The 57,505-nt window shown below is 53.7% G+C and carries 57 protein-coding genes (2 of these 57 cut by a window edge); 34 read left to right on the forward strand and 23 right to left on the reverse strand.

The features are described 5' to 3' along the window. Together FY046_RS15260 and FY046_RS15265 are read left to right on the forward strand one after the other, a co-directional pair. Positions 1–13: the end of a TetR/AcrR family transcriptional regulator gene (locus FY046_RS15260; protein WP_339504345.1), read on the forward strand. 602 nt of this gene lie to the left of the window's left edge; 13 of the gene's 615 nt are visible here — the last part of the coding sequence; the start codon falls outside the window, past its left edge; the stop codon is at positions 11–13. Between the two features lie 718 nt (positions 14–731). Next, on the forward strand, positions 732–962 hold the full coding sequence (locus tag FY046_RS15265; protein ID WP_133844346.1) for a transcriptional regulator: 231 nt from the start codon (positions 732–734) through the stop codon (positions 960–962). Between the two features lie 39 nt (positions 963–1,001). Here the strand turns inward: FY046_RS15265 and FY046_RS15270 are convergent, their stop codons facing one another. Next, a complete protein-coding gene (locus FY046_RS15270) occupies positions 1,002–2,186 on the reverse strand; it encodes an NAD(P)/FAD-dependent oxidoreductase (protein WP_133844348.1) in 1,185 nt (394 codons plus the stop codon). Between the two features lie 243 nt (positions 2,187–2,429). Between FY046_RS15270 and pitA the strand changes: the two genes are divergently transcribed. After that, a complete protein-coding gene (gene pitA / locus FY046_RS15275) occupies positions 2,430–3,929 on the forward strand; it encodes an inorganic phosphate transporter PitA (protein ID WP_133844350.1) in 1,500 nt (499 codons plus the stop codon). A gap of 84 nt (positions 3,930–4,013) precedes the next feature. On the opposite strand, the gene uspB is transcribed toward pitA, so the two are convergent. Further along, the gene (uspB, locus tag FY046_RS15280; RefSeq protein WP_133844352.1) at positions 4,014–4,349 is read right to left on the reverse strand and encodes a universal stress protein UspB; all 336 of its coding nucleotides are present in this window, start codon (positions 4,347–4,349) and stop codon (positions 4,014–4,016) included. A 312-nt stretch (positions 4,350–4,661) separates the two neighbouring features. On the opposite strand from uspB, the gene uspA reads away from it, so the two are divergent. After that, the gene (gene uspA / locus FY046_RS15285) at positions 4,662–5,099 is read left to right on the forward strand and encodes a universal stress protein UspA (RefSeq protein ID WP_133844354.1); all 438 of its coding nucleotides are present in this window, start codon (positions 4,662–4,664) and stop codon (positions 5,097–5,099) included. 64 nt (positions 5,100–5,163) lie between these two features. Here uspA and rsmJ read toward each other — a convergent pair whose 3' ends face one another. Continuing rightward, a complete protein-coding gene (gene rsmJ, locus FY046_RS15290; RefSeq protein WP_133844356.1) occupies positions 5,164–5,952 on the reverse strand; it encodes a 16S rRNA (guanine(1516)-N(2))-methyltransferase RsmJ in 789 nt (262 codons plus the stop codon). Positions 5,953–5,959: 7 nt separating this feature from the next. Further along, positions 5,960–8,002, reverse strand: a complete 2,043-nt coding sequence (gene prlC, locus FY046_RS15295) for an oligopeptidase A (RefSeq protein WP_339504350.1) — start codon at positions 8,000–8,002, stop codon at positions 5,960–5,962. Positions 8,003–8,228: 226 nt separating this feature from the next. On the opposite strand from prlC, the gene FY046_RS15300 reads away from it, so the two are divergent. Beyond that, positions 8,229–9,053: a CPBP family intramembrane glutamic endopeptidase gene (locus FY046_RS15300; protein ID WP_133844360.1), complete on the forward strand. Its 825-nt coding sequence runs from the start codon at positions 8,229–8,231 to the stop codon at positions 9,051–9,053. Positions 9,054–9,147: 94 nt separating this feature from the next. Beyond that, positions 9,148–9,990, forward strand: a complete 843-nt coding sequence (locus tag FY046_RS15305) for a 23S rRNA (adenine(2030)-N(6))-methyltransferase RlmJ (RefSeq protein WP_133844363.1) — start codon at positions 9,148–9,150, stop codon at positions 9,988–9,990. Between the two features lie 112 nt (positions 9,991–10,102). Here the strand turns inward: FY046_RS15305 and rnz are convergent, their stop codons facing one another. Continuing rightward, on the reverse strand, positions 10,103–11,017 hold the full coding sequence (gene rnz, locus FY046_RS15310; protein ID WP_167864233.1) for a ribonuclease Z: 915 nt from the start codon (positions 11,015–11,017) through the stop codon (positions 10,103–10,105). Between the two features lie 222 nt (positions 11,018–11,239). Between rnz and FY046_RS15315 the strand changes: the two genes are divergently transcribed. The 5 genes from FY046_RS15315 (at position 11,240) to FY046_RS15335 (ending at position 14,271) form a co-directional block, all read left to right on the forward strand. Next, complete coding sequence (locus tag FY046_RS15315) at positions 11,240–12,097, forward strand: YPO3983 family protein (RefSeq protein ID WP_167864232.1); 858 nt, start codon at positions 11,240–11,242, stop codon at positions 12,095–12,097. Further along, positions 12,081–12,545 carry a DUF943 family protein gene (locus tag FY046_RS15320; protein WP_446186236.1) on the forward strand — a complete coding sequence of 155 codons (465 nt, stop codon included), beginning with the start codon at positions 12,081–12,083 and terminating at the stop codon, positions 12,543–12,545. The genes FY046_RS15315 and FY046_RS15320 overlap by 17 nt, the downstream gene beginning before the upstream one ends. Positions 12,546–12,628: 83 nt before the next feature. Next, positions 12,629–13,108, forward strand: coding sequence for a DUF943 family protein (locus tag FY046_RS15325; RefSeq protein ID WP_167864230.1), 480 nt, complete (start codon positions 12,629–12,631; stop codon positions 13,106–13,108). Between the two features lie 133 nt (positions 13,109–13,241). Further along, positions 13,242–13,709: a DUF943 family protein gene (locus tag FY046_RS15330; RefSeq protein WP_446186237.1), complete on the forward strand. Its 468-nt coding sequence runs from the start codon at positions 13,242–13,244 to the stop codon at positions 13,707–13,709. An 82-nt stretch (positions 13,710–13,791) separates the two neighbouring features. After that, positions 13,792–14,271 (forward strand): DUF943 family protein, encoded by a 480-nt coding sequence (locus FY046_RS15335; protein WP_446186238.1) that lies wholly within the window; start codon positions 13,792–13,794, stop codon positions 14,269–14,271. Between the two features lie 94 nt (positions 14,272–14,365). Here the strand turns inward: FY046_RS15335 and rtcR are convergent, their stop codons facing one another. Continuing rightward, the gene (gene rtcR / locus FY046_RS15340; RefSeq protein ID WP_446186239.1) at positions 14,366–15,949 is read right to left on the reverse strand and encodes an RNA repair transcriptional activator RtcR; all 1,584 of its coding nucleotides are present in this window, start codon (positions 15,947–15,949) and stop codon (positions 14,366–14,368) included. A 515-nt stretch (positions 15,950–16,464) separates the two neighbouring features. Between rtcR and FY046_RS15345 the strand changes: the two genes are divergently transcribed. From FY046_RS15345 to FY046_RS15405, 13 genes are all read left to right on the forward strand, one after another. Next, entirely contained in the window at positions 16,465–17,598 is a 1,134-nt protein-coding gene (locus FY046_RS15345; protein WP_133844380.1) for a slipin family protein, read from the forward strand. A 2-nt stretch (positions 17,599–17,600) separates the two neighbouring features. Beyond that, positions 17,601–18,818, forward strand: coding sequence for an RtcB family protein (locus FY046_RS15350; RefSeq protein ID WP_133844382.1), 1,218 nt, complete (start codon positions 17,601–17,603; stop codon positions 18,816–18,818). A 17-nt stretch (positions 18,819–18,835) separates the two neighbouring features. Continuing rightward, positions 18,836–19,618, forward strand: a complete 783-nt coding sequence (locus tag FY046_RS15355; RefSeq protein ID WP_167864281.1) for a nucleotidyltransferase domain-containing protein — start codon at positions 18,836–18,838, stop codon at positions 19,616–19,618. A 174-nt stretch (positions 19,619–19,792) separates the two neighbouring features. After that, positions 19,793–20,641 carry a YPO3983 family protein gene (locus FY046_RS15360; RefSeq protein WP_159337759.1) on the forward strand — a complete coding sequence of 283 codons (849 nt, stop codon included), beginning with the start codon at positions 19,793–19,795 and terminating at the stop codon, positions 20,639–20,641. Then, positions 20,625–21,089 carry a DUF943 family protein gene (locus FY046_RS15365; protein ID WP_167864227.1) on the forward strand — a complete coding sequence of 155 codons (465 nt, stop codon included), beginning with the start codon at positions 20,625–20,627 and terminating at the stop codon, positions 21,087–21,089. The genes FY046_RS15360 and FY046_RS15365 overlap by 17 nt, the downstream gene beginning before the upstream one ends. Before the next feature lie 152 nt (positions 21,090–21,241). Further along, entirely contained in the window at positions 21,242–22,093 is an 852-nt protein-coding gene (locus tag FY046_RS15370; protein ID WP_446186240.1) for a YPO3983 family protein, read from the forward strand. Beyond that, positions 22,077–22,538, forward strand: a complete 462-nt coding sequence (locus FY046_RS15375; protein WP_446186241.1) for a DUF943 family protein — start codon at positions 22,077–22,079, stop codon at positions 22,536–22,538. Before FY046_RS15370 ends, FY046_RS15375 begins: the two co-directional genes overlap by 17 nt. 332 nt (positions 22,539–22,870) lie before the next feature. Beyond that, on the forward strand, positions 22,871–24,223 hold the full coding sequence (gorA, locus tag FY046_RS15380; protein WP_133844393.1) for a glutathione-disulfide reductase: 1,353 nt from the start codon (positions 22,871–22,873) through the stop codon (positions 24,221–24,223). A gap of 247 nt (positions 24,224–24,470) precedes the next feature. Then, on the forward strand, positions 24,471–25,970 hold the full coding sequence (locus FY046_RS15385; protein ID WP_446186242.1) for a hypothetical protein: 1,500 nt from the start codon (positions 24,471–24,473) through the stop codon (positions 25,968–25,970). Positions 25,971–25,990: 20 nt separating this feature from the next. Beyond that, the gene (locus tag FY046_RS15390) at positions 25,991–26,977 is read left to right on the forward strand and encodes a hypothetical protein (protein WP_446186243.1); all 987 of its coding nucleotides are present in this window, start codon (positions 25,991–25,993) and stop codon (positions 26,975–26,977) included. A gap of 10 nt (positions 26,978–26,987) precedes the next feature. Further along, entirely contained in the window at positions 26,988–29,516 is a 2,529-nt protein-coding gene (locus FY046_RS15395) for an Hsp70 family protein (RefSeq protein WP_446186244.1), read from the forward strand. A 10-nt stretch (positions 29,517–29,526) separates the two neighbouring features. After that, positions 29,527–31,263 (forward strand): AAA family ATPase, encoded by a 1,737-nt coding sequence (locus FY046_RS15400; RefSeq protein ID WP_446186245.1) that lies wholly within the window; start codon positions 29,527–29,529, stop codon positions 31,261–31,263. Between the two features lie 48 nt (positions 31,264–31,311). After that, a complete protein-coding gene (locus FY046_RS15405) occupies positions 31,312–31,692 on the forward strand; it encodes a hypothetical protein (RefSeq protein WP_446186246.1) in 381 nt (126 codons plus the stop codon). 23 nt (positions 31,693–31,715) lie between these two features. On the opposite strand, the gene FY046_RS15410 is transcribed toward FY046_RS15405, so the two are convergent. Then, positions 31,716–32,780, reverse strand: coding sequence for a LacI family DNA-binding transcriptional regulator (locus FY046_RS15410; protein WP_446186247.1), 1,065 nt, complete (start codon positions 32,778–32,780; stop codon positions 31,716–31,718). Positions 32,781–33,250: 470 nt separating this feature from the next. Between FY046_RS15410 and FY046_RS15415 the strand changes: the two genes are divergently transcribed. The 3 genes from FY046_RS15415 (at position 33,251) to FY046_RS15425 (ending at position 37,664) form a co-directional block, all read left to right on the forward strand. After that, entirely contained in the window at positions 33,251–35,623 is a 2,373-nt protein-coding gene (locus tag FY046_RS15415) for a membrane-bound PQQ-dependent dehydrogenase, glucose/quinate/shikimate family (RefSeq protein WP_446186248.1), read from the forward strand. A 179-nt stretch (positions 35,624–35,802) separates the two neighbouring features. Continuing rightward, a complete protein-coding gene (locus tag FY046_RS15420) occupies positions 35,803–36,780 on the forward strand; it encodes a hypothetical protein (protein WP_446186249.1) in 978 nt (325 codons plus the stop codon). A 23-nt stretch (positions 36,781–36,803) separates the two neighbouring features. Further along, complete coding sequence (locus tag FY046_RS15425) at positions 36,804–37,664, forward strand: hypothetical protein (RefSeq protein WP_446186250.1); 861 nt, start codon at positions 36,804–36,806, stop codon at positions 37,662–37,664. A 65-nt stretch (positions 37,665–37,729) separates the two neighbouring features. Here FY046_RS15425 and FY046_RS15430 read toward each other — a convergent pair whose 3' ends face one another. From FY046_RS15430 to FY046_RS15440, 3 genes are read right to left on the reverse strand one after another with little or no spacing between them, the layout of a single operon-like run. Next, complete coding sequence (locus FY046_RS15430) at positions 37,730–39,601, reverse strand: amidohydrolase (RefSeq protein ID WP_446186251.1); 1,872 nt, start codon at positions 39,599–39,601, stop codon at positions 37,730–37,732. Beyond that, entirely contained in the window at positions 39,591–40,175 is a 585-nt protein-coding gene (locus tag FY046_RS15435) for an antibiotic biosynthesis monooxygenase (RefSeq protein ID WP_133844403.1), read from the reverse strand. Before FY046_RS15435 ends, FY046_RS15430 begins: the two co-directional genes overlap by 11 nt. Positions 40,176–40,215: 40 nt before the next feature. Continuing rightward, positions 40,216–40,857, reverse strand: coding sequence for a hydrolase (locus FY046_RS15440; protein WP_446186252.1), 642 nt, complete (start codon positions 40,855–40,857; stop codon positions 40,216–40,218). Positions 40,858–40,987: 130 nt separating this feature from the next. Between FY046_RS15440 and FY046_RS15445 the strand changes: the two genes are divergently transcribed. Beyond that, entirely contained in the window at positions 40,988–41,896 is a 909-nt protein-coding gene (locus tag FY046_RS15445; RefSeq protein ID WP_133844407.1) for a LysR family transcriptional regulator, read from the forward strand. Positions 41,897–41,938: 42 nt separating this feature from the next. Here FY046_RS15445 and FY046_RS15450 read toward each other — a convergent pair whose 3' ends face one another. After that, a complete protein-coding gene (locus FY046_RS15450; protein WP_171149479.1) occupies positions 41,939–42,811 on the reverse strand; it encodes an EamA family transporter in 873 nt (290 codons plus the stop codon). 62 nt (positions 42,812–42,873) lie between these two features. Here FY046_RS15450 and FY046_RS15455 point away from each other — a divergent pair, with 62 nt between their 5' ends. After that, positions 42,874–43,410, forward strand: a complete 537-nt coding sequence (locus tag FY046_RS15455) for a MarR family winged helix-turn-helix transcriptional regulator (protein ID WP_446186253.1) — start codon at positions 42,874–42,876, stop codon at positions 43,408–43,410. A gap of 118 nt (positions 43,411–43,528) precedes the next feature. On the opposite strand, the gene FY046_RS15460 is transcribed toward FY046_RS15455, so the two are convergent. Then, positions 43,529–45,106, reverse strand: a complete 1,578-nt coding sequence (locus tag FY046_RS15460; RefSeq protein WP_446186254.1) for an MFS transporter — start codon at positions 45,104–45,106, stop codon at positions 43,529–43,531. A 2-nt stretch (positions 45,107–45,108) separates the two neighbouring features. After that, positions 45,109–45,234 (reverse strand): hypothetical protein, encoded by a 126-nt coding sequence (locus FY046_RS15465; RefSeq protein ID WP_446186255.1) that lies wholly within the window; start codon positions 45,232–45,234, stop codon positions 45,109–45,111. A gap of 174 nt (positions 45,235–45,408) precedes the next feature. Here FY046_RS15465 and FY046_RS15470 point away from each other — a divergent pair, with 174 nt between their 5' ends. After that, positions 45,409–46,227 (forward strand): alpha/beta fold hydrolase, encoded by an 819-nt coding sequence (locus FY046_RS15470; protein ID WP_133844415.1) that lies wholly within the window; start codon positions 45,409–45,411, stop codon positions 46,225–46,227. Between the two features lie 203 nt (positions 46,228–46,430). Here FY046_RS15470 and FY046_RS15475 read toward each other — a convergent pair whose 3' ends face one another. From FY046_RS15475 to FY046_RS15490, 4 genes are all read right to left on the reverse strand, one after another. Beyond that, positions 46,431–47,285, reverse strand: coding sequence for an alpha/beta hydrolase (locus FY046_RS15475; RefSeq protein WP_159337736.1), 855 nt, complete (start codon positions 47,283–47,285; stop codon positions 46,431–46,433). 230 nt (positions 47,286–47,515) lie between these two features. Continuing rightward, positions 47,516–48,439, reverse strand: a complete 924-nt coding sequence (locus tag FY046_RS15480; RefSeq protein WP_446186256.1) for a substrate-binding domain-containing protein — start codon at positions 48,437–48,439, stop codon at positions 47,516–47,518. A gap of 109 nt (positions 48,440–48,548) precedes the next feature. Beyond that, positions 48,549–49,325, reverse strand: coding sequence for a TIM barrel protein (locus FY046_RS15485; RefSeq protein ID WP_133844421.1), 777 nt, complete (start codon positions 49,323–49,325; stop codon positions 48,549–48,551). 5 nt (positions 49,326–49,330) lie between these two features. Then, positions 49,331–50,350: a Gfo/Idh/MocA family oxidoreductase gene (locus tag FY046_RS15490; protein ID WP_446186257.1), complete on the reverse strand. Its 1,020-nt coding sequence runs from the start codon at positions 50,348–50,350 to the stop codon at positions 49,331–49,333. A 193-nt stretch (positions 50,351–50,543) separates the two neighbouring features. On the opposite strand from FY046_RS15490, the gene FY046_RS15495 reads away from it, so the two are divergent. Together FY046_RS15495 and FY046_RS15500 are read left to right on the forward strand one after the other, a co-directional pair. After that, positions 50,544–52,520 (forward strand): sigma-54-dependent Fis family transcriptional regulator, encoded by a 1,977-nt coding sequence (locus FY046_RS15495; protein WP_421505087.1) that lies wholly within the window; start codon positions 50,544–50,546, stop codon positions 52,518–52,520. Positions 52,521–52,562: 42 nt separating this feature from the next. After that, positions 52,563–53,234, forward strand: coding sequence for a TerC family protein (locus tag FY046_RS15500; RefSeq protein WP_446186258.1), 672 nt, complete (start codon positions 52,563–52,565; stop codon positions 53,232–53,234). 92 nt (positions 53,235–53,326) lie between these two features. Here the strand turns inward: FY046_RS15500 and FY046_RS15505 are convergent, their stop codons facing one another. The 5 genes from FY046_RS15505 to FY046_RS15525 all read right to left on the reverse strand — a co-directional run bounded on the left by FY046_RS15505 (position 53,327) and on the right by FY046_RS15525 (position 55,162). Then, positions 53,327–53,824 (reverse strand): TIGR00645 family protein, encoded by a 498-nt coding sequence (locus FY046_RS15505; protein WP_133844428.1) that lies wholly within the window; start codon positions 53,822–53,824, stop codon positions 53,327–53,329. A gap of 130 nt (positions 53,825–53,954) precedes the next feature. After that, positions 53,955–54,260: a type II toxin-antitoxin system RelE/ParE family toxin gene (locus FY046_RS15510; RefSeq protein ID WP_133844430.1), complete on the reverse strand. Its 306-nt coding sequence runs from the start codon at positions 54,258–54,260 to the stop codon at positions 53,955–53,957. After that, on the reverse strand, positions 54,238–54,504 hold the full coding sequence (locus FY046_RS15515) for a type II toxin-antitoxin system ParD family antitoxin (RefSeq protein ID WP_133844432.1): 267 nt from the start codon (positions 54,502–54,504) through the stop codon (positions 54,238–54,240). The genes FY046_RS15510 and FY046_RS15515 overlap by 23 nt, the downstream gene beginning before the upstream one ends. Positions 54,505–54,597: 93 nt before the next feature. Continuing rightward, entirely contained in the window at positions 54,598–54,816 is a 219-nt protein-coding gene (locus FY046_RS15520) for a hypothetical protein (protein WP_133844434.1), read from the reverse strand. Positions 54,817–54,829: 13 nt separating this feature from the next. Further along, entirely contained in the window at positions 54,830–55,162 is a 333-nt protein-coding gene (locus tag FY046_RS15525; protein ID WP_446186259.1) for a helix-turn-helix domain-containing protein, read from the reverse strand. Between the two features lie 203 nt (positions 55,163–55,365). Between FY046_RS15525 and FY046_RS15530 the strand changes: the two genes are divergently transcribed. Next, positions 55,366–56,277, forward strand: coding sequence for a LysR family transcriptional regulator (locus FY046_RS15530; RefSeq protein WP_133844438.1), 912 nt, complete (start codon positions 55,366–55,368; stop codon positions 56,275–56,277). A gap of 7 nt (positions 56,278–56,284) precedes the next feature. Here FY046_RS15530 and FY046_RS15535 read toward each other — a convergent pair whose 3' ends face one another. Continuing rightward, positions 56,285–57,190 (reverse strand): siderophore-interacting protein, encoded by a 906-nt coding sequence (locus tag FY046_RS15535; RefSeq protein ID WP_159337725.1) that lies wholly within the window; start codon positions 57,188–57,190, stop codon positions 56,285–56,287. A 192-nt stretch (positions 57,191–57,382) separates the two neighbouring features. Here FY046_RS15535 and FY046_RS15540 point away from each other — a divergent pair, with 192 nt between their 5' ends. Next, positions 57,383–57,505: the start of a GNAT family N-acetyltransferase gene (locus FY046_RS15540; RefSeq protein WP_446186260.1), read on the forward strand. 1,008 nt of this gene lie beyond the right edge of the window; 123 of the gene's 1,131 nt are visible here — the first part of the coding sequence; it begins with the start codon at positions 57,383–57,385; the stop codon falls past the right edge of the window.

Here is a 57,505-nt window from a genome sequence, read left to right on the forward strand (position 1 = left end):
TGTCACTGAGTAATAACCGTCAGCGCAAACCATAAGAGCGTTTCTTAAAGATTCGTTAAGAGATGCCTTTCGCGGCCAGGCAAACCATGTCATTACGCCTCAGAAACATACGCTACGTTCTGTCGACAGCTCACCACGATATGACTACCTCCCGCTAATAACAATTGAGGAATCCGTGGCCCATTCGCTTTGCTATATTGCCAACTCGCTGAACTTCCCGGTGCAGTGCGAACCAACGATTGTGCAGTATTAGTATTGAGCTGAAAAAAACAGGGCCACCGAAGCGTTGTGTGCCCTATCAGTCAGAAAGGAAAAAACGATTAAAGATTCACTTCCCCTTCCAGGCTATGCACGGCGCGGCCTGGCATTTTATGCCCTCGTTTTTGATAAATTTCCGCTACTTTAACGATGCATACATTTAATCAAAATTCCCTTCTCTTTTTTCTAAACAGTGCCACAATGAAATCAGAAACATAATGCGCTATTAAATAGCGCGCTACTTAAAGTTCTACGATTGATTATAAAAAAGATGCAACACCGGGGATTTTTAATACCTGCAACACCAGGGAAAACTCTTACAGATACGTGGTTTTGTCAGCATGCCAGCCACATTTAGACATTCTGATTTCAGCTTGTAGCCGACTGACACCGTGATGTCGTTCTTCAGATAAAGGCTGCTTTCGTTTAATCCCGGCCACCCTGGTGGCCCCGTACAATAATGAGAAACGCCTATGCCAACCCGCACATCACAGCGCCCCGTGCCAGTCATGACTAACGTGCGTGAACTTCGCCTCGCCGCCGGTCTTTCTCAGGAAGGCGCAGCCGAGCGCTTTAACCTCAGCCTGCGTGTCTGGCAAACGAAAGAGGCCGCCAGTAAGCCGGCGCTACTCAGTCAGGTTGAATATGAGTTCCTGTTGCTGCTGGCAGGCCGCCATCCGAATTTCACTCTGACAGCGCAGTAAATAAGACAGCAATGCGCAGGATGATGACGTCATACTCACTCACAGCGCCTGCGCACATGCCCATGCGGAACTCCACGCCCACTGGAAGTTATAGCCTCCCAGCCAGCCGGTCACATCCACCACTTCACCGATAAAATAGAGCCCTGGAACATCACGCGCCTCCATCGTTTTCGATGACAGCTGGGTGGTATCGACGCCGCCCAGCGTGACTTCGGCGGTGCGGTAGCCCTCGGTTCCGTTAGGCTGCACGCGCCACTGGTGCAGCGCAGTCGCCAGATCGGCCTGCTGACGGCTGTTCAGCTGCTTCAGCGTGCACTCCGGTACGGTCCCCAGCAGTTGCAGGCACTCAACCAGACGTTTCGGCAGCAGTTTTGCCAGGGTGTTTTTCAGGCTCTGATTAGGATGACTGTTACGCTCATCATTAATAAACGCGTCAATGTCCTGGCCTGGGGAAAGGTTAACGGTGACAAATTCACCCGGTAGCCAGTAGCTGGAGAGTTGCAGGACCGCCGGGCCAGACAGGCCACGATGGGTAAAAAGCAGCGCTTCTTTAAATACCGTGCCGTCTTCGGCGGTGAGTACCGATGGCACCGAGACGCCGGATAGTGTCTGAAGCTGTTCCAGCAGCGGTTTATGCAGGGTAAACGGCACCAGCCCGGCGCGGGTGGGAAACACCTTCAGGCCAAACTGTTCAGCCATTTTATAGCCGAACGGCGACGCACCCAGCCCCGGCATCGATAATCCACCGCTGGCGATCACCAGTTTCTCTGCCTGTACCTCTGTGCCGTTCAGTTGCAGCGTGTAGCCGCTGTCGTCACGCGTGACGGACACCACCTCACTGCGCAAGCGTAATGTGACCTGCCCGTTCTCACACTCTTTCAGCAGCAGGTCAACCACCTGCTGGGCAGAGTCGTCACAGAACAACTGGCCCAGGGTTTTCTCATGCCAGGCAATACCGTGACGGTTAATAAGATCGATAAAATCCCACTGGGTATAACGCGCCAGCGCAGATTTACAAAAATGCGGGTTATGCGACAGGTAAGCCGCAGGTTCGGTGTAAAGGTTGGTGAAGTTACAGCGTCCGCCGCCCGACATCAGGATTTTACGCCCGGCTTTTTTGCCATTATCAATCAGCAGCACCCGCAGCCCTTTTTGCCCCGCCTGGGCTGCACAAAACAGACCCGCTGCGCCTGCGCCTACTACGATAACGTCAAACTTTTCCACCACACACTCCGCGCCGACTTCTCAAAAACGCTGATTGTAGTGAGTTGGGGGCGGGGATACCAGCTTCAGGCCCCAATCGGGGTTGAAACATTTTGTAACTTTATGATTTTTTAGCCTTTTCACCCGTAACTGTCATCACATTGACACGTTACTGTCAAAAAAAGTCTATATTTCCCTTTCCCCGGGTGCGGTTTGTCGCTGATAATGCGCCGCGTTCATGTCCTCCAAAATGGCGTAACGCTTATGCTACATCTGTTTGCTGGTCTTGATTTTCATACCGGCCTGTTACTGGTACTCGCTCTGTTGTTTGTCTTGATCTACGAAGCAATCAATGGCTTCCATGACACGGCCAATGCAGTCGCTACCGTGATCTATACCCGTGCAATGCGCTCGCAGTTAGCGGTTGTCATGGCAGGGGTGTTCAACTTCTTTGGTGTACTGTTGGGCGGCTTAAGCGTGGCTTACGCTATCGTCCATCTGCTACCCACCGATCTGCTATTGAATGTGGGATCGGCTCACGGGCTGGCCATGGTCTTTTCCATGTTGCTTGCCGCTATTATATGGAATCTCGGCACCTGGTACTTCGGGTTACCGGCTTCCAGCTCTCATACTCTGATTGGTGCCATCATTGGTATCGGCCTGACCAACGCGTTGCTGACTGGCACCTCGGTGGTGGATGCGCTGAACATTCCCAAAATGATCGGTATCTTTATGTCGTTGATTATTTCACCGATTGTCGGCTTAGTGATTGCCGGTGGATTGGTGTTTATCCTGCGCCGCTTCTGGAGCGGGAATAAAAAACGTCAGCGGATTCATATGACTCCAGCCGAGCGTGAAAAGATCGATGGCAAGAAAAAGCCACCGTTCTGGACCCGTATCGCGTTGATTGTCTCGGCGATTGGCGTCAGCTATTCGCACGGCGCAAACGACGGCCAGAAAGGTATCGGCCTGATTATGCTGGTACTGATTGGCGTTGCACCGGCAGGCTTTGTGGTCAATATGAACTCCAGCGGTTATGACATCACTCGCACCCGCGATGCGGTCAACCATCTGGAACAGTATTACCAGCAGCATGCCACCTCGCTGAAGCATATCATCGAGATGTCACCGCCTGCGTTGCCAACGCCGGAAGAGGTGCCAACAGGTCCTCATGAGTTCCATTGTGATGCGGCGCGTGCTTTGCCTGCCATCCAGCGTGCTCAGGGTCTGCTGAACAACCTCTCCAGCTATGATGCGTTAAGCGTGGAACAGCGCGGCCAGCTGCGTCGCCTGCTGATGTGTATCTCAGACACCGCAGAGAAAGCCGCCAAGCTGCCGGAAACCAAGCCTGACGACAAACGCTTCCTCAACAAGCTGAAGGGCGACCTGCTCAACACCATTGAGTATGCTCCGGTGTGGATTATCCTGGCCGTCGCGTTGGCTCTGTCACTGGGTACCATGGTTGGCTGGCGTCGTGTTGCCACCACTATCGGTGAGAAAATCGGTAAAAAAGGCATGACTTACGCACAGGGGATGTCTGCTCAGATGACGGCAGCCGTCTCAATCGGTGTGGCAAGTTATACCGGGATGCCGGTTTCAACCACCCACGTCCTCTCCTCTTCCGTTGCCGGTACGATGCTGGTTGACGGCGGCGGCGTGCAGGGGCGCACCATTAAGAACATCCTGCTGGCGTGGGTCTTCACCCTGCCGGTCTCGATTGTCCTTTCCGGTAGCCTGTACTGGCTGGCACTGAAGCTGATTTGATGCGCAGCGGGTGGACCGAAAAAGGTCCGCCCGATAGAACGCATGATTCATCCAGAAGGCGCCCCCTTATCAGGGGCGCCTTTTTTAATGCCAGATGGCCAGCCCAATAAGACTGATAAACACCAACCCACAGAGTGAACTGGTTAATAAAAACTGCCCACGAACGCGCTCGCAGCGTCGGATAAATTCATCATCGTGATGATCAAGATAACGCTGTGCCCAGATATACCCGATCAGCCGCACCTGTTTACTCGGCTGCCCATGAGACGTAAAGAATCCAGCGCCATCTACATACTGATACAGCAACGGATCGCATCCACGCAGCACCACTAACAGCGCCCGCAGTGAAGAGAAATAGCGCGCCATATTCACCAAACAAACGACACAAAGAGCCCAGAAAAGCGCAATGGTGCTGATCATGATCCCCTCCCGGCCACTCATCACGGAAATGCATAACCCGGGCAAAGCCGGATACGCCCCACGATGGTTTCGCCAACCTTATTATTAAGATGATTGCTGCATGCCGATTGACGCCACATAACGCTTTTGCTGCCGTCAATTATCAGTGTAGGAGATATGTTTAAATTTTTTCCAGCGATGTTTACTGCGTCCACCAGCAAAGGGACAAAAATTCATGTTGATCGCCCTCGCAAACGCCGCCGCATGCCACAACACCCGGTAACATTTTTCGCTATACTCACTCTCAACACTTACGTGAAAAGGAGTATTCAAATGGCCTATAAACATATTCTGATTGCCGTCGATCTCTCGCCGGAAAGTAAACTGCTGGTCGACAAAGCCGTTTCGATGGCACGACCTTACGATGCGAAGGTGTCCCTGATCCACGTTGATGTGAACTATTCAGACCTCTACACCGGCCTGATTGACGTCAACCTTGGGGATATGCAAAAACGTATTTCTGAAGAGACGCACACTGCACTGACGGATTTGTCCAACAGCGCGGGCTATCCGATTGCGGAAACGTTAAGCGGTAGCGGTGACCTCGGCCAGGTGCTGGTCGATGCCATTAAGCAGTATCAGGTGGACTTAGTGGTTTGCGGGCACCACCAGGATTTCTGGAGCAAGCTGATGTCTTCCGCACGCCAGCTGATCAACACCGTGCATATCGATATGCTGATCGTACCGCTGCGCGACGAAGACGAAGATTAATGTGCCGGGCGGGCTGACCGAAAAAGAAGGTCAGCCGCTACGCCAAAAAAGAAGATCAGCCCCATTATGTCAGGGACGCCCCTTCTTCCCGGTGGTCCCGTGGGGCATTTACGGGTGAATAAATATCAAAACGGTGGCTCTTGGTGGTGACCGCATTCGGTGTGGCAACATCGGCGATGGGCGGCGCATAATCAGGCCGTTTCACCACAACGCGTTTTTTGGCCAGCTGGCGCGCGGGCAGCAGCAGCCCGTCGGCATCTTCATCCGGGCCCACCAGCGACTGGAAAACACGCATCTCTTTCTTCACCAGCGCGCTTTTTTGCTTATGCGGGTACATCGGATCGAGGTACACCACATCAGGCGGCGGGCTGATATCCGTCAGTGCATTGAGACTGGAAGCATGCAGCAGCGTCAGACGCTCACGCAGCCAGGAACCAATCTCCGTATCGGCATAGCCACGACGTAAACCGTCATCGAGCAGCGCGGCGACGACCGGGTTACGTTCCAGCATCCGCACCCGACAGCCAATCGATGCCAGCACAAAGGCATCACGCCCCAGCCCGGCGGTCGCATCCACCACATCCGGCAGATAGCCACTTTTGATACCGACGGCTTTCGCCACAGCCTCACCGCGGCCACCGCCGAACTTACGCCGGTGCAGCATCGCCCCGGAGACGAAATCAACAAAGATGCCGCCCAGCTTCGGCTCATCGCGCTTACGCAGCTCCAGATGTTCCGGGGTCAGCACCAGCGCCATCAGCGCGTTTTCATCATGCACCAGCTGCCAGCGGGCAGCTAAAACAGATAAGGCGCCGTTTCCGGCGCCCGTTTCATCTAACAAACAGATGTTCACTGATGACTTACCCTTTGATACCGTAGTGTTTCAGCATCGCATCCAGCTGTGGCTCACGACCACGGAAGCGACGGAACAGCTCCATCGGCTCCTCCGATCCGCCCCGCGTCAGGATATTGTCGAGGAACGACTGCCCGGTTTCCCGGTTAAAAATCCCCTCTTCTTCAAAGCGGGAGTAGGCATCTGCCGCCAGCACATCGGCCCACAGGTAGCTGTAGTAACCTGCGGCATAGCCACCGGCAAAGATATGGCTGAACGCATGCGGGAAGCGGCCCCACGATGGGCCAGGCACCACAGCGACCTGCGCTTTGATCTCTTTCAGAATATCAAGAATACGGGCACCTTTCGCCGGGTCGAACTCGGCATGCAGGCGGAAATCGAACAGGCCGAACTCCAGCTGACGCAGGATAAACAGCGCTGCCTGATAGTTTTTGGCCGCCAGCATTTTCTCCAGCAGATCCTGAGGTAACGGTTCACCGGTTTCGAAATGACCGGAGATAAACGCCAGCGCTTCCGGCTCCCAGCACCAGTTTTCCATAAACTGGCTTGGCAGTTCGACGGCATCCCACGGCACACCGCTGATGCCGGACACGCCTGGGGTTTCAATGCGTGTCAGCATATGATGCAGGCCGTGACCGAACTCATGGAACAGCGTGGTGACTTCATTGTGGGTGAACAGTGCAGGTTTGCCGCTAACCGGACGATTGAAGTTACAGGTCAGATAGGCCACGGGTTTTTGCAGCGTGCCATCGGCTTTACGCATCTGTCCCACGCAGTCATCCATCCACGCCCCACCGCGTTTATGTTCACGCGCATACAGGTCAAGGTAGAAGCTGCCGCGCAGCTCACCGCTTTCATCGAACAAATCGAAGAAACGCACATCAGGGTGATAAACATCCACATCGTGGCGTTCGCTGGCGGTGATGCCATAAATGCGTTTCACCACTTCAAACAGACCATCCAGCGCACGTTGGGCCGGGAAGTACGGACGCAGTTGCTCATCACTGATGGTGTACAGATGTTGTTTCTGCTTTTCGCCGTAGTACGTCAGATCCCAGGGCTCCAGATCCTCAACACCGTGCTCTTTCTTCGCGAAGGCACGCAGCTGAGCGACTTCCTGCTCAGCCTGCGGACGGGCGCGTGTTGCCAGCCCGTTCAGGAAATCAATTACCTGTGCCGGGTTTTCGGCCATTTTGGTCGCCAGCGACTTCTCAGCATAGGATGCAAAACCCAGCAGTTGAGCCAGTTCATGGCGCAGTGCCAGCTCTTCCGCCATCACATTGCTGTTGTCCCACTTCCCGGCATTTGGCCCCTGATCAGAGGCGCGAGTGGAGTAAGCACGGTAAATCTCTTCGCGCAGCGCCTGGTTGTCGCAGTAGGTCATGACGGGCAGATAACTTGGAATATCCAGCGTCAGCAACCAGCCGTCCTGCTCTTTGGCTTCCGCCTGTGCTTTCGCTGCGGCCAGGGCACTTTCCGGCATTCCGGAGAGCTCTTTTTCATCGGTAATCAGCTTGCTCCAGCCCATTGTGGCATCGAGCACGTTGTTGCTGTAGGTCGAACCCAGCTCTGACAGACGCGCGGCGATTTCACCGTAACGCTGCTGCTTCTCTTTCGACAGACCAATACCAGACAGCTCGAAATCACGCAGCGCGTTATCGATAGCTTTCTTCTGCGCAATATCCAGAGCCGCGAAGTTGTCGCCCTCTTTCAGGTCACGATAGGCCTGGTACAGACCTTCGTGCTGCCCCATCCAGGTGCTGTATTCTGACAACAGCGGCAGCGCCTGCTCATACGCCTGGCGCAGTTCAGGGCTGTTTTTTACCGAGTTCAGATGGCTGACCGGCGAGAACAGGCGGCTCAGGCGATCGCCCACTTCGGCCAGCGGCTGCTCAAGGTTATCCCAACTGTACGGCGCCCCCTGGGCCACCACGCGTTCTACCGCCGCACGGCAGTCATCCAGCGCCTGGGTCACAGCGGGGACCACATGTTCAGGTTTAATGGCGGAGAAAGGGGGAAGCGTAAAAGAAGAGAGTAACGGATTGGTCATAGCGCAGTCCTTTAATCGTTGTATGGGGCGCGTTTTCACGCACGATTTCTTTAACATGAGGGTAAGTGTAGTGAAAATCAATGGGTCAGCGTGTCGGCAACGGCTTTCCCCCCGTGCTACCCACCCTTTTCACCGCATTTTACGCATTGCCACACTCAGGTGAGCATTGCATACTCCCCCCGCTTTCATACATCGTATTACTCCGTTACAAACAGGGAGTTTATTTATGTGGTATACGCTGGCGGCCTCGTTACTTTTTTTACCCTTTTATCTGCGCAGTTCACTGATATTACTGACGATCGCCCTCGTCCTGGCTGTGCTGGATCAGACGCTGCTGCCGCCCGGCATTATCGCACTGACGGTGATGGGTGTTGTCGCGGTGTACTGCGCGGTTCAGAAACAACCTCACGCTTTCGCGCTACCCGGTGAAATTATCCTGGTTTTCAGCGCAGTGGCGCTGATGCTGCACATGATCCCTGGAGTGAATAATCTCATCATTGTTTCTGGTGAACAGGCCGGGCCACAGAGTGCGCCCTTTACCTTTTACTACAACCTTGATAAAGCGCTTATCCCGTTTCTGTTACTGGCCTGCCTGCCCACGCTGTTGAAGCGCCCGGCAAAGCCCCCGGCTAACGTGCTCTGGTGGCTGGTTCTGCTAATGTCGATGCCTTTGCTATTGCTGTTGGCGACCTTTGCTGGCGGCCTGAAGGTGGAACCCCATCTGCCTTCGTGGCTGGGATCGTTTATGCTGGCCAATCTGTTTTTTGTCTGTCTGGCAGAAGAAGCGCTATTTCGCGGCTATATCCAGCAGCGTTTAAGCCAGCTACTGGGTGACAAACGGGCGCTGCTGATTGCAGCACTGTTGTTTGGTCTGGCCCATTTTTCCGGCGGACTGCTGCTGGTGCTGTTTGCCACGATGGCCGGTGTGATCTACGGCCTTGCCTGGCTGTGGAGCGGACGTTTGTGGGTGGCGACACTGGTGCATTTCTCCTTTAATATGCTGCACCTGCTGCTGTTTACCTATCCGTTCTGGCAGCACATTCCGACCTGAACGCGCTTTTTTAAGCCGTTTTCGCTATAATGACCGCAACCTGTGCCGCCCACTGGCGGCACGCTTGTTTTTACCATCCGGATTATCCCAATACATGCTCAGTTATCGCCACAGCTTCCATGCCGGCAACCATGCCGACGTTCTCAAACACACCGTGCAGAGCCTGATTATCAGCTCGATGAATGAGAAGGAAAAACCCTACCTCTATCTCGATACCCATGCGGGTGCCGGGCGCTACCTGTTAAGCGGTGAGCATGCGGAACGTACCGGAGAGTATCTGGAAGGCATTGCACGTATCTGGCAGCAGGATGATCTGCCGGAAGAGCTGGCGCCTTATATCAGCGTGGTGAAGAACTACAATCCCGGTGGCAAGCTGCGTTACTACCCGGGCTCTCCGCTGATTGCCCGCCATCTGCTGCGTGAGTACGACCAGTTACAGCTGACTGAACTGCACTCCAGCGACTTCCCGATGCTGCGCAGTGAATTCCAGAAGGACGATCGTGCACGTCTCGCCCGCGCCGACGGCTACCAGCAGCTGAAGTCCAAGCTGCCACCGCCGTCACGCCGGGGTCTGATCCTCATTGACCCGCCGTACGAAATGAAAAGCGATTACCAGGCCGTGGTGCAGGGTATTCAGGAAGGGTACAAACGCTTCGGTACGGGCGTGTTTGCCCTGTGGTATCCGGTGGTGCTGCGCCAGCAAATCAAGCGTATGTTCAACGAGCTGCAGGCCACCGGCATTCGCCGTATTCTGCAAATTGAGCTGGGCGTTCGCCCGGACAGTGACCGCTTTGGCATGACCGCCTCCGGGATGATTGTGATTAACCCACCGTGGAAGCTGGAGCAGCAGATGAAAAATGTGCTGCCGTGGCTGGAAAAAGTGCTGGTGCCATCGGGCACCGGTTACTCCAAAGTCAGCTGGATTGTGCCGGAATAACGTTGTGGCCTGCGGGTCGGGCATGCCCGACCCCGACCCCAACAAAACCCGCGCTACCCTGTAGGGGCGAGGCATGCCTCGCCCAGGTTTATGAGGCACAACTCGCCCGGGTTTATAATGTAAACACCGCGAAATCGTGCGCCATCTCGGTGTGCGGAAATACCGCCCGACACTCCTCCAGCAGCCTTTCACAGTCAGCCCGCAGATAGCGAGAGCTGAGATGCGTCACAATCAGCCGTTTCGCCCCACTCTCCTGCGCCACTGCTGCTGCCTGCGCCGTGGTGGAATGCCCGCGACTGTTGGCTTTCTCTTCCATCGCCACTTCAAGCGTTGCCTCATGCACCATCAGGTCGACGCCCGCTGCCAGCACCGTGGCTGCCGCTGTCGGAGCGGTATCGCCAAAGATGGCCAGGCTGCGCCCTTTTATCTTCTCGCCGACATAATCCCAGCCATTAATCACTCTGCCATCAGCCAGCGTGACGCTGCGTCCGTGCTTAAGGTCGTAAAAATACGGCCCGGCAGGCACGCCGTCTGCCGCCAGCTTCGCCGCATCCAGCGCGCCGGGTTTATCATGTTCATCAATGCGGTAACCGTAGCACTCAACCGGGTGGGTCATCGGGTATGCCGTGACGAGGAAATGTTCATCACGGCACACTTCACCCGCCGTTATCTCGACAATCTCCAGCGGGAAAGTCAGCCACGAGCCGCTGAGGCTGATCGCGGTGTCGACAAAGGTTTTGAGCCCTGAGGGGCCATAAATTGTCATCGGATCGGTGGAGCCGTTCATCGATCGGCTGGTCAGCAGCCCCGGCAGGCCAAAAATATGATCGCCGTGCAGGTGGGTGATAAAGATCTTCTCGATCTTGCCCGGTTTGATCGGGGTGCGCAGGATCTGATGCTGCGTCCCTTCACCGCAGTCAAACAGCCAGGTGGCATTACGCACGCCCTGCAAATCCAGCGCGATGCTGGTGACGTTACGTTCACGGCTTGGCGTTCCGGCGCCGGTGCCTAAAAACTGCAATTGCATAATCAACCCACTCCTTCCGTTATGATCCGATGACCCACCTCACTTCAACACGCCCAGTTTAACGCAAAATGTACCGAGACTGGTGTCGTCGCAAAATATCCATTTCCGCCAGCGGTGCTGACATCCGCTCCGCCACCGCTTATTATTTCAGCGAAAAAAATCATAACGGAAGATTTAACCCTTAATCATTGATGACGGGTTTAACACAAGGAGAGTTTTCATATGACCGCACTGCAATGGCCCTGCACTCTGTTCAAGACGCAAAAACGGATGGACGACTATAACGCCCCGGATATGCAATATGGTGATTTAACCCAGGAGCAGTTAAAGAAAAATTTTCTTCTGACAACAGTATCTGAACGGGTCGACCCTTACGCGCTGAAGAAGATTACCGCCTTCAATCGGCCACAGTCGATGTTTGCTGGTTCCCGTCGTGAGACCGATGGCGAGACAATTTCCCGTAGTGAATGCGCCCGTATTATGTTTGATGAATTCCGCTCATTGTCCCATACGTTTTCAATTTACGGCCCTTACAGACACCTGATTGGCAACATGATCACCCATATGCAAAACGCCAACGGTGCAGCATTTACCAGTATGATTTTGGATGCGGCGCTGAAAGAACAGATTTTGCGTGACGGGTCTCCGGAAAATAGTACACGTTTACGATTGGAAAAGGCTTTTAAAGAAAATATAGATTGGGATGAAAAGTGCTACCCCGCTGATCGAAAAGATGAGTTACGTAAAGCAATATCTTCAGGAAAGCTCCCTAAATTTGACCGAACCCAGGATATTTTTAATGGCATGAGCATCACCGTTCATGATACCTGGGCAACGCAGATCACGCTCAAATCTCTGCAGATAGATAACGACCGCTACCATGCGGTGTTGCATTACAAAGTGCAGGACCACTTCGGCCTGGATACTCTGGATATTTCTAAATCTAAATTCAAACAGTTCCATTTTTTCCGCCTCTGGTTTGTACTCCAGCGCTACAATAAATTTGGTTTCAAACCCTTTATGACCAATATGGAAGCCACTATTGATATTGTCGGAGTCCGTAATGAAAGCAAAAACTAAGATGGCATTTTATGCAATACTCTCTTTGAGTGGCCTGTTAATGGGTTACCTTTACTGGTTGTCACAACGCCCTGTAGAGATTGTCGCTGTTCATGAGGATGGCAACCATAGTTATGTGCTGGTAAAGAATTTCCCTTTCACCTTTAAAGGAAAATTAAACTGGTGGCTGGAAAATAAAACGATGTTAAAAAAGCAGTATGACATCCCAAAACCTTCATCCTATGGTTCATCCACTGTTATCTTCTGGATATTTGGCGAAGGTTATAAAGAAGAGGGGAAATATGACCGATTTTGTTTTGAAGATATGAAAGCAAAATTCAACTGCATTGAAAAAGAAGCTGTTTTTTCTGTAAGTGAAAGTAAAAATATGGGAGTTATGTTTACTGTAAAAGATGGAACATATCGATTACGTGAAAATGGTGAAATCGCGAAGTATATTTACAACTAATTCCAAAGTACTTTTCACAAAAACACGCTAGCACATAAAACAAGGATTGTTTATGAAGTCAACCCACATTACGGGAGCCCGTAATGAAAATAAATATTAAAAAAACCGCCTACACACTACTACTGGCGGCCGGTATTCTGCACGGTTGTTTCCTCTGGTATTCGCATCGCCCTGTAGAAATCGTTGCCGTTCATCATGGAAGAAGTGGTTACAGCGATGTTCTTGTCAAAAACTTCCCCTTTACTGATAAAGGTAAAATTCACTGGTGGCTGAAAAATAAGGCCATGCTAAAGGAAAAATACAACGTGCCTAATCCGGAACCAGACGGCTCATTTTCTCTTACCGTCTGGCTATTCGGAGACGGTTACAAAGAAGAGGGGAAATATGACCGACTCTGCTTTGAAGATATGAAAACGAAAGTGAATTGTATCGAAAAAGACATCGTTTTCTCCGTCGACAACAGCAAAAACATGGGAACCATGTTTGAGGCCTATGATGGCACTTATCGTTTGCAAAAAAATGGCGAAGTCGTGAAATATGTTGATCACTATGAAGTGTGGTGAATTTATCTGCCAGATTCAATAAAGAACGACATTAAACCATCCGCACAGGACAAGCCTGTGCGTTGATCAGAATCATCGTTAACGATTAAACAAGGATTGTTTATGAAGTCAACCCACATTACGGGAGCCCGTAATGAAAATAAATATTAAAAAAACCGCCTACACACTACTACTGGCGGGCGGTATTCTGCACGGTTGTTTCCTCTGGTATTCGCATCGCCCTGTAGAAATCGTTGCCGTACATCACAGAAGCAGTAGCTTCAGCGATGTTCTTGTCAAAAATTTTCCCTTTACTGATAAAGGTAAAATACACTGGTGGCTGAAAAACAAGGTGATGCTAAATGAAAAATACAATGTGCCTAATCCGGATAAAGAGGGCTCATTTTATCTTACTTTCTGGCTGTTCGGTGACGGTTATAAAGAAGAGGAAAAGTATGATCGCCTCTGTTTTAAGGATATGAAAACAAAAGCGAATTGCATCGATAAAGACGCAATCTTCTCCATCGACAACAGCATAAATATGGGGATGGTGTTCAGAACATATGATGGTACTTATCGTTTGCAAAAAAATGGCGAAGTCGTGAAATACGTATATCACTAACGTCAAGATCGTCACTCATAAAACGTTATAAATAGACAAGGATCGTTTATGACAACCACGACTAAAATTATGAGATTCCGTAATGAAAGCAAAAACTAAGATGGTATTTTATACGCTTCTCTTTGTGAGTGGCCTGCTACTCGTTTACCTTTACTGGCTGTCGATGCGCCCTGTAGAAATTATCGCCATTCATAACAGAGGCAGTCATTTTAATTCTGTAATAGTAAAAAATTTTCCTTTTACAGATAGAGGTAAAATAGCATGGTGGCTGAAAAATAAGGAGATACTGAAGGGTAAATATAACATACCTAATCCTGACCCAGATGGCACATTTTACCTTACTTTCTGGTTATTTGGAGATGGTTATAAAGAAGAGGGAAAGTACGACAGATTATGCTTTGAGGATATGAAAACAAAGAAAAATTGCATAGAAAAGGACATCGTTTTCTCAGTCGACAACAGTAGGAATATGGGAACCATGTTTGAGGCCTATGATGGCACTTATCGTTTGCAAAAAAATGGCGAAGTCGTGAAATATGTTGATCACTATGAAGTGTGGTGAATTTACCCGCCGAATTCACTGAAGCGCATCGTAAAACGATCGGCACAGCCCCGCAATATAACGCGCCGGGGCTGCCACCTTCACTCGCTTGCCGTTATCGCTCCGGCACTCCGCCGGACTTCACGCTTTCCCAGTCTAAGGCAAAGCGCGCCAGATACTTGCGTAGCCGGTCGGCGTCATTAGGCTGCTTCTTCTGCTGGCGCGAAACGGCAAACAGCGTGCGTCCGGCCTCGGACAGGGAAGATGACTCACGGCAAACCTTCAAAACCGTTTCCAGCTGGCTGTGGTCAAACAAATCCAGCGTTTCCGGTAAAACAACGGCAGGTTCGAGCTGCCAGCTGGCGCGTAAGCGGGCAATCTCCTCTTCCACCTGCGGCAGCTCAATGCGCCCATTGTCTGCCAGCGTTGCCATGCGCGTCACCGAGGCACTCAGTTCGCGGAAGTTCCCGCGCCACACGGCAGCAGGCGCGCAGGCAAATTGCAGATAACGCTGACGAGCCTGCGGCTCAAAACGCACCTGCGACTGCGCACTGCTGGCAAAACGCAACAGTTCAAATTCCAGGTTAGGTTCAATATCTTCCCGCCGCGCCGCCAGTCCTGGTAGGGTAAAGCTCCACATATTGATGCGGGCGTAGAGATCCTCACGAAAGCGCCCTTCCGCCACCCACTGGCGCATATCGCGATGCGTCCCGGCAATCAGCTGAAAATCACTGCTCACCTCTTTATCCGCGCCGAACGGCAGAAAGCGTTTCTCTTCGATGGCTTTCAGTAACATTGCCTGCTCATCCAGCCGCAGTTCGGCAATTTCATCGAGGAAAAGCATCCCGCCGTCCGCTTCACGCAGCAGCCCGTTACGTGCCTGCAATGCCCCGGTAAAGGCCCCTTTCACATGACCAAACAGCGTAGACATGGCGTTATCGCCGCGTAACGTTGCGCAGTTCACAGCGACCAGCCGTCCGCTGACCCGATGGCGCGACTGACGCAGCTGATAAATCCGTTCTGCCAGAAACGATTTTCCTGCTCCTGTCGGCCCGGTCAGCAACAGCGGCGCATCCGAGCGCAGCGCCACACGCTCAATCTGGTCGATCAGGTTGTTAAAGGTCGCATTACGCGTGGAGATCCCGCCTTTCAGCAACGACACCGACTCCTGACGTTCGCGCATAAAGCGGCTGGTCAGCGTGGCATAACGGCTGAGATCGAGGTCGATTAGCGTATAAACACCCTCGGTTTTTCCGCTCTCCTGTTCACGCGGGGCGGGCGCGGTCTGTAGCAGACTGGCTGGCAGGTAACGCGCCTCGGTCAGCAGGAACCAGCAGATCTGAACCACATGCGTTCCGGTGGTGATATGCACCAGATACTCTTCGTTCTCAGTATCAAAAGGATAATGGCGGGAAAAATCGAGCAGCGTGGTATACACCTCTTCGAAGTCCCAGGGGTCATTGAGGGTGATCTGATTCAGCCGCACTTCGGTGTCCGTTGAGACCAGCGCCACATCTTCAGCCATCTGCTGCGCCATCGTCTGACGGTCAGGCTGATGCAGCAGTTCAAGGCGATCGATGGGCAAATCGGGCTGCATACACAGCCCCAGCGTGGGCCGCCATTTGTTCCAGCGGTTTTCCCGTTTGCCACGCTTGTCCAGGGTGGTCCCCAGCATACCGATCACGACTCTGCGCTTCATACCCTATCCCTTTATCGCAATATTTATCCCACAGGATAAATTCAGTATTCCCCTGCCAGCAATACCTTTTGTTTCTGAAAATATAAATCCATTAATAATCAATATATTATAATTTTATTCGCGATTTTTCTTCACCTGGCACGCTTCTGGCAATAGTTACCCCGTCAACATGATAGTTACCCCGTCAACATGCTGGAATTGCACGGGTTACGAACCCCGCCAGCGCACCGGGAACGGATGACCGTTTTCCCGCAGGCGTTCTGCCAGCATGAAGACATTGAGCGAAGGGCACAGGGCCAGAACGGGTTCGACTCCCGATTTCGCACCTCTCTCCAAAGAGACTATTAGCAGTACCCAGGCTGTGCAGTCAGCAGCCCACCCGGAGCACCGGCAAACGCGTCGGGTCTGGGGCATCACCTCCGCGCCACCGCCAGTTTCGGGTGCCGCTCAGATGCTCCCCCTGACTTCACGCTGCTGCCCGTGCTCTGCGGTGCACCCTTAATGAAGGAGATAATATGTTTAACAACATCAAAATACGGAAAGGCCATATCGCGTTGCTGGTAAAGAACGACGAATACCAACAGATTCTGCCAGCCGGGGAGTATCGTTTCCGCGACTGGCGACGTCAGCTCAAGGTGGCCACCTTTGAGCTGAATCAACCGCTGGATAACACGCTGGCGGACTACCTGCAGCAGCACCATCCGCAGTGGGTGAGCGAGTTTTGCCAGACCGTCGCGGTGCCTGAAACCTGCGTCGGGCTGCACTATAAAAATGACCTGCTGGTAGAACTCCTGCCGCCGGGTACACGCCGCCTGTGGTGGCTGAACGGCAGCGAGCAGCGCGTCGATCTGCTGCCCACCGATGACGTGGCGATCCCGACCTCCATTGTTGCCAGCTTGATGCAACCCCAACTGCGCCAGCACGTGGTGGCCGGTCACGCCGGGGTACTGCTGGCGCTGGTGCCCGCCTGGCATGTGGGGATCCTGAAAGTGGATGGTATGGCGCAGGCGCTGCTGCCACCGGGTACTCGCGGCTACTGGCGATTTAATCATCAGGTTGAGGTCGACGTGGTGGATACCCGCGTGCAGGCGCTGGAAGTCAGCGGCCAGGAGATCCTGACGCGCGATAAAGTCAGCTTACGCATTAACCTTGCTGCCAACTGGCGTTACAGCGATGTGATGAGTGCCTGGGGGCAGCTGACCAAACCGCTGGAATACCTCTACCGTGAGTTACAGTTTGCGCTGCGGGAAGCGGTGGGAACACGCAGCCTGGATGAGCTGCTGGAAAACAAGCAGGTGATTGACGAACTGGTCAGTACGCAGATCCGCCAGAATGTCGCCGCCTGGGGGATGGAAGTGATATCCGTGGGTGTCAAAGACATCATCCTGCCGGGAGAGATGAAGACCATCCTCTCCCGACTGGTGGAAGCGGAAAAATCTGCGCAGGCTAACGTGATCCGTCGGCGTGAAGAGACCGCCGCCACGCGCTCGCTGCTAAACACCGCAAAAGTGATGGAGAACAACCCGGTGGCACTGCGTCTGAAAGAGCTGGAAACCCTGGAAAGGGTGGCAGAGCGCATCGATAAAATCTCCGTGTTCGGCGGCCTGGACCAGGTGCTGAACGGACTGGTACAGATCAAAGGAAACTGACAATGAGTATGCAACAACTGACCGCGCCGGGCGCGGCAATGATAAAAATGTGGACCGAGGGCGTCCCCGTCGATCCCAAAGCGCAGCAACAGCTGCTGAATACGGCACGGATGCCATTTATCTACCGCCATCTGGCCGTAATGCCGGATGTGCACGTCGGTAAAGGCTCGACCATCGGCAGCGTGATCCCAACCAAAGGGGCGATTATCCCGGCGGCGGTTGGCGTGGATATTGGCTGCGGGATGATGGCAGTGCGTACGTCGCTAATGGCCAGCGATCTGCCGGATAATCTGTTCGGCATCCGCAGTGCCATTGAACGTGCGGTGCCGCATGGTCGCAGCAGTGGACGTTCACGTAATGACCGGGGGGCATGGAATACGCCACCGCATGCCGTGGATATCCACTGGCAGGTACTGGACGCGGGCTTTAAACGCATCACCGATAAATACCCGGCGCTGCTGAAAACCAACCATTACCACCACCTTGGTACGCTGGGCACCGGGAACCACTTTATTGAGCTGTGCCTGGATGAAGCACAGCGGGTCTGGGTGATGCTGCACAGCGGTTCACGCGGCGTCGGCAATGCCATCGGTAACCTGTTTATCACCCTCGCCAGGGAAGATATGCAGCAGCACATCGCGAATCTGCCGGACCGCGATCTGGCTTACTTCAGCGAAGGAAGCCAGCACTTTGCCGACTACATTGAGGCGGTGGAATGGGCGCAGGAGTTTGCGCGTCACAACCGCCAGGTGATGATGCAGCAGACGCTGACGGCACTGGCCCTGGCACTGTCGACGCCGTTTATCGCCGAAGAGCAGGCGGTGAATTGCCACCACAATTATGTGCAGCGTGAACAGCACTTTGGTGAAGACATCCTGGTGACCCGTAAAGGCGCGGTGTCAGCTCGTAAAGGCGAGATGGGGATTATTCCCGGATCGATGGGAGCAAAAAGCTTTATCGTGCGCGGGCTGGGCAATGAAGAGAGTTTCTGTTCATGCAGCCACGGCGCCGGGCGGGTCATGAGCCGCACCGAAGCGAAAAACCGCTTCACGGTGGCCGACCAGCAGCGCGCCACCGCCCACGTTGAGTGCCGCAAAGACAGCAACGTCATCGATGAGATCCCGATGGCGTATAAAGATATCGATGCCGTGATGGCCGCACAGTCATCACTGGTAGAAATTGTGCATACGCTGCGTCAGGTCGTGTGTGTTAAAGGATAAGGAGCAACCTGATGAAAATGGAAGAAACGATCAGCCCGGCTATGCGTGAGCGGGTGTTGACAGCATTAGAAGCGATCGAAGCCCGCCACCACGTGCGCGTGCTGTATGCCTGCGAGTCCGGCAGCCGGGGCTGGGGATTTTCCTCCCCCGACAGTGATTACGATGTGCGCTTTATCTATGTGCATCAGCCCGAGTGGTATCTGCGCATCGAGCCACCGCGGGATGTTATCGAACTGCCGATCGACAGCGAGCTGGATGTCTGCGGCTGGGAGCTGCGTAAAACACTGGGGCTGCTGAAAGCCGCCAACCCGACGCTGATGGAGTGGCTGGATTCACCCGTCATCTATCGCCAGCACCCTGAAACAGTACAGGCGTTACGTGGGCTGGTGCCGGATTTCTTCAGCGATCTGCGGGCGCGCTATCACTATCTGGCCATGGCCAAGAAGAACTTTCGCGGGTATCTGCAGGACGAACAGGTGCGGCTGAAAAAGTACTTTTACGTGCTGCGCCCGCTGCTGGCCGTGCAGTGGATTGAGGCCGGAAAAGGCGTTCCGCCGATGCGTTTTGATCGACTGATGGCGGGTACGGTCAGTGACCCGCTGCTGCGTGCGGAGATCGAGGCATTGCTGGAGCGTAAACGCCAGGCGGGCGAAGCTGAACACGGCCCGCGCCGTGAACGCATCCATGCCTTTATTGAACAACAGCTGGCGCAGCAGGAACGCCCGCCGCTCTCCGATTGCGCCCGACGTGATGTCAGCGCACTAAACCATCTGCTGATGCAGACCGTGCTGACACCGTAATGCAAACAGGCACAGGGTTCGCTCTGTGCCCCCATCATGGTGCGACCTTTTATGGACGCCAGCTGTATTTACACAACACCCCACCACTGCTTATTATTTCACCGATGACAAGCATCAAGGACGACCTACCCAACACCGTTTTGGAAACGGGTATCATACAAGGAGCGTTTTATTATGGCCGCACTCCCCTTACCCTGCACGCTGTTCACCACGCAAAACCGCATGGACGATCACCATGCCAAAGATATGCAATGCGGTGACCTGACGGCGGAACAGTTAAAGACACGGTTTCGCCTTGCTCATGTCTCCGGGCGAGTAAACCCTTTCACGCTGACAAAATTCACCACGTCTAACCGACCGCCATCAATGTACAGTAGCTCACACGGCGCGAGTGAAAAAATAAGCCGTCAGGAATGTGCCCGCATTTTGTTTGACGAGTTCCGCGATTTATCCCGGACATTCTCTATTTACGGTCCTTACAGACATCTGATCGGTCAGATGATCACGCATATGCAGAACGGCAACGGTGCGGCATTTACCAGTATGCATTTGGATTCGGCATTGAAAGAGCAAGTATTGAATGATAACTCTAAAAACAGTACATACCTTATTTTAAAAGAAACCATTAGCTCAAAGATAGATTGGGAAAAGAAATATTACCCATCAGAACAGAAGGGCGAACTGCGAGACGCAATATCCAGAGTAAAGTTGCCAAAATTTGACAGGCTTCAGGATAATTTTAACGGCATGGGTATTACCGTCCACGACACATGGGCAACACACATCACACTAAAATCGTTGCAGATTGATAACGATCGCTATCGTGCGCGGGTACATTACAAAATTCAGGATCACTTTGGCCTGGACAATGATGATATATTAAACGTCAAATTCAAGTATTTCCCGTTTTTTCGCATCTGGTTCTTACTTCAACGCTACGATAAATTTTCATTTAAACCTTTTATGACCAATATGGAAGCCACTGTTGAGATTACCGGAGGTCGTAATGAGAGAAAAAAGTAAAAAAACGGTCCATGCACTACTCTTTTCTGGCTGTATTATTGCTGGTTACACTACCTGGCTATCGTTACGTCCAGTGGAAATTTTCGCAGTTCATAAAAAAAATAATTATAGTGACATTCTGGTAAAAACCTTTCCGCTCACAGAAAAAGGAAGAATAGATTGGTGGATGGAAAACAAATCAAAATTAAAAGAAGAATACAACATTCCAAAACCTGATGACGATGAATCATTCACTGTAATATTCTGGAATTTTGGTGAAGGGTACAAAGTAACAGATGGTAATGACCGGCTTTGCTTTGAGGATATGAAAACAAAAACAAACTGTATCGATAAAGATTCTCTGATGATGGTAAAATACAGTAAAAACACAGGGCTGTATTTTCGCATGGACAGTGGAATATATTATTTAAAAGACAACGGTGAAATGATAAAGAAAAAATACGAATAGATGAGATGCCAGCGCGCTAAATTGCCTGCTGACGTAGACCGTTCTTTTTACAAAACAGCCCGCGATCGTTTATTATTTCACCGACAAAGACCGTCATGGACAATATACCCAAAATTATTTGGAAACGGGTATCACACAAGGAGCGTTTTATTATGGCCGCACTACCCTTACCCTGCAAGCTGTTCACCACGCAAAACCGCATGGACGATCACCATGCCAAAGATATGCAATGCGGTGACCTGACGGCGGAACAGTTAAAGACACGGTTTCGCCTTGCTCATGTCTCCGGGCGAGTAAACCCTTTCACGCTGACAAAATTCACCACGTCTAACCGACCACCATCAATGTACAGTAGCTCACACGGCGCGAGTGAAAAAATAAGCCGTCAGGAGTGTGCCCGCATTTTGTTTGACGAGTTCCGCGATTTATCCCGGATATTCTCTATTTACGGCCCTTACAGACATGTCATCGCTCAGATGATCACGCATATGCAGAACGGAAACGGTGCGGCATTTACCAGTATGCATTTGGATTCGGCGTTGAAAGAGCAAATTTTGAATGATAATTCTCCGGAAAACAGTACACGTTTAATCTTGAAAAAAGCATTTAGTGTAAATATAGATTGGAAAAATAAATGTTATCCAGTCAATAAAAAGGAAAAAATGATCAAATCTATCCTTGATGGAAAACTACCTAAATTTGACAGATTTCAGGATAACTTCAACGGTATGGGGATTACCGTCCACGATACATGGGCAACGCATATCACACTAAAATTGTTGCAGATTGATTACGATCGCTATCGTGCTGTAGTGCATTACAAAGTGCAGGATCACTTTGGTCTCGATAACGCTGATATTTTAAACACTAAATTCAAAGATTTTATTTTTTTCCGTATATGGTTCGTTCTTCAGCGCTACGATAAATTCGGATTTAAACCTTTTATGACCAATATGGAAGCAAACATTGAAATTACTGGAAACCGTAATGAAAGTAAAAAATAAGAAAGCATTCTATGCTTCCTCCTGTGTTTGTGCGGTTCTCCTCTGTCTCTGCACTTGGTTGTCCCTTCGTCCAGTAGAGATAGTCGCCATTCATAATGATGGTGAGTTCAGCTCAGTTTTGGTTAAAAACTTCCCATTAACTAATAGTGGAAAAATAAACTGGTGGTTGAAACACAAAGAAGCACTGGATTCGAAATATAAAATACCCAATCCAGATAGTGATGGCAGTTTTACTATTGTTTTCTGGTTATTTGGTGATGGATATAAAGAGCAAGGTAAGTACGACCGACGATGCTTTATTGATATGAAAACTAAAGAAAACTGCATTGATAAAAACCGGGTTTTTTCCGTTGAGACGGGTAGAAATAATGACATATTATTCACTGTGCGCGATGGAATATATCGCATGAATAAAAAGGGTGAGATTGTGAAGTATGAATATTAAAAAGAAAACACCCGTAAAATAGCTACCTGCTGATGTAGTCAGCGCTACCCCAAGCCATCCCAGGCACAGGGCTTGCTCTGTGCCTTCCCTATCACAATCATAGACGCAATCTTTGGGGGTTTTCCCCTTGTGGCGTTACACTCTACGCCAGCTGATTTAACTCACTCAGAGTCTGTCCCACCAGGCGTTATTGTTACAGCCAATTTGGACACGGAAAGCGCGGAGGAACCGGAGCGTACACGGAGTACGTGAGGATTCTGAGCACTGCCCGGGTTCAAAATGGCAAATAAAATAGCCTGGTGGGACAGACTCTCACTTAACCGGAAGACTCGATGACCAGACATTATGACTACCTTGCCATCGGCGGCGGCAGCGGCGGTATCGCCTCCATCAACCGTGCGGCCATGTATGGCCAGAAATGCGCGATAATCGAAGCGAAAGATCTCGGCGGCACCTGCGTGAACGTTGGCTGCGTACCGAAGAAAGTGATGTGGCATGCGGCACAGATCGCCGAAGCTATCCATAACTACGGCCCGGACTACGGCTTCGATACCACCGTTAACCAGTTCAACTGGGACGTTCTGCTGAAAAATCGCAGCGCTTATATCGACCGTATTCACACCTCTTACGACAACGTGCTGGGCAAGAATAACGTTGACGTGATCAAAGGTTATGCCCGTTTCGTTGATGCGCACACAGTGGAAGTCAACGGCGAGAAGATCACTGCTGATCATATTCTGATCGCCACCGGCGGCCGCCCAAGCCAGCCAACCATCCCGGGCGCAGAATACGGCATTAACTCCGATGGCTTCTTTGAGCTTCAGGCCCTGCCGAAACGCACTGCAGTTGTCGGTGCAGGCTATATCGCCGTCGAAATTGCTGGTGTGCTGAACGCGCTGGGTTCTGAAACCCATCTGTATGTGCGTAAACATGCGCCGCTGCGTAGCTTCGATCCGCTGATCGTCGACACGCTGGTGGAAGTGATGAACACCGAAGGCCCGACGCTGCACACCGAGTCGGTTCCTAAAGCGGTAGTGAAAAACGCCGACGGTAGCCTGACCTTACAGCTGGAAAACGGCAAAGAGCAGACCGTTGACTGCCTGGTGTGGGCGATTGGTCGTGAGCCAATGACCGACAACCTGAACCTTGAAGTGACCGGCGTGAAGCTGAACGAAAAAGGGTACATCAGCGTTGATAAGTACCAGAACACCAACGTGAAAGGCATCTTCGCCGTCGGTGATAACACCGGCGCGGTCGAGCTGACGCCGGTCGCGGTTGCCGCAGGTCGTCGCCTGTCCGAGCGCCTGTTTAACAACAAGCCGGACGAGCATCTGGACTACAGCAATGTGCCAACCGTGGTGTTCAGCCACCCGCCAATCGGCACAGTCGGCCTGAGCGAGCCAGAAGCACGCGAGAAGTTTGGTGATGACCAGGTGAAAGTGTACAAATCTTCATTCACCGCCATGTACACCGCCGTGACCCAGCATCGCCAGCCGTGCCGCATGAAGCTGGTGTGCGTGGGCGCCGATGAGAAAATCGTCGGTATTCATGGCATCGGTTATGGTATGGACGAGATGCTGCAGGGCTTTGCCGTGGCGTTGAAAATGGGCGCGACCAAGAAAGACTTCGACAACACCGTGGCGATTCACCCGACGGGTTCGGAAGAGTTTGTGACGATGCGTTAACGGCGCAGTGCAACATTCACACTGTACTCAGACCAGAAGCCTCCAGTGGAGGCTTTTTTTTCTGCTTTCGCCTGCCGAAATCAACAGCCACGTTTGTGAATATCTATTTTACACTGGACCTAACAGAACGGCCCCCACCTGCTCAACCGTCTGATTTTGCGCTATTACTGAACACATTTCTGGAAAAAAAATTCCTGAAAAGATAAGATGTCTTTAAGATTACTCTTGTTTTAGGATGGAGTCTCAAGTGGGTCCAGTTATTACCAATCCCTGGCGGACGTTAGGATTGCAAGCCACCGCAACACGCAGAGAATTAACTAAACGTGTTGATGATTTAAAAACGCGCATTGAATTTGGTAAATCCAACCAATATCCTCTGGATTTTCCCGGCCTGTTTCCGTTAACCAGAACCGTTGAAACGGTCGATGACGCGGCTAAACAGCTCGATAACGACGAGCGTAAATTACTTCATGCCTTTTTCTGGTTTATCAAAGATGACAGCGTTGATGAATTAGCCTTGGAGTGTCTGGAAAATCACAGTTTTGAAAAAGCCTGTGAAATCTGGAGAAAGCAGATACTGAAAAGCGATGTGCCGCATTTTTCATGGCTGATTAATTATTCAACTATTCTTTTTTTACAATGCTACCAGAGCAATGAATTTGAAAAAAATGTGCATGGCGCGTTACAAATTCTGGGAAGCGTGGTCACACATAAACTGGATGAGCTGGCTGATAAAATATTCCAGAGCACCGTTGTTAATATCGACAAGAACACCATTGGTCGAAAGTTAGCCGATATTATCCTTGAATTTATTCATGCTGAATCCGCCACTAGAAAAAAAGAAAACACCTCCGACCTTCAGTCCTTGTTTGCAACCTTCCCGGAGGATACAAAGCAATATCTGCTGAACCGCATGACGGCTCCACATATCAAAATCCTTGAAGAAGCGATTGCCTGGAGCCGCAAGCAGCGTCAAGACAAAGAGAGTGACGACATAGCCGAATGCAATGCGTTACTGCACTATCAAGGCAGCGTTGATGCTCTGTTTCCTTATCGTACTAACTATCGCGTTAAAAGCGTCCTCAATGACTACGCCTGCGAGGTTCTGGACTGTTCGATCTACGCTAACAATGAGCTGGATGATACGGAACTGGCAATTGAGCTGAACAATAAAGCTTTACTACTACCATCATGGGATGAAACCGCAGACAGGATCGCTGAAAACGAACAGTTGCTGGCCGAAATCCAGGCGGATAAGCAAGCACATAAACAGTTTGCCAGCACCATACAGTATTCAGAGACGCCGATTAAATCGCTCGCACATGCAAAAATCATCATCAATGTGCTAAACAGCGAACTGGATAAATGTGATACTGAAAACAGTTCACATCAGATGATTTCATCGATTTGTGCCAATAACGTACTTAATTATTTGGTCGATCAGTTTAACCAGGAACTGGCACTGTTCGAAAAAGCGGCTAATGGTGATATTTCCCGGTTAAATAAGCTTATTGATTTAACGTCCCAGACCATCACCTTAACCCAAATGTTGCGTAAATTTAAGGTGGATGAACACACCAGGAACCGCCTGAATACAAACCTGGAGTCGGTCAACAATATTTATCAGCAGCTAAATGAAATTAACACAGCGGTAAAAACGGCGCAGGAAAATAAGAAAAAAGACAAAATTCGCAGTCTGATCGGCTGGGGTATTCTTTTATTTATTCTTTTCGCCATATTTTCATAATACAAGGTCACGATATTATAATGAGAATAAAATGTATTCTTATCGCCACATTACTCAGTGCAGCTTCAGTGGCACAGGCAGCGGACAATACCCTGCCGGAAGAGGCGCTGGCACAGCAACAGTCCCAGTTAAATCAGCTTAAAAAGCAGGTTCGTACTTCGCGTGCAGAAATCAATCGCCTGAATACGCAGCTTAAGCGGCAGCAGCAGGAGAATAATCAGCGCGTGAAGCAGCTGGATGCCACGCTGGAAAGCCGTGCACAACAGCAGGACGCCAGCGCGCAGCAGCAAAACCGCACGTTGAGCGACATCGATAAAAAACTGGAGAATGTCGCCACTGCACAGCAGCAGTCAAACCGTGATACCACCTCAACGCTGGACGCGCTGGAAAACCGTCATCAACAGTTAGCCCGCGAAGTCAGCCAGCGCAGCCTCACCCTGACGCTGGTGTTGGGGGCATTTATTCTGATAGCCCTCAGCGGCTATCTGCTGCTGCGCAGAAGAGTGAAATCGGTAGCGCACGGGGCGTCAGCCGGGCTGCAACAGGCACTTGATCGCGTTGGCCAGTCCGAGCAACAGATGGTCAAAGCCGACCACCAGCTGGCCGAGAGCCTGACGGAAGTAGTCAGCCGTATGACGTTACTAGCCAGCGCGGAGAGCAGCAAGGCTGCCGCCGCAGAACAGCCTGACCATACGCTGCCGCTGAAAGTGGCGGATGAAATTTTCCGTATGCGTAAACGTCTGGCCGCGTTGCCAACGGAAACCAAGGGGTTAACTCCGCTGAAAAAATCACTTGAGCGGCTGGAAAATCAGCTGAGTGAGCAGGGCTACGAGATTATTGATTATACCGGGATGGATTTCGATGAAGGCATGACCATCAATGCCAGAGTCATTCCCTCAGACGATCTGGAGCCCGGAAAGAGTGTGATCACCAAGGTGGTGGCACCACAGATTAATCACAACGGCTTAATTAACCGCATCGCCGACGTCGAAGTCAGCGTGGGATAAAGGACATTTTATGCGTCAGAAAATTGATTATGGTATTGATCTGGGCACCACCAACTCGGCGATTGCCCGCATGGATTCCGGCGAGCCGGTGATTATAAAATCCGATGAAACCCAGATGGACACTACGCCATCCTGTGTTGCCTATAATAAGAAAAAATCCGTTTACATGGGTGGCAAAGCGAAAAATATCATTCAAAACGAAGCGGTAACCGCACTAAAAAATCGAAAAACGACACCACCTAATGGTTACCAGGAATTTAAAAGAACCATGGGCACCGATCATCAGTATCGCTCCACGAATATGGAGCACGCTTACAGCTCGGAAGATCTCTCCGCTGAAATTTTACAAAAACTAAAAAGCTACAGCAGCGATGAGGCGATTAATGCGGCAGTGATTACCGTACCGGCAATGTTTAAGCAGAGTCAGCTTGATGCCACCCAGCGCGCAGCGGAACTCGCTGGCTTGGGCTACTGCGAACTGCTGCAAGAACCGATTGCTGCGTCGATTGCCTACGGGATTAAAACCGCGCAGGCCAGCGGTTACTGGCTGGTGTTTGACTTCGGCGGCGGTACCTTTGATGCGGCGCTAATGCATGTTGAAGAAGGCATTATGAAGGTGGTGGATACCGAAGGGGACAACCACCTGGGCGGAAAAGACCTTGATAATGCCCTGATCGACCAGTTGATTATTCCTCAGCTTCAACAGCAGTGTGCGCTGGACGATTTTCTCGACAATCAGGAATATGTTGCACTGTTACAGGCAGCGGTAAAACGCCACGCAGAAGAAGCGAAAATCGCCCTTTCCTCAAAAAGTGACTGGAATGAGTTACTTGAAGACTTGGGAAACGATGACGACGGTGAAGAAATTCAGGCTGAAGTCAGCATCTCTCTGGCGCAGTATGAAGCCGCCTGCGAACCCATTTTCCAGCAGGCCATAGATATTGTTAAAAACGTGCTGGCACGCAAAGGCCTTTCCGGGCGCGATCTGCAAAGTGTGATTCTGGTGGGCGGCCCGACCTTTTCACAGACCCTGCGCCGGATGTTGAAAGAACAAATCGGCGGTAATATCGACAGCAGTATTGACCCGATGACCGCCGTAGCAAAAGGCGCCGCCCTGTTTGCCGCCACCCGCGATATTCCGCTGGTGTTACAGAAACGCGATAGCACCAAAGCACAGTTAAGCCTGAAATACAGCGACACCACCGTGGAGCCGTACGTTAATCTGGGCATCCGTATTGATCGTAACCAGTCGAGCGCCAGCCTACCGCAGACCTTTGCGCTGGAGATTATTCGTGGTGACAGCGCCTGGTCATCGGGCAAAGTGATGATTGAAGACGATGCAGAACTGCTCGAACTGTTGCTGAATGAAGGCAAGGCCAATCAGTTTACCCTGAAACTTAGCGCGCCAGATGGCACCCCGATCCCCTGTGAACCGTCATCCATTACCATTATCAATGGGCTGAAAATCGCCAGCGCGACCCTGCCTTACGCGATTGGCCTGGAACTGTATTACACTGACAGCGCCTCCGAAGGCGTGCTCCCTATCAAGGGGCTGGAGAAAAACACCTCCCTGCCAGCGAAAGGCACCGCTAGATTAAAAACCATGAAAAACATCCGCCCCGGCAACCGCCAGGACCGGATTGTGATACCGATTTTTGAGGTATCCAGCGGGTTTGAGAAGGAAGTCAGCCGCGCTATCCTCAATAACTTCCACAGCAAAGTGATCATTACCGGTGACGACTTTCCTTCGCTGTTACCGGAGGGCAGCGAGGTGGAACTGACACTGCACATTGACGCCTCACGCCGCACTCTGGTGTCGGTCTATATTCCTGCGTTTGATGAAAGTTTCGACTTCACCATCGAATCCCGCATTGAGCCGGAAATTGACAGCGAAGAGCTGCACAAACAGCTGCGCGAAGCCAGCCAGTCGGCGCGCACCTTAGCCAGCGAAGGCATTGCCGATGCCGAGGCGCAGCTCACCATTCTCGAAAAAGCGCAGCAACAGCTGGAACACCGTGGCCAGGAGCGTGACACTAAAGAGCAGATTCAGCAGCAGGTCAAAACCGCCTTTTTAACGCTGGACAAGTTTAATAAGCAGGATGCCTGGCCGCAGGCGCAGGCAGGGCTGGAAGAGGCACTAGAGGAATTGCTTGAACTGCAACAGCAGACCGGGTCACGCGAAGAAAGTGAGCAGATTGCCCGCCATCAGCAGGATGCCCGCACCATCATCAACGGCCAGGATGTTAACTCTGCCAAAAAGCTGACAAAGGCAATCGAGGACACGGCCTTCCAGCTAAAAATGAAAGATATCCGCTTCTGGGTGGGCTTTATCTACTACCTGGATGAGGACTTTGACAGGATCTCATGGCTGGATAAAGCAACAGCCCGCCAGGGTGTACAGCAGTTGAAACAGCTGTTAGAGATGAACCCGGATATTGATCGTTTGCGCCCGGCGGTACAGGCGGTACTGCAGCTGATGCAGAACAGCAGCTATGCCGATCTGGGTAATAAAATTAATACCAACCTGCTGCGTACTTAGGTGCCATTGAATGAAACAGGGTACATTCCGCAAAAATACGTTAATTGACGGCCAGTTTCAGGTGCTGGCCTATCTGGGTGCCAGCGATTTCTGCGAGCTGTACCGTGTGGAAGATCGACAGCAAAAGGTGAAGTTTCTTAAGCTGATCTCCGCAGAGCAGGCAGAAGTGGTCGATCTGCCTGCTCTGACGGCATCACTACGCTGGGCCAGTGCACTCAAAGGGGACAACATCATTCAATGTTATCCACTACAGCAGAGTGTGGCCCGGAACGGTATGCATTACTTCACGATGGATTTTGTCTCGGGAGAGCGCTTATCCATCCTGCTTTCCCGCGAGATAAAATTAGAGGCTTATGAAAGCTACCAGTTTACGCTGGACCTGCTGGATGCCCTGATATCAATAGGTGACCAACTGCCTGAAACGGGCGCCATTACGGTAACGCCGAACCATATTTTTATCGACTATACGGCCGATTTACGACGCGCACTCTGGCTACCTGTGCGGGTCAGTGAACATCTGAAAAGCACCGATACCGCATCGGCAACGCCCATCGACCTAGCCTGCCTTGCGCCAGAAGATCTGCTGGGACGGAGCACACACAACAGCCCGCTGTTCTCGATTATCTGCGTGCTTTATCGTTGCCTGACTGGCCACCATGCCTGGGAGTACCCGATAGACTGGCAGCAGATGCCGACCGATGACATCAGGCAGACTATCGCCCTGACCCGCTGTGCCCGATTACCGAGAATCCTGCCAAATGCGTCGGTGCATTTGGCAGCGATCGTTCAGCGTGCGCTGAATCTGGAACCGGACCAGCGATATGCCAACGCAGAGGCCCTAAAACGGGACATCATTCGCCTGCGCGATGAGATGTTCGCCTTTCCCACAGTAGCCATTTCCTCACCGGTGGAACTGTTAAACCCACCGTCAGTGGTACCGTCCGGCCCCGCTGCATCGCAGGGGTTTTCCGCCATCGCCGGTATGGATGCATTAAAGTCACTGCTTTATAAAGATATTATCGCTCCGTTAAACGATAAGGCGTTATACCAAACCTACGGCATTCAACCACTCAATGGACTGCTATTTTACGGCCCACCGGGATGTGGAAAAACCTATATCGCGCAGAAACTCGCTGAGGAGTTAGGCTTTTTCTACCTTGAGATAAAACCGTCCGACCTCGCCAGCACCTATATTCACGGCACGCAGGAAAAAATCGGCAACCTGTTCCGTCGGGCCAAAGCCAATGCGCCCACGCTGATTTTTATTGATGAAGTGGATGCAGTGCTACCTGACAGAGAGTCAGATCAGGGCAATCATGGCTACGCCGCTGAGGTCAATGAGTTCCTCGCTCAAATGACGAATTGCAATGAGAGAGGCATCTTTATTGTCGCCGCCACAAACCGCCCGGAAATGATTGATCCGGCCATATTGCGCACCGGAAGGCTGGATAAATTAATCCATATCGGCCTGCCTGATTTTGCCGCGCGCAAGTCTCTGTTTACGCTGTTACTGAAAAATCGCCCGACTCAATCGATTGATATCACAAGTCTTGCCCTGCTGACGGAAGGCTATGTCACCAGCGATCTGAGCTTTATGGTTAACGAAGCCGCCAAGCTGGCGCTGGAAAAACGTGAACCCATTACCGACCGGCATTTTTCCACCGTACGTGCGGGCTTTCGCCCTTCAGTCTCAGAAGATCAGATTAACCGTTATGCGAGCTTCCAGTCGCGGCAGGTCGGGGATTGATACTTGCCAGACCAGTGATACGTGAACAACAAAGAGGGAGGTCATACTATGGGATGGGAACTGCATATCACTCGGGGAGAACATTGGTGGGATGGCCAACATCACCCGATTGACAACAAAGAGTGGGTTCAGTTGGTTAACAACGACGATGAACTCTCATTTGACCCCATCAATGGTGATCATTTTGCACTCTGGAAACAGGAGGAAACTCACTGGCTGGAGTTGAATGAGGGAAGAGTCTCAGCAAAGAGACCTGAGCAGGCCCTTTATTGCAAGATGCTTGATATCGCGGTCATCCTCAATGCTAGTGTCATGGATGAGGAAGACCGCATATATCGATTGCCCGGCGATTTACTTAATCCGCCCTCGGCACAATCAAAACCTAAACTCTCCTGGCGGCAAAAAATGTTTAACTTTATAAGAAGGTGAAACATTTATCTGAGCCCTGGCAATCAGCTGCGGCAGGCGCAGCCGCACTGGGCCATTTCGCCATGCACTTCGCGGCTGAGGTGTGAATGACGGATCTTCAGTTCACCTTTGCGCCAGGCCCCCTCTTCATCCGCGCGGTTGTCGAGCAGGCGGTTCAGCGCTTCGGTAATCTGCAAGTCGCAGCGCTGCGCCCAGGTGGTCAGGTTCCACATGGAAGAGCGGGCTTCTCCTACGTCATCAAAACCCACCACCCCGATATGTGCACCCTGACCGAAGTCGCGGATCGCCTGCATCGCACCAAAGGCCAGCACATCATTTTCGCAGAACAGCGCATCCACGCGCTCAGAGGCCCAGGTGTTTTTCAGGTAGGTCATCATCGTCTGATAGGCCATTTCCCGATCGTAGTGACCCGCCACCAGCACTTTATCCAGCGTTTTATGCGCGGCATCCAGACTGGCGACGTAGCCCTCCATACGCAGCAGGTGGGTCGACGATGTCTCCTGGCCTTTCATATAGCCAAAACGGTGATAGCCCTGCGACAGCAGCAGACGCCCGATCTCGGCGCCGGCGGCATACCCGTCCACACTCACCACTTCAACATCGGCACTGTCGGTACTGCGGCACACGTGAATACTGGGGATCTGGTGCAACTCGTCCACGGCAACAATCAGTTCATCACTGAAGATGGTGGCCAGGAACAGCAATGCATCAACCTGCAACTGCCCGGCCATTTGCAGCACTGACTGGTAGTTCGCGTCAGAATCCACATTCAGCAGCAGTGCCATATAGCCGCGCTCATTCAACTGACGCGTAACCTCGTTGAGCATTTTCAGTGTGTGGGGATTGGTAAACTCATCGGCCACCACCCCAATAATATGGGTTTTTCGCTGCTTCAGGCTGCGTGCCAGCAGGTTAGGCCGAAAGCCGAGTTTTTTCGCCGCCGCCAGCACTTCTTCCCGTGCCAGCGGGGAGATTGAGGCATCCGTTTTGAACGCCCGCAGCACGGTCCATTTAGAAACCCCGGCAAGTTCTGCCACATCACTGGCCGTCGCTTTCTGAGTCTGTTTTTCTTTCACTGTATTTTTCATGATGAGTTAAACGCCCGCACTCCGGTGGCTGAACCTGTTGCCAACAGAATAGAGTAATCTCGCCGCCCCCAAAAGTACGGGGTGGCGGATGTGTGATTTCCCCCGCCTTTACGTCCCCCTTTATCATCAACATGTTACATCGATGTTTATTATTGCTACCGTTGGCAACATCCTTTGCCAACGGTAGCAAAGTCAGGTAAAATCCGACCCCGCTCACACTATTGCCATAACCCACTGTTTTTAAATGACTAAAAACCGCATTACCCCATCTTTTGCTGTGGTTAATATTTGGCGAAAAACCGCCTTTTGAAAAAAATGTTATCAGTACGTGGCAGAAAGGTGCAACGCGGTGCAAAAGGAAAGTGGTGCAAGCGCATAACAACTTTAAATATTTCTTCATTGATGTCGGGCAAGAGTCGATTCACCTATCGTCCTGAAAAGGAATTGTTCAGTATGGAAAATATCTCATCATGAAAAACAGTCGCAATATTCTGGTTACTATCATCGGGATAGCCTTGGTACTTCTGGGCCTGTCCCTTGCCGGTGGCGGTATCTACCTGATCACCCTGAAGGGGTCCTGGTTCTACCTCCCTGCCGGCCTGGCGATGGCCGCCACCGGTCTGGGACTGGTCAGGAGAAATGGCTGGGCGCTGTATCTCGCCTGGGCATTACTGATTGTCAGCCTGATCTGGGCATTCAGTGAAGTCGGTACTGACTTCTGGCAGTTAGTGCCGCGTACCGTCACCTTCCTGGTTGTCGCATTGCTGGCCACGCTGTGTGCCCCGCTGTTGCGCAAAAAAGACCAGACCCGCGTCATCGGCTGCAAAGTGGCAGGCGGTTTCTCCGTGGTACTGGCTATCGCTATCGTGGCGATTTTTGCCAACATGTTCCGTATCCATCCGGAAGTGGAAGCCAGCGGCGAGCCTGCCGCCGTTCTGGATGAAAAAGCAGCTGACGACAGCGGCAACGACTGGGCGGCCTATGGTCGTAATACCGGTGGTCAACGTTTCGCGCAGTTCAACCAGATCAATACCACTAACGTGAAAGATCTGAAGGTTGCCTGGACGTATCACACGGGCGATCTGGCGATTAACGGCTCCGAATATCAGGTTACGCCACTGAAAGTCGGTAACACCATGTACCTGTGTACCCCGCTGAACAAAGTCATTGCACTTGACCCGGTCACCGGGAAAGAGAAGTGGCGCTTCGATCCAAAAATCGAAGAAACCGAGGGTAACAAGCAGTGGAAACGCTGCCGTGGCGTGGCATATACCGAGCTAAGCCCGGCACAACAGGATGGCACTCCGCCTGCGATTGCCGGTAACAAACGCATTATCAGCACCACCGTTGATGGCCGCATCTTCTCGCTGGATGCCGAAACCGGCAAGCTGGACACTCGCTTCGGTGACAACGGCTTTGTGAACCTGCTGAACGGCCTTGGCCCAACGGCGCATGGCTCTTACTATCTGACGTCTGCGCCGCTGGTGGCTGATGGCGTGGTGATGGTCGGCGGTAAGCTGAACGATAACCTGACCACCGGTGAAGCCTCCGGCGTGGTGCGTGGTTTTGACGCCCGCAGCGGCAAAATCCTCTGGGCATGGGATGCATCCCGTGGCGCGAAAGACAGCTCTCCGCTGCCGGAAGGCCAGACCTACGCCATTGAAACCCCGAACTTCTGGGGTACGGCGGCCTATGATGCGAAGCTGGGCATTGCCTACTTCCCTACGGGTAACCAGACGCCTGACTTCTGGACCGGTAACCGTCATGACTATTCTGATGAATACAATGACGCTATCGTTGCCGTTGAACTGAAAACCGGTAAAGAGATCTGGCATTTCCGTACCGCCAATCACGACCAGTTTGACTATGACGTCTCTTCCCAGCCGATCCTCTACGATATGCCGGGCAAAGATGGCACCACCACGCCAGTGCTGATCCAGTTGACCAAACGTGGCCAGATCTTCGTGCTTGACCGTCGTACCGGTAAGCCAGTGGTGCAGGTTGAGGAACGTAAAGTCTCTACCGACGCGATGCCGGGCATGAAAGTGGCGGCAACTCAGCCGTACTCGGCGATCTCCGTGGGCACCGCCGCGTTGAAAGAATCTGACATGTGGGGCGCTTCCATCTTTGACCAGCTTTACTGCCGCGTGCAGTTTAAAGAGATGCGTTGGGAAGGCGAGTTCACTCCGCTCTCTGACAAAAAACGCACCCTGATTTACCCGGGCTACTACGGTGGCTTCAACTGGGGCGGCGGGGCGATTGACCCGTCTACCGGTACGCTGATCGTCAACGATATTCGTATGGCGCAGTGGGGCAAATTTATTAAACGTGAAGATGCCGAGAAGAAAGGGATGAAAGCCAGCACCGAGGGCGAGTACTCCAAACAGCTGGGTACACCGTGGGGCGTGGAGCGTTCGATGTTTATGTCGCCACTGGGTATTCCTTGCTTCAAACCGCCGTTTGGTTCGATGACCGCTATCGATCTGGCAACCGGCAAAACCCGCTGGCAGATGCCGATGGGCAGCATTAAAGATGCGCCAATCAATGGCGTGGCACCGGGTCTGGATATCCCACTGGGTATGCCAACCATGGGTGGCCCGCTGGTGACAAAAGGTGGCCTGACCTTCTTCCACGGCTCGCTGGACTACTTCGTTCGTGCGCTGGATAACAACACCGGTAAAGAGTTGTGGCGTGGCCGTCTGCCCGTTGGCGGACAGGGCGCACCGATGACCTATATCGCGGAAGACGGTAAGCAGTACGTGGTCGTAGTCGCAGGCGGCGCTACGCGCACCGGCACTAACGACAACCGTGGTGATGATGTGATTGCTTACGCGCTGCCATAAGCCTGACGCATTCTGAACCCGGTAAGAACGAAACAGGCCAGCGATTGCTGGCCTGTTTTTTTATGGGTCTGATAGCCCCCTGAGTCGAACAATGCTCTAATGGATTATTGCCATTTTGCGCGGTGTGTCGCGAATTCTGACGGGCCAGCCAATACGCCAGGCCCGCTTAAAGGGACTCAATGAAACTCGTTTCGCTTTCTGCTTTGGTGTTTTCCGGCCTGTTTGCGTTCTGTGCCAGCGCATCGGCAAAATCATTAGAAGACTTCAATCACTTGCCCCCCGTCTATGGCAGTTCGGATCAACTCTCCCCTGAACCGCATTTGCTGGCAGAATTTAAAGATAAAAAATTTGTCTGCCGCACGGAGGAAGACGCCACACCGAAGGAAAGCCCCGCGGCAGCCGCGGCCTTCCGCCAGCTGGTGGACTATGCAGCGGAGGGCGACCCGGTGGACAACTTCTGGCTGGATGCCGGGAATCGTAAAAAACGCGAAGACCTGCTGGCAGCCGCGGTGAAGGCCGGAAGCTGGAAGGCGATTTACCTGGATACTCTCTGGACGCTGCGTTATCCGGCCAGTCCTGAAGCCGCAACACAGGCCAGTGCCACCCTGCAAAAGATGATTCAACAGGGTATCCCCATCGCCATGTCTGACTATGCCGCCTCACTCTATGGCCGTGATTACAACACCATGTATACGCTGCTGTCAGCGGCGGTCGATCACGGCAGCCCGCAGGCGATGGACCTGGCCGGTGGGACCATTGTTCCGCAGGCCAGAGAGTTGCATCCGATCGGCAAAGCGATGCTGGAATGTGCCGTTAAACAGGGTTATGCCCCAGCGTATGCCAGCCTTGGCAAGCTGGCATGGATGCAGGGACATCGTTTAGACGCTTACCGACTGTGGGCAAAAGGGGTGAATCTGGGATGCGCCGCATGCAGTTCTCCCCTCGAGTCGCTGGCCCGGGTGCGATCGGGCTACAACACCGCCACCCCGATGCTGGATCTCATGCCAGAGCTGGCCGCGATTAATGCATTCTACAGCAACAACTTTTTCTATGAATTGAGTAACCTACGCGACTTTGAACGCCCCTTACCTGAAAAACTGGCGTTTCATCTCAATGACAAAGAGCTGTTAAAACTGCTGAAACTAGAGCAGCGCTGATGATCAGACAGGGAGGCTGGACAGTGAAATCGTTACTGCTTTTTCTGCTGGTGCTACTGTCGGGGTGTGATAACGCCAGTACGCCAGTGACCCGCACCGTAAAGGTGTGGCTGGGCGACAGTATCGAACCGATGCAGGCGGCATTAGGCAAGGATCTCACCCGCGACTGCGATGACACGATGTGCTGGTATAATTTCACCAAGCCCTCGAAAAGCGGCAATACCCTCAATCTGATCCTCGGCGGCGATCGCTCTTTCACCATCAATGGTGTGTTCTCTTTTTCCGCCCCGGTCTACAAAGAGAACCACGATCGTTTTGATGAAATCAATATTTACCCTCTCGGCCTGCCGGAAGACAGCCTGCTGGCGGATAGCCGCGTGTGGTTCTATCAACTGGTCGGCCGCCTTCAGGCTGCCGGTTGGCAGCGTTTTATCACCCAGAATGAACCGCGTCTTCCGGGGTCTGAAGTGGCTAATGCCACGCGGATTGAACAGGTGATGACCGCTTCCAGCCTTTCGACACCGTTTAACGATCCGTCATCCCACCTCAATAACGCCCAGTGGCTGGCACTGCCGTTTTTAGCGGACTGGTATTTTTATCGTGGTAACGAATACCTGACCCTCAGCGCACAGCGTGAGAACAGTAAAACCGCGCCCGCCGAGCGCGGCACTTATCTGTTCACCCTGGCGTTCCGTAGTGAGGAACAGACGTACCAGGATTACTTCAAGTATGAGGATCGCCACCGCTGGAAAACCCTGCTGCCTGCATTACTGAAAAAGATGGCCACACAGCGTGCGCAGCAGGAAGCACGACTGCGCGCGGCAGGCATCAGGATTGATGAGAACTATCGCGACCCGGTGATTCGTGCACTGAGTGTGCCCTAAGCCCGTGACAGGAACCTGTGATTAGCAGGTCAATGTAGGGGTCAGGCATGCCTGACCCCCTGCGATCAGAACGCAAAGCAGGAACAGCCCAGCGCGCCCCAGAAAGCATTGTCATCGGATACCGGCACGCTGGAACGGCGCGCGACATCATGCGAATGACTGTGCACACCACAAGGTCCGCTGCACTGGTGCGGCTGTGAGGCAAAGGCTACGCGGCCATTCGCCAGCGGTGGTGCACTGCGGTAATGGCCTGGCGTGATCACTACCGGAGACCATTCCGGCAAGACCGGTATCAGCGGCGGTGACAACGGGCTGAAACTGCCTGCGGCATACACCACGTCGCCATTCACCACGGTCAGCACCGACTCAATGCTTTTGATCGCCTCTTCGTGCACGCTGAAATAATCCTGTGACAGGATTGCCAGGTCTGCCAGTTGCCCCACTTTGATCTGCCCTTTTTTCCCCTGCTCGCTGGAAAACCAGGCGCTGCCCTGCGTCCACAGCATCAGCGCCGTTTCACGGTCCAGACGGGCATTGACGTCATACATCGCCATACCGCCCACGGTGCGGCCAGACACCAGCCAGTAGAGCGCCGTCCACGGGTTGTAACTGGCCACTCGGGTGGCATCCGTGCCCAGACCAACCGGCACCCCCGCTTCCAGCATTTTCGCCACAGGAGGCGTTTGCTTCACCGCTTCATGACCGTAGCGCTCGGCAAAATATTCGCCCTGAAACGCCATGCGATGCTGGACCGCAATCCCGCCGCCCAGCGCTTTAACCCGCTCGATATTGGCTTCGGTAATGGTCTCTGCGTGGTCAAAAATCCAGTGCAGACCGTTGAACGGAATCTCCCGGTTAACCTTCTCGAACACGTTCAGCATACGGCTGATCGATTCGTTATAGGTGGCGTGCAGACGGAACGGCCAGCGGTGTTCGACCAGGTGACGTACCACACGCTCCAGCTCATCTTCCATTCCGGGTGCCAGGTCCGGACGCGGCTCCAGAAAGTCTTCAAAGTCAGCGGCCGAGAACACCAGCATCTCGCCCGCGCCGTTATGGCGATAAAAGTCTGTGCCCTGCCCCGGTTTCAGCATATCGGTCCAGCGTTCAAAATCTTCCAGCTCGTGACCCGGTCGCTGAGTAAACAGGTTGTAGGCAATGCGTACCGTTAGTTGCTTTTTCTCGTGCAGTTCGCTGATCACCTCGTAATCATCCGGGTAGTTCTGGAAACCGCCGCCTGCATCAATGGCGCTGGTCAGGCCCAGACGGTTCAGCTCGCGCATAAACTGGCGGGTGGAGTTCACCTGCTGTTCCAGCGGCAGCTTCGGCCCTTTTGCCAGCGTGGAGTACAGCAGCATCGCGTTAGGACGGGCAATCAGCATCCCGGTCGGGTTGCCGTTACCGTCGCGCTGGATCTCGCCGCCCGGGGGGTTTGGCGTATCTTTGGTATAACCCACCACACGCAGGGCGGCACGGTTCAGCAGCGCACGATCGTAGAGGTGCAGAATAAAGACCGGCGTGTCCGGTGCGGCTTCATTGATTTCATCCAGCGTTGGCATACGGCGCTCGGCAAACTGGAACTCGTTCCAGCCACCGACCACACGCACCCACTGTGGATTTGGCGTACGCAGCGCCTGCTCTTTCAGCATACGTAAAGCATCGGCCAGCGACGGCACGCCTTCCCAGCGCAGCTCAAGGTTGTAGTTCAGCCCGCCGCGGATCAAATGCAGATGCGAGTCGTTCAGCCCCGGGATACCGGTGTGGCCTTTCAGATCCACCCGCTTTGTGTCATTCCCGGCAAACTGCATCACTTCTGCTTCGCTGCCTACGGCCAGGAACTTACCGTCTTTAATCGCTACCGCCGTCGCCAGTGGGTTTTCACGGTCAACCGTATGGAATTTACCGTTGGTCAGAATCAATGAGGCATTATTCATCATTACTCTCCAGGCTGGTTTTCCCGCGCGGGGACAACCAGTCGTTTAATAAGCGCGTTATCGCCGGCATCCACAGATACACCACCAGGCCAACCACGCAGGCATCGTTAAGAAAGTGTCCCCACAGCGTTCCTTTACTGGCGGGCAGCAACGCCCCCCAAAACCAGGGAACCAGATTAGTGGAGGGAAAAATCACCACCAGCGTCACCAGAAACTGTTTCCACTGTTTCGGTGCTGCCCGTCCCGGCTCGGCCGGGGTAAACCAGAACGCCGCCCCGGGGCGCATCTCAATATGCTCCTGCCCCGCCAGCATCCCCGCCAGCTCTCCCACACGCGCCGCCCGCTGTGGCGAGTTAAGCCACTGATAAAGATTATCCAGGTTGTCGAATCTGACCAGTATCGTCCAGGTCATTTCACCGTGTACCGGGCGCAGTACATTCACGCCAAGATGACCGGGGAACAGCGCCGCCTGCGGTAAAATAGTTTCCAGCCAGCGTTGATAGTCGTCTTGCTTCGCGGGCAGCAGGCGATGCGTAATCACCAGGGTAATGTGTTCAGGCTGATGGGGGTAATCCACGACGTTCTCCTTAATGCCCCCCGCCAGGGGGGCCAGGCCATCAGGCTTTGCGCGCCGGGGCGTTGTGTACCATCGTGTAGGCGTAATCCACGCCCATGCCGTACGCTCCGCTGTGCTCGCGCACCAGATCCATCACGTCGTCGTACGTCTCTTTACGTGACCAGTCGCGCTGGTACTCCAGCAACACCTGCTGCCAGGTCACCGGGATCGCGCCCGCCTGCACCATACGGTCAATAGAGCGCTCGTGCGCATCCACGCTGGTGCCGCCGGACGTATCGGTCACCACGTAAACTTCGAAGCCCTCTTTCATCGCCATCAGCGCCGGGAAAGTCAGGCACACTTCGGTCCACAGGGCCGAGATAATCAGCTTCTTACGCCCGGTGGCTTTCACTGCCTGCACGAACGCTTCATCTTCCCAGGAGTTCATCGAGGTGCGCTCAATCGGCGTAGACTCCGGGTGCACCGCCAGCAGCTCCGGCCAGATATAGCCGCTGAAGCTTTCGGTTTCCACCGAGGTGTAAATCGTCGGCACGTTAAAAATCTTTCCTGCTTTTGCCAAAGCAACGGTGTTATTTTTAAGCTGCTGACGATCGATGTTGGCAACACCGAAGGACATCTGCGGCTGATGGTCGATGAAAATCAGAGTGGAGTTCTGTGGGTCCAGCAGGTCGAATTTAGACATTTTTTTATTCCTTTTACGTTTCAGGTTTCGGGTTTGTCTTGCGTGTTAACACAATACGAAATGGCCGCCCGGGTTGATAACGGAAAGAATTGAGGTTGTTGTTAAACAAATTTTGGGTTTGGGGAAAACCATGCGATTAAACCTTGAAGCGCTGCTGATTCTGGATGCACTGGACCGACACGGAACCTTTGCCGCAGCGGCGGCCAGGCTGTTTAAAACCGCCTCTGCGCTGAGTTACACGGTGCAAAAGATGGAAAGTGATTTGAATATCACGCTGCTGGATCGCTCCGGTCATCGTGCAACATTTACCCCTACCGGGCGCTTAATGCTGGAAAAAGGTCGCATTCTTTTGCGCGCCGTGGGGGAGCTTGAGCAGCAGGCGCAGTATGTGGAAAGCGGCTGGGAAAGTAAGCTCACGATCAGCCTTGATGCTTCGGTGCCGTTTTCCCTGCTCTCTGGCCTGATTGATGCGTTTTATCAGGAGCATCATCATACTCAGTTGCTGTTCCGCCAGGATGTGCTGGCGGGCTGCTGGGAGGCGCTGAGTTATGGGCTGGCCGATATTGTATTCGGCGCGGTTCAGGAACCGGTGCGCCACAGCGGTGTCAGCTGTGTGCCGGTTGGCTGGCTGGAATATGCCTTCGCCATTGCGCCCCATCACCCGCTGGCGGCGCTGCCTGCCCCATTATTGCGTGAGCAGATCCGCCAGTACCGCGCGGTAGTGGTCCACGACAGCTCACGCCATGCCGAAGGCACCGATTTACGCGTACTGGATGAGCAGCCGATTCTCAGCGTGCACAGTTTCAGCGATAAACTGCAGGCACAGGTGGACGGGCTGGGCTGCGGCTATCTCCCGCGCTATCTGGCGGCCCCGCATCTGGAAAGCGGCGCGCTGGTCGAACGCCAGCTGGACAGTGAAACCCGGCGTGACCAGGCGTTTCTGGCCTGGAGCGACAGCGCCACCGGGAATGCGGCCATGTGGTGGCGTGAGCGGCTCCAGAACTTCGAGGGTATTCGCAGCGTGTATGCCGCGGAGTGAATACTGCGCCCGGGGTCACCCGGGCATCAGCCTTTGCCGCTCTTAGCGGGCGCGTGTGGTTGTCCACTGCACGGCAAATACGCTCGCCAGCACGACAACCAGCCCCAGTAATGCCGTACCGGTGATGGATTGCCCCAGTAACGCCCAGCCCAGTACCACGGCAGCCAGCGGGCTAAGTAAACCTAACGAAGCCACGGCCACCGTCGGCAAACGGGCCACACCGCGGAACCAGAGTGAATAGGCGAGCAGTGCCCCGGCCAGGCTGAGATAGCTGTAGGCGGCCCACTGCGTCAGCGTCAGTTCCGGCAGTGGCGCATCGATCTGCCACGCCACGGGCGCCAGCATCAACCCACCAATCACTAACTGCCAGCCGGTGAGCGACAGCACGGGGAGATCCACTCGCCAGCGGCGCGTCAGCCAGACGCCTGTCGCCATGCAGGCGGCGCCCAGGAATGCTGCTGCCATGCCGAGGGGTTCGAACACCGTCTGTGGCGAGAGCAGCAACACGGCCATTCCCACCACTCCCGCCACCGCGGACCACAGTGTGGCTTGTGCCGGTGATCGGCGATCCACCGCCCAGACCAGCACCATCACCAGCAACGGCTGGATAGCGCCCAGCACCGCAGCCAGGCCACCGGGCAGGCGATAGGCAGCGACAAACAGCAGAGCCTGGAAGACACCAATGTTTAAGGCACTGAGCACGATCAACCGCCACACGTCACGCCGGGCGGGCATCTGTCGCGTGAAAAGCAGCAGCAACAGGCCTGCGGGCAACACGCGGATTAATGCCGCGGTGAATGGCCGATCGGGTGGCAGAAGTTCAGAGGTCACAATATAGGTGGAGCCCCAGATGGCAGGGGCCAGGGCGGTCAGCAAGACATCGCGCCAGTAGCGCAAAGAGGGTGTAGTGTTCATGACATTACCTTCAATTCAAGATATTATGATTCTGTTGATCAACTATCTTGAAGTCAAGGCAAATGAATAATCGAACCCCTCCAACGCCGCGTGATGCGGTCGATATCATTCTCGAACAATGGCGGCGCGAACGCCCCGATCTGGATGCCAGCCCGATGGGGCCGATCGGACGGATAAAGCGTTGTGCCATCCTGCTTGAGCAGCAGTTGGAAGTGGGTTTTGCCCGCTTTGATTTAGTGAGCTGGGAGTTCGATATGCTGGCCACGTTGCGTCGTTCTGGCGCACCTTATTGCCTCAGCCCGACCGCACTATTCTCCACATTGATGGTGACATCGGGCACCATGACCCACCGTCTGAAGCGGCTGGAAACCCGGGGGCTGATAATGCGTACAGCCAGCCAGCAAGATGCACGCAGCACCCTGGTGCAGCTCACACCCGAGGGGCTGGAACTGATTGAACGCGCCGTGGGGCCGCATGTTGAGAACGAACGTCAGATGCTGTCGGTGTTGCCCACGGAGGTGCTGGCGAGTCTTGATGCGTCTCTCTCTCAGCTGATGCAGGCGTTAGAGTGCCAGCAGGATAATACGAACAAGACGTAACAAAAGGGCCGCAATAACGGCCCTGGAGGGAGGATTATCATGCAGTCAGTCATATCGATTCTGTCGGTGGGGAGTGGGAGCCTGCGCTGTTCGTTGATCGCTGCGAGATCACTGCCCTTCAGCCCAGCGAAATAAAGTGCCTGACCAACGGTTTTTCCTCTCCCTGATGGAAACGGGTCACGCTGCTTTGTAAATCCGCATCGGCATGGGAGACGCGCTGATGCTGACGCAGATGCTCATGCCAGGACTCCACCAGGAACCACTCGATCAGCGTCGTGGCATCGTGGCTGTGCTCGGCAATGCCCCAGGCGTAAGCCCCATCACGGCGGCGGGTAAGCGACAGTTTTTTAATCTCTGCCAGAAACGCCGGACGATCTTCGGGTGCGACCTGGTACTCAATCTGAATCATCACCGGGCCACGATCTGCCGTGACGGGTGTTTCTAACGCGGGCTGATCCCAGTGACCGGACGGTTGCAGGTCAGCCTCGCCTGCCGGAAGTTTAAGCCGCAGACACAACAGCGCGGAAAGCGTCAGCGCCACAGCGGCAATCAGCAGGGTTCCCACCAGGCCGGTTTCCTGTGCCACCAGCCCCCAGAACAGACTGCCTGCGGCCATGGCACCGTTGAAAATCATCAGATAGACCGCCAGACCGCGACCCCGCACCCAGTCGGGCAGCACCGCCTGCGCCACACCGTTCAGTGAGGTCAGCGCAATAATCCAGCTGATGCCCAGCAGCACCATTAGCGGCAGAGCCAGCGCTTTGATCGGCAGCAGGGCAATGACCACCATCACCAGCGCGGAAAGCCCCGCCGACAGCAGCATTAACCCGTCAATGTTCATCCGCTGACGCAGGACAGGCAGCAGCAGCGCCCCGGTAATCGCCCCGATACCAACCGCGCCCAGCAGCGTGCCGTAAAACCCGGCGCTGCCCTGTAACAGATGACGCGCCACCAACGGCAGCAGTGCCCAAATGGCGCTGGCAAAGAAGAAGTAAATCGCGGTGCGCACCAACACCCGGTGCAGTTCGCGACTGGCTTTGACGTAGCGAATGCCCGCGCGGAATGCACCGAAAAAATGTTCGGACAGTGCATTTTTCGCTTTATGCGGCCGCTTCCACCAGATCAGCGCAGCGATAACGAACACATAGCTCAGGACATCCGCCCCGTAGGCTGCCCAGGCACCGAGTGCTGCCAGCAGCAGACCGCCGGTTGCCGGGCCCACTGCACGGGCGATATTGATCCCCAGCGAGTTAAGCGCCACCGCATTCTTCAACTGCGGACGAGGCACCAGCTCCGGCACAATCGCCTGCCAGGCCGGGCCCATCAGCGCAGCGCCGATACCGCCAATAAAGGTCAGTGCCACCAGATACTCGACGGTCAGCAGATTATTATGCGAGAGGATCAGCAGCGTACCGCTGACGCTGGCCAGCAGCAGCTGGACAAAAATCAGCAGGCGACGGCGATCAAGAATATCGGACAGCACCCCGGCCGGTATTGCCAGCAGGAAAATCGGTAAGGTGGCGGCAGTCTGCATCAGTGCGACAGCCGCCGGGTTAGATGACAGCCCGGTCACCAGCCATGAACTGGCCACATCGCGCATAAAACTGCCGGTATTGCCGAGGATGGTCGCGGCCCAGATCACCGCAAACAGCCCTTGCTTAAGCGGCGCAAAAGCACCGGATGACGTTGTCTTCATGGTCAGGCTCCAGGACGAAGTGCAGCAACCGCCTGTTCGCCCATGCCGTACGCTCCGCTGTGCTCGCGCACCCGATCCATCACGTCGTCGTACGTGTTCTGTGGGTCCAGCAGGTCGAATGTAGACATGGTCAATTCCTCTTTTCGTTATCAGTAAGCGATGTAGTGAGCGAGTGTTTCGCTGCTGGAAACAAGACTAATGGCGACTAGAATTTGCTGATAGCGGAAAGAACTGGGCAACTCGTTAAGATTTTTTTGTTAGTCACAACATCACGTCATCCATCCACCTTCGAGGAAACAGAAATGAGCACATTCACTACGCAGGACGGCACGCAAATTTATTTCAAAGACTGGGGCACGGGTAAGCCGGTCCTGTTCAGCCACGGCTGGCCGCTGGATGCCGATATGTGGGACAGTCAGATGAATTTTCTTGCCGAACGCGGCTACCGCGTTATCGCCTTTGACCGCCGTGGCTTTGGCCGCTCTGACCAACCGTGGGAAGGGTACAACTACGATACCTTTGCGTCAGACATCAACGACCTGATCCAGCACCTTGATCTGCATGACATTACGCTGGTGGGCTTTTCAATGGGCGGCGGCGATGTGTCGCGCTATATCGGTCGCTACGGCAGTGAGCGCGTCAGCGGGCTGGTGCTGCTGGGGGCGGTGACGCCGATCTTCGGTAAGACGGACGACCATCCTGAAGGAGTGGAAAAAGCGGTATTTGACGGTATTCGTGATGGATTACGCAAGGATCGTGCGCAGTTTATCAAAGACTTTGCCACGCCGTTCTACGGCATTAACGCCGGGCAAACAATTTCCGACGGCGTGCTGGCCCAGACGCTGAATATCGCGCTGCTGGCGTCGCTGAAAGGCACTATTGACTGCGTGACGGCGTTTGAAGAGACTGATTTCCGTGGCGATATCGCGAAAGTGACCGTACCAACGCTGGTGATCCACGGCAGTAACGACCAGATTGTGCCGTTTGAAGCCACTGGTAAACTGGCTGCCGCGATGATCCCCGGATCGGAGCTGAAAGTGTACGACGACGCGCCGCACGGCTTTGCTGTGACCCATCAGGATCAGTTAAATCAGGATCTGCTGGCGTTTTTGCAGCGGTGATATTATCGCAGGCGGGGCATGCCCCGCCCCTACACTTTGCAGGGTAATACGTAGGGGTCAGCATGCCCCGCCCCTACTTTGCAGGGTCATACGTAGGGGTCAGCATGCCCCGCCCCTACTTTGCAGGGTCATACGTAGGGGTCAGCATGCCCCGCCCCTACTTTGCAGGGTAATACGTAGGGGTCAGGCATGCCTGACCCGCATCAGCTGCGCGCCGCCAGCCACACGGCATAGGCCTCATCCCAGATGGCGGCAGGCGTTCCTGCCTTGCCAAGGCCAAAACCATGCCCCCCCTGCGAAATACGGATCATCTGCACCGAAACCCCGGCCTTGCGGCAGATATCGTGCATGATCACGCTGTTTTCCGGGTCTGAGGTACGGTCATCTTCCGCCTGAGCGAGGAACAAGGGCGGGTAAGCACGGGTGACATAGTTCTGTACTGACCAGTTGGCCTCTTCCGCCGGGGACGGATGATTGCCCACCAGCGACAGATGCGTATTGGTGTGCGTGTAAGGGGGTTCGAGGGTGATCACCGGGTAAATCAGCCCCACGCTATCAGCTTTGGGGACAATCTGGTCAATCGCATCCTGCGGAGCATAGGACGCATAATCCGGGCGCGCCGCCGCCAGACCCAGCATATGTCCACCGGCCGAGAAGCCGAGCAGGTGCACATTGTTTTCCATTGAACGCACCAGGCGAATCGCCCGCTGTGCATCCTGAAACGCCACGCGGTTGCCATCCTGCCAGTGTTCACCCGGCAGACGATAGCTGAGCACATAGGCGGTATAGCCTTTGCTGTTCAGCCAGCGTGCCACCGGCCACCCTTCCCGGCCCATGCCAATCCAGCGATAGCCACCGCCAGCGGCGATCAGTACCGCCTTACCGTTAGGATTCTCCGGCACAAAGCGCTGAATGCCCGGGCTGACAATGTTTGACCACGATCCATTCGCAGAAATGCGCAGCGCTCCCGTCGGGCCGCCGCCGCCTGGCGGTTCGTCCGGCCATAGCGGGAAAAAGTCCTGACGGGCGAACAGCTTATCGGTGCTCATGGCAAGCATAAACGCGCCGGTGCCCAGGATGAACCGACGGCGACTAATCAAGATGCATGTCCAACATTCTCAGCAGAAAACAGGGAAGGTATTGTTGAGCCACTAAGGAATAGGCTCAGTGGCGAAATAGTATGCATATCGAAAAGAAAATGCCACTGAGATCACATTTTTTTCATCTGGGAATGGAAAATAGTCAGGAAGGTGTCTAACAGGCCCTGGAAGCCAGGGCCTGGCGGGGATTATTTCACGTTTTTGCTGGCAAAGGTTTCGTAGTTATCTTTGGTGATCACCTGATACGGGATCCACATAAACTTGTCGCCATTTTTGCCATCAATAACCTGTTTTGCCATGGTGACCGCGCCTTTACCCTGACCTGCGGCATCCTGGAAAACGGTTAATGCCAGTTTGCCGTTTTTAATAAATTGCAGCGCATCCGGGGTGCCATCGATCCCGGCGACCAGGATATCTTTCTTGCCGCTCTGGTTCAGCGCCATGATTGCGCCAATCGCCATTTCATCGTTGTTAGCAGCAATCGCATCGATCTTATTGCCGGACAGCAACCAGCCGGAAGTGACATCCACGGCTTCGTTACGCATCCACTGGGCAGACTGCTTCTCAACCACTTTCATCTCTTTATATTTGGCGATGACATCTTCCGTGGCTTTGGTGCGCTGACGTGCTTCTTCTGCCGACAGGGCGCCCATCAGAATGGCGACGTTACCTTTGTAGTTCATTTTTTTCGCCAGCGCTTCCATCTCCATGCGCCCGCCCAGCAGTGAATCGGAGCCAACATAAGCCATTTTTCCGCTCAGTTCGACTTCCGGTTTACGGTTAACAAAAATCAGTGGGATATTGGCGCGTTTTGCCGCCTCCATCATCGGTTTTACCCCCTGGGTATCCACCGGATTGAGGATGATGGCGTCCACGCCCTGGTTAATAAAGTTCTCAACCTGCTGTACCTGTACCGCGATATCACCTTTAGCATCTTCAAACTGTCCCTGGATCTTCTCTTTTTCCATCTCTTTCGCCATCTGCGTACGCAGAATGGAGACAAAGTTAAGATCGAAGTTCGCCAGTGCAACACCGATACGCAGATCTTTTGCCTGGGAAGCGGGTGCCAGTGCAAGAGCACCAATCAACAGTGCGATTTTATTCACGTTCATGGATGGATTCCTGTAGGTGTAGGTAAGTTATTATTTTGAGTAGTGAAAAGAATGAACGGTGCAGGTCCTCCTGAAAAAAAGCGGCCAGGGCTGGCCGCATCATGTTTAATTAATCAAAGTGCGCTTTAAAGCTTGCCAGGGCCGCTTCGCTGTCCCCTGACGCCCAGCCTTCAAGTGCAATGACCCCCCGATAATTCATGGCCCGCAGGGCTTTCGCCACTGCACGGTAGTTAATCTCACCTGTCCCCGGCTCACAGCGGCCCGGTACGTCAGCGACCTGGATTTCACCAATCGCATCGCCACTGCGCTGCACCAGTTCGATCAGATTGCCTTCGCCGATCTGCGCGTGGTACAGGTCAAGATTCATTTTCAGATACGGGCTGTTTACCGCCTCCACCAGCGCCAGCGTATCGGCGGCTTTGGCAAACGGCGTGCCCGGATGGTCAACGGCAAGGTTGAGATTTTCCAAGGTAAATACGCGCCCGGCTTTCTCACCCAATGCGGCTAATTTTTCCAGCGTACGCACGGCTTTTACCCACATCGGGCCAGTGACAATCTCCACGGGCTTGACGGGCAGCCCCTGATTATCCAGGCCGGTGCCGTGCAGGTTCAGGCTCGGGCAATTAAGACGTGCTGCCACGGCCAGCGACTCTTCGGCGCTGCTTAACAGGTTGGCGATCTCGTCATCGTCCGTCAGATTGCCGGTCAGGTAGCCGGTCATGGAGGTAAAACTCGCCCCCGTTGCAACCAGCGCATCGATGTCTTTATTGTTCCAGTGCCAGATTTCAACGCCAAAACCCAGTTGATGAATACGCTTCACACGTTCGATAAAGGGTAAATCCAGAAAAACCATTTCGGCTGAGACCGAAAGACGATAATCCGACATCGTTGTTATCCTCGTAATTGAATCGGTTTGCTCTGCTGAACAGAGGCAATACAGGCCAGCGCGATTTCCAGCGCATTACGCGCATCTTCGCCGGTGGCGCGTGGGGTTTCACCGCTGGCGGCACAACGGACAAACTCGGTCAGTTCGGCAATGTAGGCATCGGCCAGCAGGTCGGTATCCTGACGGGAGGTCTCAATGGCAATTCCGGCAGCGCCGTAGCGCACACAGTTATTGACGTTAATATTGCCCATCTGGAACATGCCGTTACTGCCGAAGACTTCCGCACGTACGTCATAACCATAGACAGCTTCAAAACTGGCATCCGCGACGGCAATCGCGCCGTTATCGAAACGAATGGTCACCACCGAGGTATCCAGCAGCCCTTTGTCTTTGAAGTCCGGGCGCACCAGCGCGTCAGCAATGGCATACACTTCCACCGGTTTCGCGCCGGGGTTGCAGTGCAGCAGCGTGTCAAAATCGTGGATCAGCGTTTCCAGATAGATAGTCCACGGCGGGATGCCGCTCGGGTCACGCAGTGGAGAAGGGTCGCGGGTCAGGGAACGGATCAGCTGCGGCGTGCCGATCTCACCCTTTTTGATGGCGTCCAGCGCGGCGGCGAAGCCGTTAGCAAAACGGCGGTTAAAACCCACCTGCAACACCACGCCCGCCGTTTTCGCGGCAGCAATCGCGTGGTCAGCTTCTTCGAGCGTGATGGCCATCGGTTTTTCACAGAAAACATGTTTCCCGGCCCGGGCAGCCGCGGCCACCAGCTCCGCATGCGTCCGTGCCGGTGTCGCGATCAGCACCGCATCAATGTCAGGATCGTCGAGCATCAACTGGGGCTCGCTATAATATTTGCCCGCGCCCAGCTTCTCCGCCAGACGCTGCGCAGCTCCCGGCACGGGATCGGCCACCGCGGCCAGCACCGCCCCCGGAACCTTTTGCGCCAGCGAGGTCGCATGGAAGCTCCCCATGCGCCCTGCTCCGATTAACCCCACACGCACGATCTGTTTTGTTACTGACATCTTGTTCCCCTTCAGGTGGCTGGCTGACTGTTTTTTTGTCGTTAAACAGACATAAGCAAACCCTATGCCAGAGTGCGGAACACTGCAGGGCGCGCCTTTCTCTTCCTGTCGCGATCACAAAATGCACACAAAAAAAACATGTCAACTTAACATGTCTATAAAATGGACATTCCATTAGTGGGAGGGAAGCAAAATGAATCAACCGACGTTAGCCGGTGCGATCAACGCAGAGTGTGATGGACAGCTGAGCCTGCCTGCGGGCAGTGAAGCCAGCCGCTGGGACAGCCTGCTGGAACAGGCGAGGCGGGATTTTGATGCCGGGCGCGAGCCGGAGTTTGTCCGCCCGGATGTCCTCAGTTCATGGAAAAGCAGCCGTGCTGCCGGGATCGATCCTGCGTATTTTGCTTACACCTTCCCACCCGAGGAACGGGTCAAACAGATTCTGGCCGACAATGCCGAGCTGATTGAGGTGGCGGGCAGCATTATGGAAAATCTGCTGGCCTATAACCCGGACGGCCACATTAATCTGACCAATGCGCAGGGGGTTACGCTCTCCTGCTGCGGTCGCGATCTGACCCCGATAGGCAGCATCCTGACCGAATCAGAGATGGGCACCAACTGTACCGCGCGCTGCCTGAAACAGCAGCGGCTGGTGTATATGCTCAACGGTGAAAACTGGAAAGCGGCCTTGCGTGAGCGCCATCTGCAATGTGCTGCCGCGCCCATCCGCGATGCTGAGGGACGGATGATCGGCGTACTGACGCTGACCGCCAGCCAGGACAATTTCCACTACCATACTCTCGGTACCGTGCAGGCGGCCGCCGAAGCGATCGGCCAGCAGCTGATCCTGCGTGCGTTGCTGGCGGAGCAGAAGTCGATCCTCGAAACGCTGAACGAAGGGGTGATCGTGCTCGATCGCTCAGGGGTGATCAAAACCATCAACCGCTATGCCCGACAGATCTTCCACGGACTGGCACGCGCCGGCCATCAAGTGGATGCGGTACTGAACCCGGAACATACGCGCCTGGCGACCATGACCTTCTGCAACGACCGCGAAATCGTCTTCAGCCCTGCCGAGAATCAGCGCGTCTGCTGCCTGGTATCGGTGATGCCCGCGCCAGGCGGCGGTAAGATTATCGCCCTGCGAGAGAATCAGCGTATCCGCGCCATTACCCGCCGGGTGATGGGGGCGAGCGCCAGCTATACCTTTGACATGCTATGCGGCAGCGCACCGGCTTTGCAGGTCGCGATGGATAAAGCCCGTAGCTGCTGTCGCAGCGACAGCACCGTGTTACTCACCGGAGAGAGCGGCACCGGCAAGGAGCTGTTTGCTCAGGCGATCCATAACGGCAGCCTGCGTTGCGGCGAGCCTTTTATTGCTGTTAACTGCGGTGCGCTGCCGCGCGATCTGGTACAGAGTGAGCTGTTTGGTTATATGGACGGTGCGTTTACCGGATCGCGGCGCGGCGGTGCCGCAGGTAAGTTCGAACTGGCAGAAGGCGGGACGCTGTTTCTTGATGAAATTGGCGATATGCCGCTGGAAGCGCAGACCAGCCTGCTGCGCGTATTGCAGGAGAGTGAAGTGGTGCGCATTGGCGCGTCGCAGCCGGTGAAAGTCAATGTCCGCATTATCGCGGCCACCAACTGCAATCTGATCCGGGCAGTGGAAACCGGCGCGTTTCGCCGCGACCTCTACTACCGCCTGAACGTGATTTCTATTCCCATTCCCGCCCTGCGCGAACGCAGCAGCGATATTCCGGCGCTCACCGAGTGGTTCCGCGAAAAAGTCTGCACCCAGCTGAAAAAGATCAACGTGCAGTTTACCGCCGGGGCAATGGACGCTTTAAGCCACTACCACTGGCCGGGTAACGTCCGTGAGCTGGAGAACATTGTTGAGCGGGTGATCAATATGAACGACGGACTGTTTATTGATGTGCCGGATCTGCCCGATGAAGTCATCCGGCGCACGTCCTCCACCCATGCGGCCCATCCCGCGGAGCCGCAGCAGGCCGTTCGGCTTGATGTGAATGAGCGCGCGCATATTATTAGCACGCTGGATGCACTGAACGGCAATCTGCGCCAGGCAGCTCAGTTAATGGGGCTGTCACGCGCCGGGTTATATAATAAACTGAAGAAATATCAGATCAGTGCTGACGAGTTTCGCCGCTGATCGCTTCGGTCACTGCGGTGACCCTTTCGCTGTGTTGACTGAGTGCTTATGTGGTTCGAACATCTTGATTTTGCCGTTATCCTGCTACAAATCGTATTAATTGATCTGTTACTGGGTGGCGATAACGCCGTCGTTATCACCCTCGCCTGCCGTAAACTGCCACCGCACATGCAGAAAAAAGCGATTATTCTCGGCACGCTCGGGGCGATTGTTGCCCGCGTTGTGCTGCTGATTATTGCCGTTCACCTGCTGGCGCTGCCGTGGCTGAAGATCGTCGGAGGCCTGCTGTTGCTGTGGATTGGCTTTAAGCTGGTCGGCAGTGAAGAGGAAGAAGCCAACATCAATGGCGATAACCGTCTGTGGAAAACCGTGCTGACCATTACGCTGGCCGATGTGGTGATGTCGCTGGATAACGTGCTGGCCGTGGCCGCAGCGGGTAAAGGCAACGTCTGGCTGGTGTCGTTCGGGGTGTTGATCAGTATTCCGATTATTGTCATGGGCAGCAAACTGGTACTGACGCTGCTGACGCGCTTCCCGTTTATCGTCACGCTCGGCGGAGCACTGATTGGCTGGATTGCGGGCAGTATGCTGGTCACTGACCCGGCACTGCTGCGTTATACCGCTGCGATCCCGCATCTGCACTGGATTGCCGGGACCATTGGGGCATTGTTAGTGGTGGGATACGGTGTGGTAAGACGCGGGCGGGCGTCGTAGGGGGCGGGCATGCCCGACCCGCATCAATACCGGGTGAGGCATGCCTCACCCCTACAAAAATGCGATGGTTTTCGGAGGCATTTAACCTGACGCTAAATCTTCTCTTTCTTCGACATGCTATCCAGATACCCCATCACAAACGCCGACAGCACAAACGTCAGATGAATAATCACGTACCACAGTAGCTTGTTATCCGGGATATTCTTCGCATCCATAAACACCCGCAGCAGATGGATAGAGGAGATGGCCACAATCGATGCCGCAACCTTATTTTTCAGCGACCCCGAATCCATCTTGCCCAGCCAGTTAAGCTTCTCTCTGTTCTCATCAATATCCAGCTTAGACACAAAGTTTTCGTAGCCGGAGAGCATCACCATCACCAGCAGACCACCAACCAGCGTCATGTCGATCATCGAAAGCAGCACCAGCACCATGTCATTTTCCGACATCTCAAGCACGTGTGGCAGCAGATGGATCAGCTCCTGGAAAAACTTAATGGCCAGCGCCACTAACCCCAGCGACAGCCCGAGGTAAATCGGTGCCAGCAGCCAGCGCGCAGAGTAAATCAGGTTTTCGACGAAACGTTCCATAGCATCCAGTTCACAATTCAACAGGGCGAACAGTATACCCGATGGCTGATAGACTTTTTCAAGGCATGCGCGCTTAAAACAACGGAATTTAAGCGACTTTACGTTGAGAACATCAATGAAGGGGCAAGAATCAGAACCAATGTTGTTGTCGCTTTACATCCCGTGAATGATGCAACACTCTGACAACCAGAATATCTTCGTATTCTGGTCTGAAAAAAAGAAGATGTTCTGCCGCCACTAAAGAGAACATATTTTCGCCAACTTCTGCACGCCGCTGACCAATTTCATGGTGCTTTAGCATATCCAGTGCAGTGAAAATACGATCAATATAAGCATCAGCGGCTACCTCTCCATAGTGACTCACGCCATAGCTAAAGATATCTTTGAGATCGTCCCGCGCTTTGGGCGTGAGCTTAATCCGTTTTCCCTGAGTCATGGCGTTTTCCCTTCACTTCCCTGATAAAGGCATTGCGATCCCACTCCTGCGGAACGCCACTCTCTAATCCCTCGGCGAGGAGCAATCTTAATTGCGCAAGTTTCGATTGTGCCTGTTGCTCTCTGAGCAATCGTAACGACTCACGAATCACTTCACTTTGCGTTCTGTAATCACCCGATTCAATCAGAGATTCAACATACCCGCGCAGCTCGTCACCTAAATCCACTGTCATGGTTCTGGCCATTGCATTCCGCTCTGTAAGATTAGTTCTTACAAATCTAACTGACTACTCTTCAGACATCCAGCCCTGTGCTGATAAATCCGCACAGATCCTATATTATTCCCGGACCGGCAGCGCCTCTTCATTACTGCCCTGTGGCAGCAAATCGTTAATCGGGCGCATCATCTTTTTCATCTGGCGCTCATAGCCGAACGGGCTACCCTGACCGCTGTCGGTCTGCATCGTAAGCTGTGGCTGACTTGCCGCAAAGGCCTGGGTGAAAGGATGAAGAGACAGCACCGCCAGCACGGCGGCCATTTTAGTCAACTGGCGCACGGGTCCTCCGGACTTAATGATATTGACGGAACTGAATGCGGTAATCGCGCGGGGTAACATTGAAGTGCTTTTTAAACACCCGCTGGAAGCACTGCTGGGAAGAGAAACCGAGGTCCATCGAGATCGCCATAATGCTTTTGGTCGAACTGACCAGGCTGCGTGCAGCCTGATCAAGACGGCGGCTGCGAATAAACGTCGCCAGGGTGATGCCCCTTTGCTCTTTAAACGCACGTTGCAGGTGCCACTTCGAATAGCCAGATTTTGCCGCCACGGCTTCAATATTGAGGCCTTCTTCTAAGTGATCGTCGATCCAGTCGACGATAACGTCCACGATTTCATTTTTCATTTTTAGCTCCGCGATGACGGGCGCATGACGCCCACTCCTGCCTTAAAAGAACAAGGAAGTTATTTATTATTTTGATTTTATTGAAGTAATTACGATATGAAAAAAAGGGAGAACATATCAAAAAAACGTGGAAGGGATGGTATTAGACCGCTTAAAATAGTTCAAATAGATAATATAAATCTTTGATAATAGATAAGGGCTATATGCCAGCTAACATGGATCTCAACCTGGTGCGGGTATTTATCGCCATTTATGAAACCCAAAGTGTCAGCGGGGCTGCCGAACGTTTGTTCATTACTCAGCCCTCTGCCAGCTATGCCCTAGCCCGGCTGCGGGTTGCGACGGGTAATGAGCTGTTTAAACGCAGCCGTAAAGGGATGCAACCGACTCCCACCGCCAGTCAGCTCTATACGGTTTTTAAAAAGTCTCTCAGTGGCATTGAGAAGGCGGTGGCAGACACCCGCAGCTTCTCTCCGGACACATCCTTTCACAAATTTCGTCTCGCCCTCTCTGACCTTGGCGAACTGCTGTTGCTACCCGGTCTGGTGAAACATCTGCGCGCCGTTGCCCCTAACGTGCAGCTGGAGGTGATCCCGGTAGAGATGCGAAAACTGGATGAATGGTTGCTGACCGGAAAGGTCGATGCCGCGCTGTGCAGCCGTAACGAGAGTATTTCGCTGGCGCAGCGTGACCGGATTATGGACGAGTGTTATGTCTGCCTGTTGAACGACCAGCACCCGCGCATTGGCGACACCCTGACGCTGGATGCCTACCTGGAGGAACAACACATTATTGTGTCGACCATCAGCGGGCATTATATGGTGGAAGAGCGGATAAAAGAGTATGGCTATGAGCGCCGCATTGCGCTGGAAGTCCCGCACTTTGCGGCGCTGGGCGAGCTGATTGCCTCCAGCGAACTGCTGGTGACGCTGCCCTCCAGCGCGGCGAAAATCTATGTCGCACGAGGCAACGGGCGCATCATCGAACTGCCGTTTGAGCTACCGAATCTTGAGGTGTACCTGTACGGGCACACCGAGATCGGGGATATCACCGCCAAAACCTGGTTCTATAACCTGCTGAAAAACGTCAGCCCACTGCTGATGGTCCGCCGGTAACAGAGGGTTAGTCGTTGCGGCGCGGGCCACGGCTCCAGTAGGCCATAAAACTGATGCACTCCGGCGACAGGCCGCGCTCACCAATCAGATAGCGGCGCAGTTGTTTAACGGCGCTGGACTCGGCAGCAACCCAGCCGTGAAAGCGTTTATCTCCACTATCGGCACGGTCCCAGAGGATATCGCCATCCTTCTCTTCATGCAGCTCACCACGCACCAGCGCACTTTCCGGCAGCATCACCCGCTGCTGCACCGCCTGTAGTAACGCTTCACCATGAGAGGCACCGGTTTCTTCACGCGGCAGCCAGTGGATGTCGGCAAAAGTATAGTGGCTGAGATCAACACAGTCGCCGCGTTTCGGCATTTCCAGGAACATCTGTAACTGCGGCGGGTTGCTCCAGCCAGCCAGCTGTTCAAGGATCGCTTTCGCCGCCGGGAGTGCCGTTTCATCTGCAACGACCAGCGCGCGCTCCACGTCAGGGTGCGGGTCCCACTCGTAGCCACCGCTGCTGGTCGGGCAGGCGCGATTTGGTGCCACCATTTGCAGCGCTGCACCCGGCTCAGCATTCAGCGCCCAGGCCGAAGCCGGGCCTTCGGTACCGTGCATCACAAACTCGACTTCTACTTCTCCGGCATCAGCATTGACGTGACGAAGGGTATAGGTACGGGCAATCGGACGGATATCCTGCGGCATCGCGCGGGCTGTTTCCCACCAGGTTTTATCACCCTCATCGGTCAACGTTGAGGGCGTGCCGTTGAGGGAAGGAAACAGCAGTTTTATCCGCTGATCCGGTGCATCCATTTTCATCTGACGCACGTCATCACCGCTGAATACGCAGCACAGCATCGAAGGAGAAAGTACCTGCTTACGCGCCAGCACTACATTAAACAAGCGATAACCCTGAACACTCGCCATAAACCCGCCTTGTAAACCTGAAAGCCGCGCACGTGTGATAACGCACATAAGGTCGGCAAGAATAGCAAAGCCAGATGATAATGAGAATGAGAACGAGGCTTCTTTACATCACCCTCATGGAATAACGGATTGATCCCGGCGCAAAAAGCCGTCAACGTAGCGCTTTCCCTGTGGTAAATGCGGAGCACGCCGATGTCCCTGACTGTCCTGACGCAACTGGCCGATATTCCGGCCAGTCAGTGGGATGCCCTGGCCCCCAACTCTCAGCCTTTTTTACGTCATGCTTTTCTCTCCACTCTGGAAGAGAGCGGTGCG

The organism is Erwinia sp. 1181_3 (assembly GCF_052824965.1).

Excerpts from the sequence above, each read along its gene's own strand:
- FY046_RS15265 (WP_133844346.1), top strand. The coding sequence starts at position 732 with ATGCCAACCCGCACATCACAGCGCCCCGTGCCAGTCATGACTAACGTG.
- pitA (WP_133844350.1), top strand. The coding sequence starts at position 2,430 with ATGCTACATCTGTTTGCTGGTCTTGATTTTCATACCGGCCTGTTACTG.
- uspB (WP_133844352.1), bottom strand. The coding sequence starts at position 4,349 with ATGATCAGCACCATTGCGCTTTTCTGGGCTCTTTGTGTCGTTTGTTTG.
- uspA (WP_133844354.1), top strand. The coding sequence starts at position 4,662 with ATGGCCTATAAACATATTCTGATTGCCGTCGATCTCTCGCCGGAAAGT.
- prlC (WP_339504350.1), bottom strand. The coding sequence starts at position 8,002 with ATGACCAATCCGTTACTCTCTTCTTTTACGCTTCCCCCTTTCTCCGCC.
- FY046_RS15300 (WP_133844360.1), top strand. The coding sequence starts at position 8,229 with ATGTGGTATACGCTGGCGGCCTCGTTACTTTTTTTACCCTTTTATCTG.
- FY046_RS15305 (WP_133844363.1), top strand. The coding sequence starts at position 9,148 with ATGCTCAGTTATCGCCACAGCTTCCATGCCGGCAACCATGCCGACGTT.
- rnz (WP_167864233.1), bottom strand. The coding sequence starts at position 11,017 with ATGCAATTGCAGTTTTTAGGCACCGGCGCCGGAACGCCAAGCCGTGAA.
- FY046_RS15315 (WP_167864232.1), top strand. The coding sequence starts at position 11,240 with ATGACCGCACTGCAATGGCCCTGCACTCTGTTCAAGACGCAAAAACGG.
- FY046_RS15320 (WP_446186236.1), top strand. The coding sequence starts at position 12,081 with ATGAAAGCAAAAACTAAGATGGCATTTTATGCAATACTCTCTTTGAGT.
- FY046_RS15325 (WP_167864230.1), top strand. The coding sequence starts at position 12,629 with ATGAAAATAAATATTAAAAAAACCGCCTACACACTACTACTGGCGGCC.
- FY046_RS15330 (WP_446186237.1), top strand. The coding sequence starts at position 13,242 with ATGAAAATAAATATTAAAAAAACCGCCTACACACTACTACTGGCGGGC.
- FY046_RS15335 (WP_446186238.1), top strand. The coding sequence starts at position 13,792 with ATGAAAGCAAAAACTAAGATGGTATTTTATACGCTTCTCTTTGTGAGT.
- rtcR (WP_446186239.1), bottom strand. The coding sequence starts at position 15,949 with ATGAAGCGCAGAGTCGTGATCGGTATGCTGGGGACCACCCTGGACAAG.
- FY046_RS15345 (WP_133844380.1), top strand. The coding sequence starts at position 16,465 with ATGTTTAACAACATCAAAATACGGAAAGGCCATATCGCGTTGCTGGTA.
- FY046_RS15350 (WP_133844382.1), top strand. The coding sequence starts at position 17,601 with ATGAGTATGCAACAACTGACCGCGCCGGGCGCGGCAATGATAAAAATG.
- FY046_RS15355 (WP_167864281.1), top strand. The coding sequence starts at position 18,836 with ATGGAAGAAACGATCAGCCCGGCTATGCGTGAGCGGGTGTTGACAGCA.
- FY046_RS15360 (WP_159337759.1), top strand. The coding sequence starts at position 19,793 with ATGGCCGCACTCCCCTTACCCTGCACGCTGTTCACCACGCAAAACCGC.
- FY046_RS15365 (WP_167864227.1), top strand. The coding sequence starts at position 20,625 with ATGAGAGAAAAAAGTAAAAAAACGGTCCATGCACTACTCTTTTCTGGC.
- FY046_RS15370 (WP_446186240.1), top strand. The coding sequence starts at position 21,242 with ATGGCCGCACTACCCTTACCCTGCAAGCTGTTCACCACGCAAAACCGC.
- FY046_RS15375 (WP_446186241.1), top strand. The coding sequence starts at position 22,077 with ATGAAAGTAAAAAATAAGAAAGCATTCTATGCTTCCTCCTGTGTTTGT.
- gorA (WP_133844393.1), top strand. The coding sequence starts at position 22,871 with ATGACCAGACATTATGACTACCTTGCCATCGGCGGCGGCAGCGGCGGT.
- FY046_RS15390 (WP_446186243.1), top strand. The coding sequence starts at position 25,991 with ATGAGAATAAAATGTATTCTTATCGCCACATTACTCAGTGCAGCTTCA.
- FY046_RS15395 (WP_446186244.1), top strand. The coding sequence starts at position 26,988 with ATGCGTCAGAAAATTGATTATGGTATTGATCTGGGCACCACCAACTCG.
- FY046_RS15400 (WP_446186245.1), top strand. The coding sequence starts at position 29,527 with ATGAAACAGGGTACATTCCGCAAAAATACGTTAATTGACGGCCAGTTT.
- FY046_RS15405 (WP_446186246.1), top strand. The coding sequence starts at position 31,312 with ATGGGATGGGAACTGCATATCACTCGGGGAGAACATTGGTGGGATGGC.
- FY046_RS15410 (WP_446186247.1), bottom strand. The coding sequence starts at position 32,780 with ATGAAAAATACAGTGAAAGAAAAACAGACTCAGAAAGCGACGGCCAGT.
- FY046_RS15415 (WP_446186248.1), top strand. The coding sequence starts at position 33,251 with ATGAAAAACAGTCGCAATATTCTGGTTACTATCATCGGGATAGCCTTG.
- FY046_RS15420 (WP_446186249.1), top strand. The coding sequence starts at position 35,803 with ATGAAACTCGTTTCGCTTTCTGCTTTGGTGTTTTCCGGCCTGTTTGCG.
- FY046_RS15430 (WP_446186251.1), bottom strand. The coding sequence starts at position 39,601 with ATGATGAATAATGCCTCATTGATTCTGACCAACGGTAAATTCCATACG.
- FY046_RS15440 (WP_446186252.1), bottom strand. The coding sequence starts at position 40,857 with ATGTCTAAATTCGACCTGCTGGACCCACAGAACTCCACTCTGATTTTC.
- FY046_RS15445 (WP_133844407.1), top strand. The coding sequence starts at position 40,988 with ATGCGATTAAACCTTGAAGCGCTGCTGATTCTGGATGCACTGGACCGA.
- FY046_RS15450 (WP_171149479.1), bottom strand. The coding sequence starts at position 42,811 with ATGAACACTACACCCTCTTTGCGCTACTGGCGCGATGTCTTGCTGACC.
- FY046_RS15455 (WP_446186253.1), top strand. The coding sequence starts at position 42,874 with ATGAATAATCGAACCCCTCCAACGCCGCGTGATGCGGTCGATATCATT.
- FY046_RS15460 (WP_446186254.1), bottom strand. The coding sequence starts at position 45,106 with ATGAAGACAACGTCATCCGGTGCTTTTGCGCCGCTTAAGCAAGGGCTG.
- FY046_RS15465 (WP_446186255.1), bottom strand. The coding sequence starts at position 45,234 with ATGTCTACATTCGACCTGCTGGACCCACAGAACACGTACGACGACGTG.
- FY046_RS15470 (WP_133844415.1), top strand. The coding sequence starts at position 45,409 with ATGAGCACATTCACTACGCAGGACGGCACGCAAATTTATTTCAAAGAC.
- FY046_RS15475 (WP_159337736.1), bottom strand. The coding sequence starts at position 47,285 with ATGCTTGCCATGAGCACCGATAAGCTGTTCGCCCGTCAGGACTTTTTC.
- FY046_RS15480 (WP_446186256.1), bottom strand. The coding sequence starts at position 48,439 with ATGAACGTGAATAAAATCGCACTGTTGATTGGTGCTCTTGCACTGGCA.
- FY046_RS15485 (WP_133844421.1), bottom strand. The coding sequence starts at position 49,325 with ATGTCGGATTATCGTCTTTCGGTCTCAGCCGAAATGGTTTTTCTGGAT.
- FY046_RS15490 (WP_446186257.1), bottom strand. The coding sequence starts at position 50,350 with ATGTCAGTAACAAAACAGATCGTGCGTGTGGGGTTAATCGGAGCAGGG.
- FY046_RS15495 (WP_421505087.1), top strand. The coding sequence starts at position 50,544 with ATGAATCAACCGACGTTAGCCGGTGCGATCAACGCAGAGTGTGATGGA.
- FY046_RS15505 (WP_133844428.1), bottom strand. The coding sequence starts at position 53,824 with ATGGAACGTTTCGTCGAAAACCTGATTTACTCTGCGCGCTGGCTGCTG.
- FY046_RS15510 (WP_133844430.1), bottom strand. The coding sequence starts at position 54,260 with ATGACTCAGGGAAAACGGATTAAGCTCACGCCCAAAGCGCGGGACGAT.
- FY046_RS15515 (WP_133844432.1), bottom strand. The coding sequence starts at position 54,504 with ATGGCCAGAACCATGACAGTGGATTTAGGTGACGAGCTGCGCGGGTAT.
- FY046_RS15525 (WP_446186259.1), bottom strand. The coding sequence starts at position 55,162 with ATGAAAAATGAAATCGTGGACGTTATCGTCGACTGGATCGACGATCAC.
- FY046_RS15530 (WP_133844438.1), top strand. The coding sequence starts at position 55,366 with ATGCCAGCTAACATGGATCTCAACCTGGTGCGGGTATTTATCGCCATT.
- FY046_RS15535 (WP_159337725.1), bottom strand. The coding sequence starts at position 57,190 with ATGGCGAGTGTTCAGGGTTATCGCTTGTTTAATGTAGTGCTGGCGCGT.